The 54,759-nt window shown below is 53.2% G+C and carries 49 protein-coding genes; 28 read left to right on the top strand and 21 right to left on the bottom strand.

The window, feature by feature from the left end; genetic code table 11:
• Positions 1 to 344 precede the first annotated feature (344 nt).
• The gene (locus INT20_RS15155) at positions 345 to 620 is read left to right on the top strand and encodes a hypothetical protein (RefSeq protein WP_193057209.1); all 276 of its coding nucleotides are present in this window, start codon (positions 345 to 347) and stop codon (positions 618 to 620) included.
• On the opposite strand, the gene INT20_RS15150 is transcribed toward INT20_RS15155, so the two are convergent.
• The 4 genes from INT20_RS15150 to INT20_RS15135 form a co-directional block, all read right to left on the bottom strand.
• Positions 617 to 1,084, bottom strand: coding sequence for a GAF domain-containing protein (locus INT20_RS15150; protein ID WP_193054650.1), 468 nt, complete (start codon positions 1,082 to 1,084; stop codon positions 617 to 619). The two genes, INT20_RS15155 and INT20_RS15150, sit on opposite strands and share 4 nt — an antisense overlap.
• Positions 1,085 to 1,151: 67 nt before the next feature.
• A complete protein-coding gene (locus INT20_RS15145) occupies positions 1,152 to 1,943 on the bottom strand; it encodes a MetQ/NlpA family ABC transporter substrate-binding protein (RefSeq protein WP_172118430.1) in 792 nt (263 codons plus the stop codon).
• A 105-nt stretch (positions 1,944 to 2,048) separates the two neighbouring features.
• Positions 2,049 to 2,702, bottom strand: a complete 654-nt coding sequence (locus INT20_RS15140) for a methionine ABC transporter permease (protein WP_087107396.1) — start codon at positions 2,700 to 2,702, stop codon at positions 2,049 to 2,051.
• Positions 2,683 to 3,726 (bottom strand): methionine ABC transporter ATP-binding protein, encoded by a 1,044-nt coding sequence (locus INT20_RS15135; protein WP_193054651.1) that lies wholly within the window; start codon positions 3,724 to 3,726, stop codon positions 2,683 to 2,685. Before INT20_RS15135 ends, INT20_RS15140 begins: the two co-directional genes overlap by 20 nt.
• Positions 3,727 to 4,188: 462 nt before the next feature.
• On the opposite strand from INT20_RS15135, the gene INT20_RS15130 reads away from it, so the two are divergent.
• From INT20_RS15130 to moaE, 10 genes are all read left to right on the top strand, one after another.
• Positions 4,189 to 4,815 carry a riboflavin synthase subunit alpha gene (locus INT20_RS15130; RefSeq protein ID WP_193054652.1) on the top strand — a complete coding sequence of 209 codons (627 nt, stop codon included), beginning with the start codon at positions 4,189 to 4,191 and terminating at the stop codon, positions 4,813 to 4,815.
• A gap of 197 nt (positions 4,816 to 5,012) precedes the next feature.
• A complete protein-coding gene (locus INT20_RS15125) occupies positions 5,013 to 6,311 on the top strand; it encodes an NCS2 family permease (RefSeq protein WP_172118433.1) in 1,299 nt (432 codons plus the stop codon).
• A 38-nt stretch (positions 6,312 to 6,349) separates the two neighbouring features.
• A complete protein-coding gene (locus INT20_RS15120) occupies positions 6,350 to 6,895 on the top strand; it encodes an adenine phosphoribosyltransferase (protein WP_172118434.1) in 546 nt (181 codons plus the stop codon).
• Positions 6,896 to 6,903: 8 nt separating this feature from the next.
• Positions 6,904 to 7,392 carry a xanthine phosphoribosyltransferase gene (gpt, locus tag INT20_RS15115; RefSeq protein ID WP_172118435.1) on the top strand — a complete coding sequence of 163 codons (489 nt, stop codon included), beginning with the start codon at positions 6,904 to 6,906 and terminating at the stop codon, positions 7,390 to 7,392.
• The gene (gene ung, locus INT20_RS15110) at positions 7,385 to 8,068 is read left to right on the top strand and encodes a uracil-DNA glycosylase (RefSeq protein WP_193054653.1); all 684 of its coding nucleotides are present in this window, start codon (positions 7,385 to 7,387) and stop codon (positions 8,066 to 8,068) included. Before gpt ends, ung begins: the two co-directional genes overlap by 8 nt.
• Before the next feature lie 98 nt (positions 8,069 to 8,166).
• Positions 8,167 to 8,796, top strand: a complete 630-nt coding sequence (upp, locus tag INT20_RS15105) for a uracil phosphoribosyltransferase (RefSeq protein ID WP_087107382.1) — start codon at positions 8,167 to 8,169, stop codon at positions 8,794 to 8,796.
• Positions 8,797 to 8,883: 87 nt separating this feature from the next.
• Positions 8,884 to 10,116 carry a uracil-xanthine permease family protein gene (locus INT20_RS15100; protein ID WP_193054654.1) on the top strand — a complete coding sequence of 411 codons (1,233 nt, stop codon included), beginning with the start codon at positions 8,884 to 8,886 and terminating at the stop codon, positions 10,114 to 10,116.
• Positions 10,117 to 10,166: 50 nt separating this feature from the next.
• Positions 10,167 to 10,727 (top strand): molybdopterin-guanine dinucleotide biosynthesis protein B, encoded by a 561-nt coding sequence (gene mobB / locus INT20_RS15095; protein WP_172118438.1) that lies wholly within the window; start codon positions 10,167 to 10,169, stop codon positions 10,725 to 10,727.
• Between the two features lie 5 nt (positions 10,728 to 10,732).
• The gene (gene moaC / locus INT20_RS15090) at positions 10,733 to 11,533 is read left to right on the top strand and encodes a cyclic pyranopterin monophosphate synthase MoaC (RefSeq protein ID WP_172118439.1); all 801 of its coding nucleotides are present in this window, start codon (positions 10,733 to 10,735) and stop codon (positions 11,531 to 11,533) included.
• Positions 11,534 to 11,536: 3 nt separating this feature from the next.
• A complete protein-coding gene (gene moaE / locus INT20_RS15085) occupies positions 11,537 to 11,992 on the top strand; it encodes a molybdopterin synthase catalytic subunit MoaE (RefSeq protein ID WP_193054655.1) in 456 nt (151 codons plus the stop codon).
• Positions 11,993 to 12,059: 67 nt separating this feature from the next.
• Here the strand turns inward: moaE and INT20_RS15080 are convergent, their stop codons facing one another.
• Complete coding sequence (locus INT20_RS15080; RefSeq protein WP_193054681.1) at positions 12,060 to 13,637, bottom strand: ribonuclease J; 1,578 nt, start codon at positions 13,635 to 13,637, stop codon at positions 12,060 to 12,062.
• 320 nt (positions 13,638 to 13,957) lie between these two features.
• Between INT20_RS15080 and purU the strand changes: the two genes are divergently transcribed.
• Entirely contained in the window at positions 13,958 to 14,812 is an 855-nt protein-coding gene (gene purU / locus INT20_RS15075) for a formyltetrahydrofolate deformylase (protein ID WP_172118441.1), read from the top strand.
• 107 nt (positions 14,813 to 14,919) lie between these two features.
• Here purU and lexA read toward each other — a convergent pair whose 3' ends face one another.
• A complete protein-coding gene (gene lexA, locus INT20_RS15070) occupies positions 14,920 to 15,597 on the bottom strand; it encodes a transcriptional repressor LexA (protein ID WP_172118442.1) in 678 nt (225 codons plus the stop codon).
• Positions 15,598 to 15,862: 265 nt separating this feature from the next.
• Between lexA and INT20_RS15065 the strand changes: the two genes are divergently transcribed.
• The 4 genes from INT20_RS15065 (at position 15,863) to INT20_RS15050 (ending at position 18,769) form a co-directional block, all read left to right on the top strand.
• Positions 15,863 to 16,540, top strand: coding sequence for a TetR/AcrR family transcriptional regulator (locus tag INT20_RS15065; RefSeq protein WP_172118443.1), 678 nt, complete (start codon positions 15,863 to 15,865; stop codon positions 16,538 to 16,540).
• Complete coding sequence (locus tag INT20_RS15060; RefSeq protein WP_193054657.1) at positions 16,518 to 17,045, top strand: L,D-transpeptidase; 528 nt, start codon at positions 16,518 to 16,520, stop codon at positions 17,043 to 17,045. The genes INT20_RS15065 and INT20_RS15060 overlap by 23 nt, the downstream gene beginning before the upstream one ends.
• Before the next feature lie 77 nt (positions 17,046 to 17,122).
• A complete protein-coding gene (gene nagZ, locus INT20_RS15055) occupies positions 17,123 to 18,148 on the top strand; it encodes a beta-N-acetylhexosaminidase (RefSeq protein ID WP_172118445.1) in 1,026 nt (341 codons plus the stop codon).
• A gap of 42 nt (positions 18,149 to 18,190) precedes the next feature.
• Positions 18,191 to 18,769 carry a hypoxanthine-guanine phosphoribosyltransferase gene (locus INT20_RS15050; RefSeq protein WP_193054658.1) on the top strand — a complete coding sequence of 193 codons (579 nt, stop codon included), beginning with the start codon at positions 18,191 to 18,193 and terminating at the stop codon, positions 18,767 to 18,769.
• Between the two features lie 28 nt (positions 18,770 to 18,797).
• On the opposite strand, the gene ppsR is transcribed toward INT20_RS15050, so the two are convergent.
• A complete protein-coding gene (gene ppsR, locus INT20_RS15045; RefSeq protein ID WP_172118447.1) occupies positions 18,798 to 19,631 on the bottom strand; it encodes a posphoenolpyruvate synthetase regulatory kinase/phosphorylase PpsR in 834 nt (277 codons plus the stop codon).
• A 230-nt stretch (positions 19,632 to 19,861) separates the two neighbouring features.
• Here ppsR and ppsA point away from each other — a divergent pair, with 230 nt between their 5' ends.
• Positions 19,862 to 22,237 carry a phosphoenolpyruvate synthase gene (gene ppsA / locus INT20_RS15040; RefSeq protein ID WP_193054659.1) on the top strand — a complete coding sequence of 792 codons (2,376 nt, stop codon included), beginning with the start codon at positions 19,862 to 19,864 and terminating at the stop codon, positions 22,235 to 22,237.
• Between the two features lie 119 nt (positions 22,238 to 22,356).
• Entirely contained in the window at positions 22,357 to 24,147 is a 1,791-nt protein-coding gene (gene ggt / locus INT20_RS15035) for a gamma-glutamyltransferase (RefSeq protein ID WP_193057208.1), read from the top strand.
• 50 nt (positions 24,148 to 24,197) lie between these two features.
• On the opposite strand, the gene INT20_RS15030 is transcribed toward ggt, so the two are convergent.
• Positions 24,198 to 26,084, bottom strand: a complete 1,887-nt coding sequence (locus tag INT20_RS15030) for a glycerophosphodiester phosphodiesterase family protein (RefSeq protein ID WP_193057207.1) — start codon at positions 26,082 to 26,084, stop codon at positions 24,198 to 24,200.
• A gap of 184 nt (positions 26,085 to 26,268) precedes the next feature.
• Positions 26,269 to 28,872: a bifunctional aconitate hydratase 2/2-methylisocitrate dehydratase gene (gene acnB / locus INT20_RS15025; RefSeq protein ID WP_193054662.1), complete on the bottom strand. Its 2,604-nt coding sequence runs from the start codon at positions 28,870 to 28,872 to the stop codon at positions 26,269 to 26,271.
• A 518-nt stretch (positions 28,873 to 29,390) separates the two neighbouring features.
• Between acnB and miaE the strand changes: the two genes are divergently transcribed.
• Both miaE and INT20_RS15015 read left to right on the top strand, forming a co-directional pair.
• Positions 29,391 to 30,047 (top strand): tRNA-(ms[2]io[6]A)-hydroxylase, encoded by a 657-nt coding sequence (gene miaE / locus INT20_RS15020; RefSeq protein WP_087107350.1) that lies wholly within the window; start codon positions 29,391 to 29,393, stop codon positions 30,045 to 30,047.
• 30 nt (positions 30,048 to 30,077) lie between these two features.
• Positions 30,078 to 33,977, top strand: coding sequence for an AAA family ATPase (locus INT20_RS15015; protein ID WP_193057206.1), 3,900 nt, complete (start codon positions 30,078 to 30,080; stop codon positions 33,975 to 33,977).
• A gap of 3 nt (positions 33,978 to 33,980) precedes the next feature.
• Here INT20_RS15015 and INT20_RS15010 read toward each other — a convergent pair whose 3' ends face one another.
• From INT20_RS15010 to queC, 4 genes are read right to left on the bottom strand one after another with little or no spacing between them, the layout of a single operon-like run.
• A complete protein-coding gene (locus INT20_RS15010; protein WP_193054664.1) occupies positions 33,981 to 34,265 on the bottom strand; it encodes a YkgJ family cysteine cluster protein in 285 nt (94 codons plus the stop codon).
• Positions 34,262 to 35,095, bottom strand: coding sequence for a 6-carboxytetrahydropterin synthase (locus tag INT20_RS15005; RefSeq protein WP_193054665.1), 834 nt, complete (start codon positions 35,093 to 35,095; stop codon positions 34,262 to 34,264). The genes INT20_RS15010 and INT20_RS15005 overlap by 4 nt, the downstream gene beginning before the upstream one ends.
• Positions 35,095 to 35,739 (bottom strand): 7-carboxy-7-deazaguanine synthase, encoded by a 645-nt coding sequence (queE, locus tag INT20_RS15000; RefSeq protein ID WP_172118456.1) that lies wholly within the window; start codon positions 35,737 to 35,739, stop codon positions 35,095 to 35,097. The genes INT20_RS15005 and queE overlap by 1 nt, the downstream gene beginning before the upstream one ends.
• Positions 35,739 to 36,449, bottom strand: coding sequence for a 7-cyano-7-deazaguanine synthase QueC (gene queC, locus INT20_RS14995; protein WP_193054666.1), 711 nt, complete (start codon positions 36,447 to 36,449; stop codon positions 35,739 to 35,741). Before queC ends, queE begins: the two co-directional genes overlap by 1 nt.
• 280 nt (positions 36,450 to 36,729) lie before the next feature.
• Here queC and INT20_RS14990 point away from each other — a divergent pair, with 280 nt between their 5' ends.
• A complete protein-coding gene (locus tag INT20_RS14990) occupies positions 36,730 to 37,146 on the top strand; it encodes an SRPBCC family protein (RefSeq protein WP_172118458.1) in 417 nt (138 codons plus the stop codon).
• A complete protein-coding gene (locus INT20_RS14985) occupies positions 37,139 to 37,804 on the top strand; it encodes a VTT domain-containing protein (protein WP_193057205.1) in 666 nt (221 codons plus the stop codon). The genes INT20_RS14990 and INT20_RS14985 overlap by 8 nt, the downstream gene beginning before the upstream one ends.
• Here the strand turns inward: INT20_RS14985 and INT20_RS14980 are convergent.
• The 8 genes from INT20_RS14980 to INT20_RS14945 all read right to left on the bottom strand — a co-directional run bounded on the left by INT20_RS14980 (position 37,801) and on the right by INT20_RS14945 (position 46,194).
• Positions 37,801 to 38,040, bottom strand: coding sequence for a DUF2789 domain-containing protein (locus INT20_RS14980; RefSeq protein ID WP_172118460.1), 240 nt, complete (start codon positions 38,038 to 38,040; stop codon positions 37,801 to 37,803). The two genes, INT20_RS14985 and INT20_RS14980, sit on opposite strands and share 4 nt — an antisense overlap.
• 69 nt (positions 38,041 to 38,109) lie before the next feature.
• Positions 38,110 to 39,180 (bottom strand): asparaginase, encoded by a 1,071-nt coding sequence (locus INT20_RS14975; protein ID WP_193054668.1) that lies wholly within the window; start codon positions 39,178 to 39,180, stop codon positions 38,110 to 38,112.
• 66 nt (positions 39,181 to 39,246) lie between these two features.
• A complete protein-coding gene (locus tag INT20_RS14970; protein ID WP_172118462.1) occupies positions 39,247 to 40,446 on the bottom strand; it encodes an MFS transporter in 1,200 nt (399 codons plus the stop codon).
• Between the two features lie 8 nt (positions 40,447 to 40,454).
• Positions 40,455 to 40,958: a hypothetical protein gene (locus tag INT20_RS14965; RefSeq protein WP_193054669.1), complete on the bottom strand. Its 504-nt coding sequence runs from the start codon at positions 40,956 to 40,958 to the stop codon at positions 40,455 to 40,457.
• Positions 40,959 to 41,036: 78 nt separating this feature from the next.
• Positions 41,037 to 42,290, bottom strand: a complete 1,254-nt coding sequence (locus INT20_RS14960; RefSeq protein ID WP_193054670.1) for a DEAD/DEAH box helicase — start codon at positions 42,288 to 42,290, stop codon at positions 41,037 to 41,039.
• A gap of 322 nt (positions 42,291 to 42,612) precedes the next feature.
• Positions 42,613 to 43,203 (bottom strand): PqiC family protein, encoded by a 591-nt coding sequence (locus INT20_RS14955; protein ID WP_193054671.1) that lies wholly within the window; start codon positions 43,201 to 43,203, stop codon positions 42,613 to 42,615.
• A gap of 13 nt (positions 43,204 to 43,216) precedes the next feature.
• Positions 43,217 to 44,890 (bottom strand): intermembrane transport protein PqiB, encoded by a 1,674-nt coding sequence (gene pqiB / locus INT20_RS14950; RefSeq protein ID WP_193054672.1) that lies wholly within the window; start codon positions 44,888 to 44,890, stop codon positions 43,217 to 43,219.
• Positions 44,890 to 46,194: a paraquat-inducible protein A gene (locus INT20_RS14945; protein WP_319643860.1), complete on the bottom strand. Its 1,305-nt coding sequence runs from the start codon at positions 46,192 to 46,194 to the stop codon at positions 44,890 to 44,892. The genes pqiB and INT20_RS14945 overlap by 1 nt, the downstream gene beginning before the upstream one ends.
• Positions 46,195 to 46,416: 222 nt before the next feature.
• On the opposite strand from INT20_RS14945, the gene INT20_RS14940 reads away from it, so the two are divergent.
• The 6 genes from INT20_RS14940 (at position 46,417) to INT20_RS14915 (ending at position 54,437) form a co-directional block, all read left to right on the top strand.
• Positions 46,417 to 47,391, top strand: coding sequence for a calcium/sodium antiporter (locus INT20_RS14940; protein ID WP_172118466.1), 975 nt, complete (start codon positions 46,417 to 46,419; stop codon positions 47,389 to 47,391).
• A 201-nt stretch (positions 47,392 to 47,592) separates the two neighbouring features.
• Positions 47,593 to 49,008, top strand: coding sequence for a cytochrome ubiquinol oxidase subunit I (locus tag INT20_RS14935; RefSeq protein WP_193054673.1), 1,416 nt, complete (start codon positions 47,593 to 47,595; stop codon positions 49,006 to 49,008).
• 2 nt (positions 49,009 to 49,010) lie between these two features.
• Positions 49,011 to 50,012: a cytochrome d ubiquinol oxidase subunit II gene (gene cydB, locus INT20_RS14930; protein WP_193054674.1), complete on the top strand. Its 1,002-nt coding sequence runs from the start codon at positions 49,011 to 49,013 to the stop codon at positions 50,010 to 50,012.
• 15 nt (positions 50,013 to 50,027) lie between these two features.
• Positions 50,028 to 51,692, top strand: coding sequence for a thiol reductant ABC exporter subunit CydD (gene cydD, locus INT20_RS14925; RefSeq protein ID WP_193054675.1), 1,665 nt, complete (start codon positions 50,028 to 50,030; stop codon positions 51,690 to 51,692).
• Complete coding sequence (gene cydC / locus INT20_RS14920) at positions 51,682 to 53,409, top strand: thiol reductant ABC exporter subunit CydC (protein ID WP_193054676.1); 1,728 nt, start codon at positions 51,682 to 51,684, stop codon at positions 53,407 to 53,409. Before cydD ends, cydC begins: the two co-directional genes overlap by 11 nt.
• A 29-nt stretch (positions 53,410 to 53,438) precedes the next feature.
• On the top strand, positions 53,439 to 54,437 hold the full coding sequence (locus tag INT20_RS14915; protein WP_193054677.1) for an adenosine deaminase: 999 nt from the start codon (positions 53,439 to 53,441) through the stop codon (positions 54,435 to 54,437).
• Positions 54,438 to 54,759 lie beyond the last annotated feature (322 nt).

Raw genomic sequence — 54,759 nt, 5'->3', positions numbered from 1 at the left:
GGCTCAAACGTTGTTCATGAACCGCCGTGGTACGGAACCGTATGCCCGGTGGTGTGAGAGGACAGGGGAGGCGACTCCCCTTCCTACTCGATTAGCGTCGTTCTCATGCCGTGCACGTTTATTGCGCGCAGCATTGCTATTCAGACACAGCTTACCTTGTCGGGTGTAACGCCCGGAGATCAGGGGGCTTGGTACGCTGTGTCTTTTGGCGTGAGATGATGCCTGTCACGATAACGTCATGCTTCATAAAGTACAATATGTGTATAGCTATTGGCATGGCGCTATGCGGGAATTCGCGCTGTGATGAACAACTCTCTCCATGAACATGATTCAAGGATGAAGATATGTATCTTAATTTATTGCCCCGTTGGGCCTCAGTTTTTGGTGGCTTAAAGTTAGGCCGTAAATCTGCAAATAAACCGCCGCTAGTGAGCGATAATAGTGAGAGTGTGGAGCTTGATGAGTATTTTCATACGGCTCAAGAGCTAGGGTTGAGCCGCTATAAGGCAGAAGAAATATTCAACCAAACGCTAAGAAAAGCGCGCCGCCGCTCTGAGCTATCCATGAGCGACGTTATTTTTCGCGCTTACTGCACCATTCATCTACATGCTTATCACTAGCGGGTCGGTAGATCTGTTTGGCGCTGAAAAGTCGCTATTAGCGCTTCGGTTCCTGCCTGATCGTCTGCGGTAAAGCGCGCAGGTAGTGGGCTGTCCAGGTCTAGAACGCCCCATAGAAAGCCTTCTATCACGATGGGAATGACCAGCTCGGAGCGTGAGTCGGCATCGCAGGCAATATGGTCTGCGACGGCGTGTACATCATCGACCCGCTGTGTTTGCTGCTGACGCGCTGCGGCTCCGCATACGCCTTTGCTAAAAGGGATGGGGTGGCAGGCGGGCTTGCCCTGAAAAGGCCCTAGCCCCAGGATCTCGGGTTGACGCTGAAGATAAAACCCCACCCAGTTTAGGTCAGGTACTTCCTGCTGAATAAACGCGCACATTTGAGCGCTGTTGGTAAGCCAGTCGCGTGTATCAAGCAGGGCTTCGAGCTGGCGGTTGAGTAGCGCGTAATTAATGGTTGGCATCATTATCTCATCATAAACGCATCAGGCCGACACTAAGGTCGGCCTGATGAGGTGCTTGCTGAAGGGGTTATTCAGTCCAGCCCGGCACGGCAGCGCCTTTAAACAGCTCTTCAGCTTTGGCTGCTACTTCGTCGCGCTGATAGGCATCCACTAGTTGGCGAATATCTTCACGCTCTTCGTCACCGCCGCGTACGGCAATAAGGTTCACGTAGGGAGACTCAGGCCCTTCTTTGATCAGGGCATCGTCAAGCTTCAAACCAGCTGGTTGGGCGAACGTGTTGTTGATAAACGCCATGTCGACATCGCGCAATACACGGGGCAACTGGGCAGCTTCAATTTCACGGAAGCGGAAGTTGCGCGGATTCTCGGCGATATCGATCGGCGTCGCTTCCAGATACTCCGGGTCGTTCAGTGTGATCAGGCCTTCGTTATGCATCAAAATCAACGCACGACCTTCATTGGAAGGGTCGTTGGGCAGTGCAATCTGCGCGCCGTCGGGCAGATCTTCAATGCTATCGAATTTTTCTGAATAAGCACCGATCGGATAAACAAAGGTATAGCCTGCAACGGCAAGGTCATAGCCGCGATCGCTAACCATGGCATTCAAGTAAGGGGCGTGCTGGTAGGCGTTGGCATCAAGGCTACCGTCGGCCAGCGCAACGTTGGGCGTTACGTAGTCGGTAAATTCGATAATTTCGACATTAAGGTCGTACTCTTCTTTGGCAATCCGCGCCGCCACTTCCATGACTTCAGTTTCGGGGCCAGCAACGGTACCCATTTTCAGCGTGCGGGTTTCTGCGTTTGCAACGTTAACGGCCAGTGCCAAGGCTGTCAGGCTACCAATTATTAGTTTTTGCATGATAAGTCTCCTAATGCGTTGTATCGTCATTTTTTAATAATATTGGAATAAGAAAAATAATTCTAATGTTTTTTTGTTATAAGAGAGCATAGCCAATTGCGATCACTATTTACGATCACTTTTGCGCACCAGATAGTCGCCCAGGCTTTGAAAGCCTTGCACCATGACCACCAAAATAATCACGGTAATCAGCATAATAGTGGGGTTAAAACGGTTGTATCCATAACGGATGCCCAGGTCCCCCAGGCCGCCGCCACCTACCGCACCCGCCATAGCGGAGTAACTGACTAGCGTTACCAGCGTAATGGTTAAGCCTGTAATGATGCCGCCCCGTGCCTCTGGTACAAGTACCTTGCGAATAATCTGCCACGGGGTTGCGCCCATGGACTGAGCAGATTCTACCAGGCCCGGCGACACCTCATTGAGTGCGCCCTCTATCAGACGCGCCACAAAAGGGATGGCCGCAATGGTTAGGGGAACTGATGCGGCGTTGATGCCTATCGACGTACCTACCAGCATACGTGTGAACGGGATGATGGCTACCATCAAAATAATGAAAGGAATCGAGCGGCCAATATTAGTAATAATGCTCAATACCTGATTAAGCACTGGCTGGGCTAGAATTTGCCTTGGCCGTGTCGCGTACAACAATACGCCTAATGGTAGGCCGAGCAGTGTCGAAATGACGCCAGAGATGGCCACCATATACAGCGTATCCAGCGTGGCCTGTAAAATAAGGTCAAACATTGCGCTGGACATAACCAAGTACCTCGACTTCTAACTGGTGAGACTGAAGATAATCCATTGCCTGTTGCGTCTGCTCTGTCGTGCCAAGCAGTTCTGCAATCATAAGCCCTAAGGTGCGGTCCTGAATGGACTCGACTTTGGCCTGTAAAATGCTGACATCCACATTGCACTCGCGGGCCAGGCGGGAGATAAGCGGTGTTGAGACGGCATCGCCAGAAAACGTTAGGCGTACGACGGGGTGAGAGGTCTCTCCTGGCGTATCGCTTAAGCGTTCGATCAGCTCTTTAGGGGGGCTAAGCTGGAGAAAATCGTTCAAAAATTCGCGGCCAAGCTGAGTGCTGGGGGCCGTGAAAAAGTCGCCGACTTCTGCGTCCTCCACGAGTGTGCCGTTGGAAATAAGGCTTACGCGGTGGCAAATTGACTTAACCACTTCCATTTCATGGGTAATCAACAAAATAGTGATACCCAACTGGTGATTAATATCACGCAGCAACTCAAGAATAGAGCCGGTAGTTTGTGGATCTAATGCCGATGTTGCTTCATCACACAGCAGCACATTGGGTTGGCTGGCTAGAGCGCGGGCGATAGCAACACGCTGCTTTTGGCCACCCGAGAGCTGCGCGGGATACTGTTTGGCTTTGTCCGCCAGCCCGACCATTTCCAGTAGCGGGAGTACGCGGTGTTGAATGGCGCTACGTTTTTCACCCATCAGTTCAAGCGGCAGAGCAACGTTATCAAACACGTTCCGCGTAGTAAGCAAGTTGAAGTGCTGGAAAATCATGCCAATGCGGTGACGTGCCTGGTTTAGGGCGCCGCCGTTTAAGCGAGTCATCTCTTGGCCATCCACGGTCACGCTGCCACTGGTTGGCCGCTCAAGTAAGTTAACGCAACGGATTAGCGTGGATTTTCCAGCGCCGGATAGGCCGATAACGCCGTGAATAGCGCCTCTAGGTACGTGCAAATTAACATCTTTCAAGGCGTGAACGGCGTTATTGCCGCTGCCATAAGTTTTACTGACGTTGCTAAGTTCAATCATAGCGTCTGCCTTAATAGGAGGCCAAAGACGGAGTGCAAGGGAGCAAGCGTAGGGCGAGGAATAAAAAAAAGGCCACCCTTTCGGGTGGCCATCAACGCTGGACACACCCTTTTAGCTGCACTTCACCAAACCTGTGGCTTGGTGGGCGCCCGCAATATGGGTACAAATCGGCGCCATTACATGGGCCGAAAGTCTAAGCAGCCCCTTCCTCTTTGTCAATTGAAACCGGCTGCTTTACGCGTGTGGCCGCTTGATTAGGCGCAGTCGTGCGTTTTTAAACGTTTTTAGGCGTACTGCACTTTGCTTTGCGTCCATCAAGGCATTTGATTAGCGTCACGCATGCTGCTCATCATGCTTTCCCGGGTGCGGTGTGCGCATTGTTAACTTCTCACGGATAAACTTGCGCCGGGTTGATTTCGTGTTTGAATAGGCGTTTTCACAGCGACGTAGTAAGGGTGGATTATGTTTACCGGCATCGTACAGGGCACCGCAAGTATAGTAGAGGTGCATGAACTTGACGCGTTTCGAACCCATGTAGTGGCATTGCCACCCGAAATGCGTGAGGGGTTGGAAATTGGTGCGTCAGTGGCCCATAACGGCGTGTGTTTAACAGTTACCGCTATTGAAGGCGATAACGTTAGTTTTGATTTGATGCGCGAAACCCTGCGCTTGACTAATCTTGGTGCACTTGAACCGGGGGGGCGCGTCAATATAGAGCGTGCTGCACGGTTTGGCGACGAGATTGGGGGGCATTCGATGTCCGGCCATATTATCTGTATGGCCAACGTCGTCGCGATAGAAGAAGCTCCCAATAACCGTCGGCTTTGGTTTTCTCTACCCGACACGATTGGCCGCTTTGTGTTTGAAAAGGGGTATATCGGTGTTGATGGTATCAGTCTGACGGTCGGAGATGTGCGTCGCGCGGCAGATGATAGCGGCATTGAGTTCAGTGTGAATCTGATACCCGAAACGCTCTCACGCACCATGCTCAAAGAGCGTCTGCCTGGCGATAAGGTCAATATTGAAATTGATCCGCAAACACAGGTGATTGTCGAAACGGTCGAGCGCGTGCTGGCTAAACGATTATAAGAAAGCAGCGGGTGGTTGGCTGACCTGCTGGTTCGCTGATGGCCTGAAGATTGCTAGCGTTAGTGTCAGTGGAGGTGGCTCCGCTTAAACCGGCTGTGCGTTAGGTACTCGCATCGCGCGGGAGCTTTCGGTAATATGTGCGGCTTTTCTCGCTCCAAGGGGACGCATACTGCGTTTGCGCGAAGGATAAAACATACATGAAACTTCTGGATAAGTATTTCAAGCTCACTGAGCTAAATACGAATGTGAAAACAGAGGTGGTCGCCGGGATCACAACGTTCCTGACGATGGCTTATATCATTTTCGTAAACCCTAGCATCCTGTCGGAAGCGGGTATGGACTACGGTGCCGTCTTTGTCGCGACGTGCGTGGCGGCAGCGATTGGCTGCTTCGTGATGGGCATTTGGGCTAATTACCCCATTGCGCAAGCACCGGGGATGGGGCTTAACGCCTTCTTCACTTACGGCGTGGTGCTAGGTATGGGATATACCTGGGAAGCCGCGCTTGGTGCGGTCTTCTTCTCGGGTTTGATATTCTTCGTATTGAGTGTTTTTAAAGTCCGTGAGTGGATTATCAACTCGATACCACTCTCGCTACGCTTAGGGATTGCGGCAGGGATAGGGCTTTTTCTGGCCATGATTGCGCTTAAAAACGCAGGTATTGTGGTGGCTAATCCGGCGACTCTGGTCGCGATGGGAGATCTTTCACAGCCAGCGGCTCTTTATTCATTGCTGGGCTTTTTTGTGATTACGGCGTTGGCGTACCTGCGGGTCAAGGGCGCGGTATTAATTGGTATCCTGGGCATTACTCTCATTTCGATGCTGTTGGGGCATAATGCATACAACGGTGTGATGTCGATGCCGCCCTCTATCGCGCCTACCTTTATGGCGATGGATCTGGTGGGCGCCCTTGATGTGGCGATGCTCAGCGTTATTTTTGCGTTCCTGTTTGTTGACCTGTTCGATACATCCGGCACGCTGGTAGGGGTTGCTCATCGGGGTAATCTACTCGACAAGGATGGCAAACTGCCTCGTATCGGGCGCGCCATGATGGCCGATAGCACAGCATCCATGGCAGGCGCGGCTCTCGGCACCTCAACCACCACGAGCTATATCGAATCAACGGCGGGTATTGCATCGGGTGGGCGAACAGGCCTAACAGCCGTCGTGGTCGGTGTACTGTTTTTAATCAGTCTTTTCTTTGCGCCGTTAGCAGGCTCTATCCCGGCTTATGCCACTGCCGGTGCGCTGCTGTACGTTGCGGTACTCATGGCGGGCAGTTTATCCCATGCGAACTGGGAAGACCCAACCGATGCTGCTCCGGTATTAATTGCAGCATTGGCAATGCCGCTGACGTTTTCAATTGCTGACGGTATTGCCTTGGGCTTTATTAGCTTTGTAGGAATTAAAACGCTTTCAGGCCGGTTTAGCGACCTGAATCCTGCTGTCGTGATTCTGGCCTTGCTGTTTGCAGCGAAGTTTCTATTCCTGGGTTAATTATCCAGGCTATTTATTATTAATCTATGAGAGACGCGATGAGCATCTACGGTGACTACATTAAGTCGGTTATTCGCACCGTTCCTGATTGGCCTGAGCAGGGAGTGAACTTTCGTGATATCACTCCGTTATTACAAAACAGTGCGGCGTTTCGCAAACTAATTGATAGTTTCGTGCATCGCTATCAGGAAATGAACCTGGATGCCATCGCCGCGATTGATGCGCGTGGTTTCATTATCGGTGCACCGCTCGCCTATGAGCTAGGTTGTAGCTTTGTACCGGTTCGCAAAAAAGGCAAACTGCCTTTTAAAACGATCAGTGAAACCTACAAGCTGGAATACGGTCATTCGGAAGTAGAGCTACATTCTGACGCTTTTCAGGAAGGTGACCGGATCCTGCTGATGGATGACCTGATTGCTACCGGTGGCACCATGTTGGCCGCCGCCAACCTTATTCAGCGTTCTGGCGGGCATGTCGTAGAAACTGCCACTATTATTGACCTACCCGAGTTGGGCGGTTCTCAGAAAATTCGCGATGCTGGCTTCAGCGTATTCGCGGTATGTTCTTTCAACGAAGACGAGTAACGCCTCTCATGAGCAGCGAACGCTATCACCAACACTTCACTATTTCCTGGGACCAGCTGCACCGAGATGTGCGTCAGCTTTGCCACCAAATGATGGAGCGGGACTTCAAGGGTATTGTGGCGATTACCCGTGGCGGGTTAATCCCAGCGGCACTTATTGCACGTGAGCTTAACGTGCGCCTGATTGATACGATCTGTATTAAAAGCTATGACCATATGGATCAGGGTGGTCTGAATATCATGAAGGGCGTTGACCATGATGGCGAAGGTTGGCTGTTGGTCGATGATCTGGTGGATACCGGTAAAACCGCGCGTGCGGTACGTGAAATGATGCCTAAAGCGCATTTTGTCACTATCTATGCCAAGCCAGAAGGGCGCCCTTTGGTTGACCAATATCTCACTGAAGTGGCTCAGCAGTGCTGGATTCAATTCCCTTGGGATATGGGAGTTGCCTATGTTGAGCCTCTCGTTGATCAAGTTAAAAGGACTTATGACTAATCCATTAACGAACGACTGGGGCCGGTGGCTCGGTGATGAATTTCAAGCCGACTATATGAAGGCGTTGAAACAGTTCTTGGCTCAGGAAAAAGCGGCTAAAAAGGTTATTTACCCTCACTCTTCTGATTGGTTTCGTGCGTTTGAACTGACGCCATTGGAAGAGGTGAAAGTCGTTATTCTAGGTCAGGACCCGTACCACGGCCCCCGTCAAGCGCATGGGTTAAGCTTTTCTGTTCAGCCGGGGGTGAAAATCCCCCCGTCGCTTGCCAATATTTATAAAGAACTGGCAAACGATGTGGGCGTTAAACCGGTGCCGCATGGCAGCCTGGTTAGCTGGGCCAAACAAGGCGTTTTGCTGTTAAACACGGCGTTAACCGTTGAGCAAGGCAATGCCGCGTCGCACCGCGGCAAAGGTTGGGAGCCGTTTACCGATCGAGCAATCGAAACGGTAAGTCAGCATGCTCCGCCGTGCGTGTTTTTGTTATGGGGTAGTCATGCGCGCCAGAAAAAAGCGTTGATTGATCAGCGGCGCCATTTAGTGCTGGAGTCGCCCCATCCTTCGCCGCTGTCTGCCCATCGGGGCTTTTTTGGCAATCACCAGTTTTCTCAAGCGAACCAGTTCCTGGTGGGGCAAGGACGTTCGCCCGTTGAATGGCAACTGCCCGAAAGCGCTTAACCTGATGGACAGATGCAGGTAGAATGCGCGCAATTTTGTATGCCTGAAGATGCGGCCTGAGTCGTTATCCTGATATCACACTGCAGTGAGGAAGCCCCATGAGTGTCTACGCCATTAACCATCCGCTTGTTCAACATAAGCTGGGACTGATGCGCGAAGTTGATTTGAGCACCAAGAGCTTTCGTGAACTGGCAGGTGAAGTGGCCAAGCTCTTGACTTACGAGGCCACGAAAGGCCTGGAGCTTGAGGATCACGAAATTCAAGGTTGGAACGGCGAGCCTATCGCCACGCGCCGACTTAAAGGTAAAAAAGTAACGGTTGTGCCCATTCTGCGGGCTGGTTTAGGCATGTTGGAAGGCGTTACGGATTTGATTCCCAGTGCGCGCGTCAGCGTTGTCGGCCTTTATCGCGATGAAGAAACGCTGCAGCCTGTGCCGTATTTTGCGAAATTCGCTAACGATATTGAAGAGCGCATGGCGCTGGTGATTGACCCGATGTTGGCAACCGGTGGTTCCATGATCGCCACACTGGACATGCTGCGTGAGCGGGGCTGTGAGCATATGAAGATTATTGTTCTTGTCGCTGCTCCCGAAGGCATCAAGCGTGTGCAGGATGCTTACCCAGACGTGGAAATTTATACGGCCTCGGTAGACGATCGACTCGATGAGAATAGTTATATCGTGCCGGGATTGGGAGATGCCGGCGATAAGATATTTGGAACGCGTTAAGCGTTTTGCCTAACGGTGCCCCTTACGCTTCGCGTTGGGGGCATTTTTTTGCCTTTTCGATATAAATTGATTCCTGGGAGTTGAGTGATGAGTAATGCTGGCAGCCGGTCCGAGTCTTGGCCGAAGGTACTGCTGACCGGAGCACAAATGCTGTTTGTCGCATTTGGCGCGTTGGTACTGGTTCCGCTGTTAACGGGCCTGGATCCAAGTGTTGCACTTTTTACTGCCGGTGCGGGAACGTTAATATTTCATGCGGTTACTAAGCAGTCGGTGCCGGTATTTTTGGCGTCCTCGTTTGCGTTTATCGCGCCTATTCAGGGGTCTATTGCCAGTTTCGGTGTTTCCGCGACGCTTGGCGGTTTAATGGTAGCCGGTCTTGTGTATGTCATTATTTCCCAGATCATACGCGTACGCGGTATCGGTTGGCTAAATCGTTTGTTACCGGCGGTGGTGGTTGGCCCGGTCATCATGGTGATTGGCCTGGCGTTAGCGCCGGTGGCCGTTAGCATGGCAACCGGGGAAACCAGCGACAATATCAGCTATGGTCAAGCGATCTTTTTATCCATGGCCAGCCTGCTGGTGACGCTGGTATTAGCGGTATTTGGGCGTGGCCTGCTGCGTTTGATTCCCATTATGGGGGGGATCGTTACCGGTTATGCACTCTCCCTGGTGATGGGGGTTGTCGATTTTACACCGGTACATGAAGCGGCCTGGCTTGGAATACCCAATTTTACGGCGCCTAGCTTTCATTGGGCGGCTATTTTATTCATGATTCCTGTGGCCATTGCGCCTGCGGTTGAGCATATCGGAGATATGGTGGCGATTGGTTCGGTAACGCGTAAAAATTATCTTGAAAAACCGGGCCTGCACCGTACATTACTGGGCGATGGTTTGGCGACCATGGTGGCGGCACTGTTTGGCGGCCCACCCAACACGACGTATTCCGAAGTAACCGGTGCCGTAACACTGACGCGGGCGTTTAACCCTGTTTATATGATTGTCGCGGCGATTATCGCCATTCTGCTGGCCTTTATTTCCAAGCTGGGTGCACTGTTGCAAACGATTCCAGGTCCGGTAATGGGCGGCATTATGACGCTGCTGTTTGGCTCGATTGCTGTCGTCGGAATGAATACGCTAGTACGTGCGGGTCAGTCGCTAACCGCGCCACGCAATCTGGTGGTGGTGTCGTTGATTTTAGTGTTTGGTATTGGCGGCATGCAATTTGGGGGAGGCCAATTTACCCTGCAGGGCGTAAGCTTGGCGGCTCTCGTAGGTATTGTACTGAATTGGCTATTGCCTCGTGAGCGCGAAGGGGAGTAACAGCTCCCTCGTCCTTATCAGGATTCATTACCAGGGAAGGAGACATGTATATGGTAAGTAATGTAGCCACTGCATTTCCCGTACTCGGCGTTGTCGCTTGGAGTGGAACGGGAAAAACGACGCTACTAACGCAGTTGCTGCCACGGTTGCGCCAAGCAGGGCTAAAGGTAGCTGTCATAAAGCATGCCCATCACAGTTTTGAAGTGGATAAACCCGGTAAAGATAGCTATGAGCTGCGTAGCGCCGGGGCGGCACCGATGCTGGTCGCCTCACGGGAACGCTTTGCGCTAATGCAGGAAACGCCGGGTCAGGATGAGCCAGACCTGGCAGCGTTGCTGGCGATGATGGCTTACCATGAGCCAGACCTTGTGATTGTCGAAGGATTCAAAGCATGGCCCATTCCCAAGCTCGTACTGTATCGTAAGGGAATTGGAGAGCCGTCTATTCTTCATGATGCGACGATTCAGGCGGTGGCGCTTGATGATCAACCACCGGTTGAGCTTGACCCCCGGATTACCCCGCTAAACCTTAATGATATCGATGCAATTACTCACTGGGTGCGTACGTGGGCTAGTACTCAACCCAATGGCACATTTTTAAAACATAGGTGATAAACATGCAGCTAACCCACCTCAATACGCGTGGTGAAGCTAATATGGTCGATGTGGGTGATAAGCACGAAACACGTCGTGAGGCCGTCGCCTCGGGGCGGATTTTAATGCAGCCAGAAACGCTGAAGCTGCTAAGTGATGGCGAGTTACCCAAGGGCGATGTCATTGCAACGGCCCGTATTGCCGGTATTCAGGCCGCGAAGCGTACCCATGAATTGATTCCCTTATGTCATTCGTTGGCGCTTTCCAAAGTCTCCATTGAATTTGATATCGACCCTGCGCAGGGCTGTGTCCACGTGACGGCACTGTGCCGATTAAATGGGCGCACGGGTGTTGAGATGGAGGCGCTTACCGCGGTGTCGGTCGCGTGTTTAACGCTCTACGATATGTGTAAAGCCGTCGATAAGGATATGTGTATCGACGCTGTTCAGCTTGAAAGCAAACGCGGCGGCGTACGTGGTGATTATCAGCGCAGTGCTCGTCCGCAAGCCCCCATTGTGACGGGAGAAGGGACGGCAGGCGAAGTGACATTAGGCGAACGCTGCGCCTCGCCCTGTGTTCGGGTGAAGTTTTTAGCCGAGCTGCGTGAACGTGTCGGTGTGAGTGATACGGTGCTTGATCTGGACCAGGTGCCGAGCCGTGATATTGCGGGTTTGAAGGCTGCGCTGAGCCAGCGTGATACGCGATTTAGCGTGCTCACCGACCAGCGGACGCTGTGTGCGATTAACCAGGTGATGGCCAACGATAGCGCACGGATTACTGACGAGGATGAAGTCGCCTTTTTTCCACCCGTGACAGGGGGCTAAACGATGAATATCCAGGTCCAAGTCCAGTCAGCGCCTTTTTCATTAGGCGATGGCTATGCGTCGACGCTCGCCCAGCGAACCGATATTGGGGCGGTTGTCAGTTTTACAGGGTTGGTTCGGGACTTTAACGAGTCGCCTGATGTCACCGGGCTTACCCTGGAACATTACCCCGGCATGACAGAGCGTATGCTGGAGCAGATAGGCGAACAGGCGTGGCAGCGCTGGGCGCTTCAAGCGGTTTATATTGTTCATCGGGTGGGCTACCTGGCGCCGGGGGATCCCATCGTTAGGGTGCTGGTGGCGAGCGCTCACCGGCGCGAAGCATTTGAAGCGTGTGACTTTATTATGGATTTTTTAAAAACCCAAGCGCCGTTCTGGAAAAAGGAGCATTCCACCAAGGGTGAGTATTGGGTGAAAGAGCGCGCTACCGATTGGCAAGATGCCGAGCGCTGGTCATAAGGCTATTACAGTACGCCGCCTGGCGAGTACGCTGCGTTCTACAGGATTCGGTTGCGCCTCGTTGCGTTTATAGAGGCGCTTCTGCGGCCATTATTTGTAAGTGGACCTCGGGCATGTGCTGCATGTGGTCCGCCAACCAATGAATCAAGCGTGGCTGTAGCGCAAGGCGCAAATCAGCCAGCGTATCCGCTTTAATCTCCTCCAACTGATTGTCCAGCCATTCGCTAAAGCTATCTTCGTCGAGCGGGCTGGCGCTGCTGCTATCCAGCATCAAGCGACCGATGCGCCACCATCCGGTATCGCTGGCCGCGACAGGCAGGGCGAGAAATAAACTGCCTCGGCGCGTCGTGGTTTTGGTGGCATCCAGGCCCGGATGCGGCACAACGCTATTTTGATTAACGATACAGGGCGGTTGAGGGTGGCGGGCTTCGCAGCGCAGTCCCAAGTGGTCCATAACGATCATGTCGCCATTAACGGGTGCTAAAGGTGCGCTGATGCCCAAGGAGTCTGCAATCGCTTGGTGGGCCTGCTGGTGGCGCGCTTCGCCGTGCACGGGGATCAAATATTTGGGCCTGATCCACTGGTAGAATGTGATGAGTTCTTCTTGCGCAGGGTGGCCTGTGGCGTGCAGCTCTGGATGATTAACCTCATCAAAGATCGTGACCCCAAGTTGGACCAAGCGTTTTTTGAGCTGCTCAATGGGGCGTTCATTGCCGGGGATAGCTTTGGCAGAGAAAATGACGTTATCGCTAGGCTCAAGGTCAATAAACGGGTGGCGCCCTTGGGCGAGTCGTTGCAGTGCTGCACGAGGCTCACCCTGGCTACCGGTGGCGATAATCACCACTTCATCGGGGGGCAAATAGCCCAAATCATGAGGGGGTACAAGCGCTGGGAAGTCATCCATGTAGCCAAGTCCGCGTGCAATGCTCACCATGCGCTCCATGGATCGCCCCATCAAACTGACCCGACGGCCGCATTGATGAGCCGCCCGGCCAATGGCCAGTACGCGTGCCAGGTTGCTTGCAAAACAGGAGACCACGACGCGGCCCTTGCATTCCTTCAGGCTTTTAGCCAGCGCTTTAGCCACATCGCCTTCACTGCTGGAGTGGCCAGGCAGAGGGGCATTGGTTGAATCACCTACTACTAAATCAATCGGGGCAAGCGCTCGAAAGTGCGCCGCGTTAATGGGCGTGCCAATCAGCGGCTCTGGGTCCAGCTTCCAATCCCCTGTGTGCATTATGCGGTAATCGCCCATCACGATGACCAGCGCGCAGCTTTCAGGGATCGAATGAGTAACCGGCAAATAGCGCACCGAAAAGGGCGCCGTTTCCATTGCTTCGCCCGGCTCGATAATCTTAATCGCGGCGCTACTTAGCTGGTGTTCAGCGAATTTTGCACGTAAGAGACCTGCCGCAAGTGGGGTGGCATAGATAGGGCAGTTCCACTTGGGCCATAACCAGGCAACCGCGCCAATGTGATCTTCATGCCCATGCGTTATAAATAACGCTTGGGGCGTTATGTTCAGTGCCTCGGCGGTGCCCAGGTTAGGTACTTGAAGGGGCGAGTTAGGCAAATCCTGGCGAATCATCATGCCGCAGTCGACCGCGATCCAGTGATCGTCGTATCCATACAGCGTTAGATTCATGCCGATTTCACCACACCCACCCAGCGGCAGTAGGCGCAGAGGTGGGCGGCGGCGAGGACGAAGTTGAACGCGTGGTGGATGCATCGGTTATGAAAAGCCTAAAAAGTAATGCCTTAACTATACGGGAAGGCAGGGGCGGCTAACAATGACCCCCGACATTAGATAACGGTGCTTCGTTAATAGGGTTCCGGTACACTAGGCAGCCGTTATTTACGGCGTCGCTATTTAGCCGCTGTTTGCGGCGCCGTTGCACTATGCCAATAGACGATGCCAATAGTGGTTTGTCATTTGTATTTCGTAGGTCGTCAAGAGTACTTCACATGTCTCATTATTACCGTTTAGTCGTTTCCTGCCCCGATCAGGTGGGTATTGTTGCCCGTGTGTCTGGATTTATTGCTCAACAAGGCGGCTCTATCACCGAGGCCAGTCAGCATTCTGACTTGCAAACGGGCCGCTTTTTTATGCGTTATGAGATATTGGCCGATTCGCTTGGCATGTCCGTTGAAACATTACGCAGCGCCTTTGAGCCAATTGCTCAAGAGTTTTCCATGCAGTGGGCGCTAATGGATACTCAAAAGCGTCGGCGCGTCATCCTCATGGTCTCCCGTGAGTCTCACTGCCTGGTGGATTTACTTTACCGTTGGCAGGCAGGTGAGCTGGATTGTGATATCGCCGGTGTGATTTCTAATCACGAAGACATGCGCTCAATCGCTGAGTGGTACGGTATTCCTTATCACCATGTGCCGGTGGACCCGAATAATAAGGAAGAGTCGTTTACTCAGGTGCAGGAGCTTATTGATAACGCGCGAGCGGACTGTATTGTATTGGCGCGCTATATGCAGATTCTGCCCCCGTCGTTGTGTGAGCGCTATGCTGGGCAGGTGATTAATATTCACCACAGCTTCTTGCCTTCATTTGCCGGCGCCAAGCCTTACCATCAGGCTTATGAGCGCGGCGTAAAGCTAATTGGCGCGACGTGCCACTACGTGACGGAGGAGTTGGATGCCGGGCCGATTATTGAGCAGGACATTCATCGTGTGAGCCATTGCCATACGCCAACTGACCTGGTTCGCTTTGGGCGCGATGTAGAAAAAGCCGTATTGGCGCGAGGCCTGCGCTGGCATCTGGAGGACCGCGTTTTGATCCACGGCAATAAGACCGTTGTCTTTAGCTAAGCGTTTTAAAAACTGTTTAAGCTGAACCAGTAACAAAACAAGGGGGTGGTCATGAAAATGGCCACCCCCTTGATGCTTTTAAAATCCGATTTTACGCAAACGGCTTATTAGCCTAGCGCTTGGCCATTACCGCCACGGATGACGCCTACACCTACGCCTTCAATATCCAGGGATTGGGTTCGCAGGTCGATTTCAATCGGTGCAAAATCAGCGTTTTCCGCAATCAGCATGACCTGATGCCCTTGGCGTTGAAAGCGTTTTACGGTGACTTCATCTTCCAGCCGCGCAACGACGATTTGCCCGTCACGTACACGATCAGTGCGGTGCACCGCCAGTAAATCGCCTTCCAGGATGCCCACATCCTTCATGGATAAACCGCGTACTCGCAGGAGGTAGTCGGCTTTAGGGGTGAAATATTCCGCGGGTAGCGGGCAGTAACGGTCAATATGCTCCGCTGCAAGGATCGGGCTGCCAGCGGCCACTTCACCAATAACTGGCAAGCCCATCGGCGGAAGATCATTGCTGTTGGCTGCAACGGTGGCGGGTAATTCGCTAACGTCCTGAGCTTCCTGGTTGGGGAGGCGAATCCCCCGCGACGTATTGCGAATAATCCGGATAACGCCTTTACGCTCAAGAGCACGTAAATGCTCTTCAGCGGCATTGGGGGATTTAAAGCCCAAGGCCTTGGCAATTTCGGCGCGGGTGGGAGGGTAGCCGAATTCACCCATGGTTTTTACTATAAAATCAAAAACATGTTGCTGACGTGCTGTGAGTGGCCGCGACATACCAAACTCCATAAACAATAAAAGACAGTCGGTATCTGTCTGCTTGATCAGTATGTGTTTAAGTATACAGTATGTTGCTCTATCCAGTACATGGTTAAAAAAGCAGCTTGTTAAAACACTGTCTGTGAGCGGTAAGACGTTTGAATTAACGCTAATGTGCAGGGTAGCCAATTAAAAAAATCGGTGAATAAGGGTGATTGAGCCTGATTAAGATATGACTTACTATTCTGGCATGTTTTAAACACTCGTTTCTCCGGAGGCCATAATGGCACAATCTGACACGGTGTCACGCATTCTGGATACCGCTGAGGTGCTGTTTGCAGAGCGTGGCTTTGCTGAAACGTCACTGCGTAACATTACCAGTAAAGCGCGAGTAAACCTGGCGGCTGTTAATTATCATTTTGGTTCCAAGAAAGCCCTTATCCAAGCCGTATTCTCGCGCTATCTAGACCCGTTTACTCAGCGTTTTCATGGTGCGCTCGATGAGCTTGAAGCCCACTACGCCGATCGTGCCATCCCCCTGGAAGAGCTGCTTGAAACAATGGCCACCACGGTGCTGGCAGTGCCTGCTGAACGGGATAGTTTGAAAGTCTTCATGCGCTTATTGGGATTAGCCTATAGCCAAGCGCAGGGGCATTTACGGCGCCATATTCAAGAGCAATATGGGGATGTGTTTACCCGCTTTACCGGGCTTGTGCGTAAGGCGACCCCTGATTTACCCGATGCCGAGCGTTTTTGGCGGCTGCACTTTATGTTGGGTACGGTCATTTTCACCTTGTCGGGGCTGGATGCGCTACGTGATATCGCCTCCAAGGATTATCAGGAGCAGGTGACTGTGCGTGATTTAGTGCGACGCTTGCGCCCTGTGGTCGTTGCCGCCATGAATGCTCCACTGCCGCAAGAGGTTGAAGGAGCGCAGCATGCGAACGCCCCTGTTAGCTGAGTTGCCACCTAAAAAAGGCGGCTGGATCGAAATTGATACCGGCGCACAAATCCTGCGCTGGTGGCAGGGTCAAACACCAGACTTTGAGTGCGCTATCTCTACTGGAGGCGCTGGCGTTGGCCAGCAAGAAGGAAGTGGCCAAACGCCGCATGGCTGGCACTATGTTCGCGCGGCAATTGGCCATGAACAGCCGGTCAATGCGGTATTTAGAGGCAGGCGTTTTACCGGTGAAATTTTCTCAAGTGACTTGGCCGACGCTCATCCGACACGTGACTGGATTTTGACGCGTATTTTATGGCTGTGTGGGTTAGAGCGAGGATTTAACCGTGCAGGCACGGTTGACTCTCAGCGCCGCTATATTTATGTACACGGAACGCCGCCCGATCAACCGATGGGCAAACCTGCTTCACATGGCTGTGTTCGTATGCGCAACGAGGACCTGCTTTATATCTTTGAGCGCGCCGTGCCTGGAACGCCTGTTTGGCTACATGGCAGCCATCTGTAATGGCCTTACGCAGAGGCTTTTTTGACTCTGTGCGTTGATCGTCTAAAATCATCGGCCCTTTTGTTGGATCCCTGCTAATGACTCAACCTATTGGCCCGGTCATGCTCGACCTGGAAGGGCCTGAATTATCCAATGCTGAAAAGCGCTTGCTGCTTGAACCTGCTGTCGGTGGCGTGATTTTGTTTGCCCGTAATGTGGAAGACGCCTACCAGGTGCGCAAGCTGTGTAGCGATATAAGGCGCATACGGGGCGATCTTTTATTGGCGGTTGACCAAGAGGGTGGCCGCGTACAGCGTATCAAAAAAGGGCTTACCCGCTTACCGGCCATGGCCCGGATTGGTGAGCGTTATGCTCAAGACCCTGAAGAAGGCCGCTCTCTCGCCATGGACGCAGGTTGGTTGCTTGGCATGGAAATGGCCGCCTGTGGGCTGGATTTAAGCTTTGCACCAGTGCTTGATGTGGATAGCGGGATTTCTAGCGTCATCGGCGACCGTAGTTTCAGTGGTGACCCTGAGCACGTTGCTCAATTAGGCGCCGCTTTTGTTGAGGGCTTACATCAGGCGGGCATGGGCGCTGTGGGTAAACACTTCCCTGGTCACGGCGGCGTAGCCGCGGATTCCCATGTCGCACTGCCCATTGATGAGCGTTCAATGGAGGCAATTAAACAGCGCGACCTTGTCCCCTTTGAACAGCTAGCCCCCCAGCTTGATGGCATCATGCCCGCGCATGTCATTTATCGAGCATTTGATACACGCCCGGCGGGCTTTTCGCCCAGTTGGTTGGGGATGCTGCGTGAATCGCTGGGCTTTAAAGGCTGTATTTTTTCAGATGATTTAAGTATGGCAGGTGCTCACGAAGCGGGCTCGCCACGCGAGCGTGCCGCTGCTGCACTCGCCGCTGGCTGCGATATGTTGCTGGTGTGTAACGACCGTGCCGCTGCGCTTGAGGTCGTTGAAGCCAGCCAGGGCATCGCCAATAAGCGCCCTGCGAAACTCCGCTATGGCCGTGCACGACCTGATTTGGATGCGCTGAGCGCGCTGGGGCGTTGGCGACGTACGCATGCCAGGCTAGAAGCGCTGGCGGACTTCCCTAACCCCACCTGAATTTTCTTTTCGCAATATTGCTACATTTTTGGGAGTTACCCCATGTCCAAATTGGATAAAGAAGCGCTTGAGTCATTGGACTCAATGCGCCAGCTAATGGAAACAGCAGACTGCTTGATCTTTCAGGAAGAAGTCGAGCGGGCGCTGGATCGCATGGCGGAGGCCATTACTGAAGACCTGGGGGACAAACTGCCGGTTTTTTATTGTGTGATGAACGGTGGCTTGATTACGACCGGGCATCTGCTGACCCGATTGGGGTTTCCGCTGGAAGTGGACTATTTGCATGCCACGCGTTATCGCAACGAGCTGCGCGGTGGCGAGCTTTTCTGGCGTGTGTCGCCTGAAATTCCCATGGCCGGGCGCCACGTCGTCATCGTGGATGACATTTTGGATGAAGGATCGACGCTCGCCGCAATTCTTGCTTACTGTAAAGAAGCTCAGGCAGCCAGCGTTACGACTGCCGTCCTGGTGGATAAGCAACATAACCGCAAAGCGGTGCCGGGCTTGAAAGCTGATTACTGCAGCCTGGAGGTCGCGGACCGCTATGTGTTCGGTTTTGGTATGGACTACAAAGGCTACTGGCGTAACGCCCCAGGTATCTTCGCCCCCAAAGGCATGTAATTTTTAGCGTTGTACATTTAGTGCTGGTTTAGCGGGGGGAGAAGCGCCTCGCTAAGCCTGTCTCGGCAATCATTCGTGTCGAAATTTCTTCTACTGAAAAGCGCGTCGCATCAATAAACGGAATATGCATAATGCGGTAAAGCGCTTCGGCCTGTTCGACTTCCTGCAGACACTGATCCATTGAGCTATAGCGACTGTTCGGCCGACGCTCATTGCGTATGGCGGATAACCTGCGAGCATCAATAGTTAACCCAAACAACTTGCGCTGGTGCGGTGCTAACACCTTGGGCAGCTTGAGCGTGCCGTCTTCGTCAAGGTCGTCCTCGGTAAGTGGGTAGTTAGCCGCTCGAATGCCAAACTGAAGCGCCAAATAAAGCGACGTGGGTGTTTTGCCACAGCGCGATACGCCCACTAAAATAATATCGGCTTTGTCGTATTGATGCGTACGGGCGCCATCGTCGTTATCGAGTGCGAAGTGTACCGAATGAATCCGGTCCATATAGACGTCGTCACTGCCAATCGAGTGAGTTCTTCCCACGCTGTAAGAAGAGTGGGTGCCTAATTCCTGCTCCAAGGGTTTCAAAAAGGTAGAAAAGATATCCACCTTGAAGCCCGGCGCTTGGCGAATTACATCGCGTATCTGCTGGTCAACGATGGTATCGATAATGATCGGTTGTTGCCCATCTTGAGCGGCAGTGGATTCAATAATCCGGGCAAGCGCTTCCGCTTTATCAAGCGTATCGATATAAGGCTTGGTCAGCATGTTGATCTCAATATCGCTGAATTGAGCCAACAGGCTGCGACCCAGGCTCTCGGCCGTAATACCGGTACCATCGGAAATAAAGAAAGCTGTCCGCTTCATAATCACGCCCGTCAATTAAATAATAGATACGCTATTGTGTGCCGAGCGTTCGCTAAGCACAACGCCCCAGGCGACTACATAAACTGCCCGTATACGCCTTATGTTGTAAAAATCCTCCACTCCCTTCGCTATTAGACCAATGGCGAATAGGGTGGCACGGTGATAGGGTGACACGATCAATGATTGGCGATCTAAAAGATTGCATCAACGTCTTAAAGCGAGGGGGTTGCGTGGAAGAGTACATTCTGTGGTTCGATCAGTTAGGTATGGCCGACGTCGAACGCGTGGGTGGTAAAAACGCCTCGCTGGGCGAGATGATTTCCAATCTGTCAGGTGCCGGGGTAACCGTACCGGGTGGATTTGCCACTACGGCTCACGCATATCGTGAATTTCTCTCTCATGAAGGGCTTAACGAGCGCATTAACAGCACGCTATCGCGCCTGGACGTTGATGATGTTAAAGCACTGGCCGAAGCGGGTACTAATATTCGCCAATGGGTTATTGATACGCCGCTGCCGCCCGCTTTTGAAAGTGCGCTGCGTCAGGCCTATGAGCAACTGCAGGAGCAGCACCCTCAGCTGAAAGTAGCGGTGCGCAGCTCGGCAACCGCGGAAGACCTGCCGGATGCCTCTTTTGCGGGCCAGCAGGAAACTTTCCTGAATATCGAAGGTTTCGATAACATCAAACGCGCTGTACACGAGGTGTTTGCCTCGCTGTTTAATGATCGCGCAATTTCTTACCGCGTTCACCGTGGCTACGCCCACGAAAACGTCGCGCTGTCAGCGGGTGTTCAAAAAATGGTGCGCTCTGAGACGGGTGCCTCTGGGGTCATGTTTACCCTGGATACCGAATCAGGCTACCGCGATGCTGTCTTTGTGACGGCCTCGTGGGGGCTGGGCGAAACGGTTGTGCAAGGTGCTGTCAACCCTGATGAGTTTTATGTTCATAAGGGCACGTTAGCCGCTGGCCGCCCGGCGGTTTTACGGCGTAACCTGGGTTCCAAGCTCATCAAGATGGTTTACGGCCAGGAAACCAGCGCCGGTAAATCCGTCGACACCGTTGATGTGCCGCTTAATCAGCGTAATCGTTTCTGTATTAGCGACCAGCAGGTGATGGATCTTGCCCGTCAGGCGGTGACGATTGAGCAGCACTACGAGCGCCCCATGGATATTGAGTGGGCGCTTGATGGTGACGACGGTAAGCTTTATATCGTGCAGGCACGCCCTGAAACGGTGGTCTCGCAGCAGGAAGGCGGCAAGTTAGAGCGTTTCCAGCTGCGCGAGAAGGGCCGTACCCTGATTACCGGCCGGGCGATTGGTCAGCGCATTGGCCGCGGCACGGTCAAAGTGGTCATGAGTCCGGAAGATATGGATAAGGTTCTTGACGGTGACATTCTGGTGACCGACATGACGGATCCAGACTGGGAGCCCATTATGAAGCGGGCTTCAGCCATTGTTACCAACCGTGGTGGGCGTACCTGCCATGCGGCGATTATTGCTCGTGAGCTGGGCATTCCGGCGGTGGTTGGGTGTGGTGACGCTACACAGCAGCTCAGAGAAGGCACCGATGTCACCGTTTCCTGTGCCGAAGGTGACACCGGCCACGTTTATGATGGCCTGCTGGATTTTGACTGCAAGGTTTCAAGCGTCGATGCCATGCCTGAAATCCCATTCAAGATTATGATGAACGTGGGCAACCCTGATCGCGCATTTGGATTTGCCAGCCTGCCTAACGCAGGCGTAGGGCTTGCCCGGCTTGAGTTCATCATCAATCGCATGATTGGCGTTCACCCTAAGGCACTGCTGGATTACGCAACGCTGCCAGCTGACTTGCAGCAGGTGATTGACCTTCGTACCGCGGGCTATACCGACCCGGTAACTTTCTACGTGGACAAGCTGGTGGAAGGTATTTCCACGTTGGCGGCGGCCTTTTACCCTCAGCGGGTTATCGTGCGTTTGTCTGACTTCAAGTCCAACGAGTACGAAAACCTGATTGGCGGTAAGCTTTACGAGCCGGGCGAAGAGAATCCCATGTTGGGCTTCCGTGGGGCTTCGCGGTATATCTCGGACGCTTTCCGGCCCTGCTTCGAGCTTGAGTGTCGCGCCTTAAAATACGTACGCGACGAGATGGGGCTTGATAACGTCGAAATCATGGTGCCCTTTGTACGCACCACCGATGAAGCCAAGCAGGTGGTTGATCTGTTGGCAGAAAACGGCTTGAAGCGCGGCGATGCAAGCGGGCTGAAAGTGATCATGATGTGCGAGTTACCTGCTAATGCATTGTTGGCTGAAGAATTTCTTGAACACTTCGACGGCTTCTCAATCGGCTCTAACGATCTTACGCAGTTAACGCTGGGGCTGGACCGTGACTCAGGCATCGTGGCGCATCTGTTTGATGAGCGTAATGCGGCGGTGAAAAAGTTGTTGGCAATGGCTATTCAGGCTTGTAAAGCCCAAGGCAAATATGTGGGTATTTGTGGGCAAGGGCCCTCAGATCATCCTGAATTGGCTAAGTGGTTGATGGAACAGGGGATTGATTCAGTATCCCTCAACCCTGATGCAGTACTTGAGACGTGGTTTATGTTGGCAGGCGAGACAATCACCTAACGTCGACCTGTAAACCGCTATTTTGCGCCCGGCCATTGTGCCGGGCGCATGCGTTTTATAGGCTACTCTGTTGTGTGGTTACTTACTTGATATTTCCCAGGATGCGAGAGGGCAGTGTAATGTCCCCAAAAAGGATTAAATTAGCACTATCAGGATTGCTGTTAGTGCCGGTCTATAGCTTTGGGTTTAGCTATGAAACCCCCTCTATAACGCCAGAAGTTGGGTCGGGGTATGAGGAAAAACCCGGCTGGGAGGCGGAGTCGTTTGCAGTTGCGGCGGCTAACCCGTTGGCAACGGATGCAGGCTATCAAGTGTTGGCAAATGGTGGTAATGCCATTGACGCTGCTATCGCTGTGCAAATGGTATTAACACTGGTCGAGCCTCAGTCCAGCGGCATTGGCGGTGGTGCTTTTTTAATGTTCTATGATGGCTCAAACGTTCAGGCTTACGACGGCCGAGAGACAGCGCCTGGTGCGGTGACAGGGGAACTGTTCATGGAAAATGGCGAGCCGCTGCCCTTTGCAGATGCGGTAGCCAGTGGACTTTCTGTTGGTGTGCCAGGCACGGTGCGAATGTTGGAACAAGCACATAAAGAGCACGGCCAGTTGGCTTGGGAGGCGCTTTTTGAACCCGCTATTACGCTTGCCGAGGAAGGGTTTGCCGTTAGTCAACGGCTGCACACCAGCCTTGCCAATGATGAAGCGTTACGTAGTGACCCGCTCGCCGAGAGCTTCTATTACCAGCCTAACGGCGAGCCGCTAGCGGTTGGCGACACGTTAAAAAACCCGGCGTTGGCGAGCATATTGCGCCAAATTGCGACCAACGGCAGCGCGGCCTTTTATGAGGGCGACATTGCTGAGGATTTAGTAAATCGTGTACAGAACCATCCGGTGCGGCCAGGCAGCATGACCCTTGAGGATGTTGGCGGCTACCAGACAATTGAGCGGGAACCGCTGTGTACGCCATGGCAACAGTGGGAAGTGTGCGGATTTCCTCCGCCTTCGTCTGGGCATATTACCATTATGCAAATACTGGGCCTTTTAGATCAGCAGCCGTTGTTGGAAGCACCCTTGGATAACGGCGTATCCAGCAGTGGTTGGCTGCATCAGTTTTTGGAGGCTTCTCGGCTGGCCTTCGCTGATCGCGGACGTTATATCGCGGACCCTGAGTTCGTAGAGGCGCCGGGTGGGGACTGGTCATTAATGCTGGCGCCTGACTATCTTTCAGAGCGTAGTAAGTTAATTGGCGACACCAGCATGGGCGATAGTGCGGAGCCAGGAAACCCTGGTGAGCTTGACGTTAGCTTTGCCTCACAGCCGGATCAGCCGAAATATGGCACTAGCCATATCAGTATTATTGATGCTGAAGGCAATGCCGTGGCGATGACCACGTCTATTGAGCAGGCGTTTGGTTCGCGCATCCTTGCCGATGGAGGAACCGGGCTGCCGGGTGGGTACCTGCTTAATAACGAGTTGACCGACTTTTCGTTTACCCCAGAGGTGGACGGCGAGCTGGTTGCTAATCGGGTTGAGCCTGGCAAGCGTCCGCGTTCAAGCATGAGCCCAACACTCGTCTTCGATAAAGAGTCGGGCGAACTGGTGGCAAGCCTGGGATCGCCGGGTGGTGCGGCTATTATTCATTACACCGCCCGCACGTTAGTGGCGATGCGTGATTGGGGGATGAGTGCACAAGAAGCGCTCAATTTGCCTCACGCCATTACCATGGGAGGCGATGTTTATTTGGAAGAGGGAGGCTTCCCCGAAGCGACCCTGGAAGTGCTTGAGGAGTACGGTCATACCATCAGTGAAAGAGAGCTAACCAGTGGGCTTCAGGCTATCCGTAGGCTGGAGGATGGGACGCTGTTTGGCGGTGCCGACCCGCGTCGCGAAGGCGTTGTTATGGGCGATTGATCCCACTTGGCTTTACGAAATGAGCTGTCAGTGGCGTGTTTAAGTACACGTCACTGACGTAGCCAATTGCGCAGCCTCACCAACAGAAGTTCCCCATCGCTTAACGCTCGCCGCTCTTCAATCAATTCACGTAAACGCTCGGGATAGTCGGTAATAATCGCATCAACCCCTAAATCGATCAGTGTGGACATTCTTGCCCGGTCATTAACTGTCCAGGCATGTATCTCATAGCCATAAAGCGCTGCAAGACGCACTTCCTCTGCTGTAATGCGGTTATGGCGAAGTCCCAGGGCATCGAAACTTCGACGGTCCAGTGTGCCTGGCAGGATTAATTGTGCCAGCAGTGTGACGCGTAGTTCAGGCGCCTGGCGTTTAATGTGGGCAGTCAGTGCTGGCGTCATCGTGGCTACCCGCATCTCCAGCATTGCATTGGGAAAGCCGCACTCGCCATACGCTGTTATAGGATGACTGCTTTTAGCCCAGCAGGCATAGCGCATATCGGTTTCAGCACGCAGCAGGGCAATGACTGCATCAGCAAGTGCTTGTTCCTCGCCGGGCAGCGCTTTCATGTCGATCATCAACCCGGCATGGCCACGCACGCGTTCGAGTACCTCATCCAGGCCTGCGATAGGCTCGTTTTGAAAAGCATCACCGAACCAACTGCCTATATCGTACTGACTAAGCTCTTCACGTGTTAAGTCGCCGAATTCTCTGTTATCACCGGTTAATCTTGCCAGGCTCCGGTCATGGTAAATCATGACCTGCCCATCGGCGGATAAGCGAACATCCAGCTCTACGGCGTCAGCCTTATCGACGATGGCCTGGTCAACCGCGGCCAGGGTGTTTTCGGGGGCGACCATTGAACTACCACGGTGCGCGAACACCTTTACATTGTCGCGTAGCTCAAAACTATTCAGGATCCACCAGGCTTGTAAGGCGGCCAGTAGCAATACGCTAAGTTCAACCGCCCAGGCAAATCGGCCCGGGAGGACGATTTTTGATGGAGGAGCAGGGCGCATCTTGTGATGCGCTAACTGAAGGTACAAACAAGCAGAAAGCAGTGCGTTAGCCGCAATACCGATAAAGGTAACGGCGAGGGTTAGTAGCAGATAGCCTGTTAAATAGGCAAACATGATGGGAATTAGAAACGCATTGTGTTCTGGTAACCACCAGAGGAGCGGCGTCACCAGTGCATCAAAGGCGATGGTGGTGATAACAGGTAGCGCAATAATGAGCAGTAGCAGGATGAGCACGGCCGCGCCAATGGAGCGGTGCCAGCCTTTGGTTAAATGAAAACTGCGCGTCAAGGCGCGTAACGGGCTGCAGTTATCAAGTGCCACTAACGGAAGCGCCAACAGCCAACGCAGATAAAGCCAGGCCGCCAAGCTTAGCCAGGCCACTACAAGCGGCAGCGCGCAGGCAATAAAGTACCAAAGCACAGGTGGCATGACGCGCTGTAAATAGTAAGGGTCCAGGCCGCTTAGCCAAACACTATAAAGCCATGCAAGTGCGGCCATGAAAGGGGCCAGCAGTAAAAGGTGCGTGCCCACCTGTAACACGACTAATCCTGCCAGCGCGGGGAGGCGACGAACGCTTAACCAGAGTGCATCAAAGGCTAACCGGTAATGATTGCCTCGAGGTCGAACGGCGACCTGGAGCATACCAGCCTGTTGCCAGTAAAGAATGAGAAAGATGAAAACCAGGCCGACCAGCATGCAAGCTAGGCCCAGCGGGCTAAACAGCAGGCTGATCAGCTCGTCATTGGTAATCACTGTACGCTTTAATTGAGCGAGCAGACCTTGGGTTATCCACCCAATCACGGGTAATAACAGGGCAGAGGCAAGTAAGGTAAAAAACAAATGATAGGCGATCAAGGGGCGTAGATGATCGCGCAGTGTCTTCATTAAGGCCGAGCCAAGATGTGTCAGTGGCTGCATTGTCTTTTTAAATCATAAGGATGAACTAACAGAGTGGCAGTATCCGGAAGCCCTCGCAAGTCGACGACCTCTTGCGGTAATAAAAACGCCCCACAACGAGAGGTTGTGGGGCGTTCGGTCATCGTCTCAGAATTAACGAAACTTCATTAAGTCTGTGATGGTGCGAGCATCGGCGATAGGGTGGTTACGCTTCTTGAGCAACCGGAATCACGTTTGAGGCGATTTTCTGATACTCCTCAATTTCGTGGAAGTTCATATAACGATAGATCTCTCCTGCCATGGCGTCAAATTCACTCATGTAACGCTGATACTCTTCAACGCTTGGCAGGCGACCTTCCACCGCGGCAACCGCGGCGAGTTCCGCCGAGGCAAGGTACACGTTGGCACCATCGCCCAGACGGTTCGGGAAGTTACGTGTAGACGTAGACACAACGGTGCTTTTTGCCGCAACGCGTGCCTGGTTACCCATACACAGCGAGCATCCCGGCATTTCCATACGCGCACCGGCACGACCATAAATGCCGTAGTAACCCTCTTCGGTCAGCTGGTGCTGATCCATTTTGGTCGGCGGTGCCAGCCACAGGCGAGTTTTTAGACTGCCTGCAGGCTGCTTTTCAAGTAGTTTACCCGCTGCGCGGAAATGACCAATGTTGGTCATGCACGAGCCGATAAATACTTCATCAATCTTTTCGCCCGCAACGTCTGACAGCAAACGAGCGTCGTCAGGATCGTTAGGTGCGCAAAGCACAGGCTCTTTAATCTCGGACAGGTCAATTTCGATGACTTCGGCGTATTCGGCGTCCGCATCGGCACGCATCAGGCTCGGGTCGGCAAGCCACGCTTCCATACCCTCGATACGACGGCTGATAGTACGCTCATCGCCATAGCCGTTGGCAATCATCCACTTCAGCAGTGTGATGTTGGATTTCAAGTACTCGGTCACACTCTCATCAGACAGCGTAATAGTACAGCCAGCGGCAGAGCGCTCAGCAGAGGCGTCGGAAAGCTCAAACGCCTGCTCGACCGTTAAGTCTTCAAGGCCTTCAATTTCCAGTACGCGGCCAGAGAACGCATTCTTCTTGTTGGCCTTGTCAACGGTCAGAAGACCTTGCTTGATGCCGTAAAGCGGAATGGCGTGAACCAGGTCACGCAGGGTAACGCCAGGCTGGCGCTTGCCTTTAAAGCGTACCAGTACGGATTCCGGCATATCCAGCGGCATAACGCCGGTGGCAGCAGCGAAAGCTACCAGGCCAGAACCAGCCGGGAACGAGATGCCCAGCGGGAAGCGAGTGTGCGAGTCGCCACCGGTACCTACTGTGTCTGGCAGCAGCATGCGGTTCAGCCAGCTGTGGATGATGCCGTCGCCAGGACGCAGCGATACACCGCCGCGGTTCATAATGAAGTCAGGCAGCGTGTGGTGAGTGTCTACGTCCACCGGCTTCGGATAGGCCGCCGTGTGGCAGAATGACTGCATCACCAGGTCCGCTTGGAAGCCCAGGCATGCCAGGTCTTTCAGCTCGTCACGTGTCATCGGGCCAGTGGTATCCTGGGAGCCGACGGTGGACATTTTGGGCTCGCAGTACATCCCCGGACGAACGCCTTCCAGGCCGCACGCCTTACCGACCATTTTCTGCGCCAGGGTAAAGCCCTTGCCGGTGTCTTTGGGCTGTTCCGGGAGGCGGAATACATCAGAAGGCTCAAGGCCAAGGGACTCACGTGCTTTGCCCGTCAGGCCGCGGCCGATGATCAGAGGAATACGGCCGCCAGCGCGTACTTCGTCAAGGATCAACTGCGTTTTCAACGCAAACGTGGTGAGCACTTCATCAGTGCCGTGCTTGCATACCTTGCCTTCGTAGGGGTAGACGTCAATGACATCGCCCATTTCCAGCTTTGATACGTCCAGTTCAATCGGGAGTGCGCCAGAATCTTCCATGGTGTTAAAGAAGATCGGAGCAATTTTGCTACCAAAACAGAAGCCGCCCGCGCGCTTGTTGGGAACGTAAGGGATATCGTCACCAAAGAACCACAGCACGGAGTTAGTGGCTGATTTACGTGAAGAGCCCGTACCCACAACATCACCGACATAAGCAACCGGGAAGCCTTTGGCTTTGACTTCTTCAATTTGCTTGAGCGGACCCATGGAGCCCGGTACTTCAGGCACAATGCCGTCACGCTCGTTTTTGAGCATGGCATTAGCGTGCAGCGGGATATCGGGGCGCGACCAGGCATCGGGTGCTGGTGACAGATCATCCGTGTTGGTTTCACCCGGCACCTTAAAGACGGTTAGGGTGATTTTTTCTTCTAAAGCAGGCTTGGAGAGGTACCACTCTGCTTCTGCCCAGGACTGAATAACGTCTTTGGCAACGCTGTTACCCTTTTTGGCGCGCTCTTCAACATCATGAAAGGCATCAAACATCAGCAGGGTATGCTTGAGCTGTTCGCCGGCTTCACGCGCTAACTCTTCGTTATCCAATAGCTCTACCATGGAGACGATGTTGTAACCGCCTTGCATGGTGCCCAGCAGCTTAACCGCGTGGATTTTATCGATCAGCGGAGAGGTTGCTTCGCCCTTGGCGATGGCAGTAAGAAAGCCCGCTTTCACATAAGCGGCTTCATCGACGCCCGGCGGAACCCGGTTGGTGATCAGGTCAAGAACAAATTCCTCTTCACCCGCCGGTGGGGTTTTTAGCAGCTCAATTAAGGCGGCAACTTGCTCGGCGTTTAGAGGCTTGGGTGGTACGCCTTCAGCGGCGCGTTCCTCGACATGTTGGCGATATGCTTCAAGCACGTTGGGGCCCTCTCATCTGCTTTATGGTGGCGAACACACATTTTCACGGTGTTTGAGCGTGCGCTCGGACACATGACATACGCTTGGAAACAGCGTCTGGTTGGATGGCATGGATTCTACGGCAAACTGTCGACAATGTTAAGAAGAAGGCGATAGGCAGGTGTTGTACTTTGTGTTGATACACAAAAAATACCGCTTTAAAGACCTGTGTTTTGGCCGTTTGAGGCACTTTCTGGCAGGGTGTGGTGGGCCCGAGCACGCTAAAGGTGTGATTGCGGTTGCGCCGCGTTACCATGGCTTGGACGCTATAGCGTTACGGTTGCTTTCCAAGTTGAACTAACCTCACAGCGAAGCGTAGAGCGCCATTGTTGTTACTAATTAGCTATTACTATTAGCGGTGGCCAGCAATACGTATCCAAGAGACATGGCATGGCGTCGTTCTTGCGGACCAGGAACGAGGTGAACGCTATCGGCGTTTAAATATTGTACAATTATGAAAAAATGCTCGGAAGAACGTTATGTCAATGCAATTGCCGGAATTAACACCCGCAGACCATAAGCTTCAAGCAGATGACTTGTTGCCCGAAAGTTTAAATGAATTTCTTGCCTGCATAACGCCCGACAGCTGGCTTAAATGGGCGCTAGATAACCCGGAAATACTGCTCGTTGACCACGCTCAGTGTGAGAAAAAGGCCGCCTCGACGGCCATGAGTTTGCTGTATCGTTATGTAGACCAACCTCTTTTATTGAGCAAAATGTCTCAGCTCGCCCGCGAAGAATTGCTGCACTTTGAGCAAGTTGTGGGTTTAATGGAGAAGCGCGGCGTTGAATACAAGCATTTAACCGCTTCCCGATACGCTGAGGGCCTGCGACGTCATGTGCGCAGCAATGATCCAGAGCGTCTTATTGATATCCTCATTATTGGCGCCTTAATAGAAGCACGCAGCTGCGAGCGTTTTGCTCGCTTGATTCCTTACCTGGATGAAGAGTTGGCTAAATTTTATCGCACGCTGGTTAAGTCCGAAGGGCGTCATTTTGAAGACTATCTACTGCTTGCGCAGCAACAAACTAACGCTTCCATTGATGAAAGAATTGCTTTTTTTGTGGCCCGGGAAGCAGAGCTGATAACGTCACCCGATACGGCTTTTCGTTTTCATAGTGGTGTACCCGCTTAATACACCACTAGCCCAGGCAGGATATGTATCATGCGCGATACTCGTGAGTCTGATCAGCTAATCCTCTTTGGTCATTTTTCCCTCTCTCAGGGGGATGGTGTACTAACCCACTTTAGCTATGACAAAGTCAAAGCGCTGTTAGTCTACTTACTGCTTCACCGCCAGCCGGTGAACCGCTCGGTGCTCGCCGAGCTGTTATGGCCTGACCAAGGGCTTTCATCAGGCAGAACTAACTTGCGCCATGCCCTGCACTGCCTGCGTCATTCGCTTGGGGATAACGCTGATCACGTCTTGAAAGTGTCGCGCCAAACCATCGCTTTTAACCTGCCAGCGACTTGGCGCATCGATTTACATGAACTGCAGCAACTGCTGGAAGGCCCCCGCGAACTAACAACGCTCGAAGCGGTGCTGACCTGCTATCAAGGGGACCTCGTTGAGGAGCTCCAGCTAACCAGCTGTAGCGAATTTCAGCGGTGGCTCGTACAAGTGCGCAACGAATGGCGTCAGCGCGTCATTCGCTTTGCTGAGCAGGTCCTGGAAGCCCATGAGGATGCGCCAGATGTAATGCTTGAAGGCCTGGTAAGCCGCTTTTCTGGCTACGCACCTTTTCATGAGCGCTTGGTACGCCAGCTTGCCGAGCAGAACCAAATCGCTGCTGCTCACGAGCAATACAATGGTTATTTACAGCTATTAGCACTTTCGGGGCAGCAGCCTGAGCCCAGTTTTTTACAGCTCGCAAGTTATTGGTCGGATGGGCCGCATGACCCTCGTGCCATGTCCCCTCAGGGTGCTTTTTCGCGCGTATTGGCAGCGGATAGCAAGCCGCTGCGCGACGATGAAATCGAGCTGCGCCAGCTCTCCGTGATGGCGATTCGGCTGCGCTTGAAGGGCGACTGGCAGGAGCGTGCGGCAGTGCGTAGCTGTCTGGGCCTGCAGCTGGAGTTACTGCGTTGGTTAGAGCAGCAGTGTCATCATCTGGGAGGGTTCTGGTTACCTGGGGCTACCGGAGGACTCGGGCTTGCCTGTTTTGGTACCCATGGGCCCGCACACCAGCTTGCGGAGCTGGTAGCGCTTTACGAACACTGTCAACACGCGCTGCCGCAAGAGTCGGCGCGTCACTGGGAAGGGGAAGGTGAGCCGCCTTCCTTTGAGCTTGCCGCCGGGTTAAATAGCGGGCGGGTCGTCTATTTGGCAGAGCGTCAGCTAGCGGACCCACTTGGTCAGGTGACGCAAGTTGCCTTGGAGCTAATGAGTGCGGCAGAGGGCAGTGAGCTGGTCATTTCTCAGGAGGCCAGCCAGCACATGCCCCCCGCGCTTGATCTACAGCCACGACTGGTGTCTCGGCTGGTGGCAAGCGATGGGCGTATTCGCCTGCGCGCGCTGGTCCTGGGGCAAAACGAGGGGGGGCGTGATGCGCTCCCGCCGAGCCTGGTGGGGCGTGAGGCCCCGTTGCGTACGCTCCGCGATGCCTTGGCGCGGGCGGGAATTGGGCTGCGCCAAAGCGTGCTTGTCCGAGGTGCTTCGGGCATGGGGAAATCTGCGCTCATGGTGGGGTTTCGTCAGCTTGAATTAAGTCGCGATGCCGCGATTTGTTGGCAGCCAACGACGCGATTATCCGTACTTGAACCTTACGGTATTGCCCGCAGCCTGGTGGCCTGGTATCTAAATGCGCCACCTGCGCTGGATACCTTGCATGCCATGCAAGCAACGCTGGGCTTGGGTCTTTTAGAAAAGAGCCGACAGCACCTGCTTGAAGAAGCGCTTGGGGTTAGGGACGTTCAAGAGGTGGCGCAGCTTGCGCAAAACGGCGAGGTGGCGGAGCTGGTCGTACAGTTGTTACATCGCTTGATTGAGCAGAAAACCAGTGAACGTACGCTGGTGCTAATGATAGATGATCTTCAATGGATTGATGAGCCCTCCTTTAAAGTGCTGGCAGGCCTTCAGGCGCGCTTGCCTATCAATACGGCGTTTATGCTGATTGCCAGTCATCATGGCCGTGAACCCTTACCGGTTAAGCTTCACTGGGACCAGCAGATCACGTTGGGTAAGTTGGACGTTCAGCAATCATCACGCCTGCTTTCCCAGCTGTCACGCCGCTACCGCATACATTTAAGCCCCCGGCTGCGTAACCAGATCATAGAGCGGTGCGATGGCGTGCCGCTTTACATGCAGGAAATTTGCCGACGTCTGGACATGGACCGTCGCGAAGGGCGTAGTATTCAATTTGATGAGCTGCCGAAAGGGCTGCTGGGCTTGCTAGCCAGCCGTATTGATCAGTTGGAGGCCGGCCGCGCGATTGCCCACGTGGCGGCAGTGCTTGGCAAACGTTTCCGGCTGGATTTTTTGTTGGAGTGCAGCGGCTGGGAGCCCGCTCGACTAACGCAAGCGCTTGAGCATATGCGTCAGCTCGAGATCATTGAACCCGTTAATAAAGAGCTCGGTGAGCAAGAGTGCCAGTTTAGCCATCAGCTTCTTCAGGAAGCCGCCTATCTCTCCTGCCCGCGCGATGTACGCGTCAAACTGCATCAGCAGGTCGTCACGCTAATTGAAGAGCGTTTCCCCATGTGGATTAGCCGCCATCCTGGCGACTTTGCTGCACACTTGCGTAGAAGCGGTCATTACGCACGCGGCGCACGCTATTTTGAGCTTTCTGCTCGCGAGGCGCTAAAGGTCAGTGCTAACCGAACGGCGTTGCGGATGGCCGACGCAGGGTTGGCAAGCTTGCGCCATGTTGAGCATGAGATAGAGCGCGAGGTTAGTCTGCTTACGGTACGTGGCCAGGCCGCATTTTCCCTGGAAGGACACGGCTCACCCATCGCTCATGAAAGTTTTGTTCGCGCCCGAGAGCTACTGCGTGAGTCCGGCAGCGATATGCTGGATGACCCTGAAGAGCTTGAGCAGGTCTTTCTGGTTAAGTGGGGGCTCTGGGTAGGGCGCAGCCAGCGCTATGCGCATGCCGATGCGTTTGCGCTTGCCTCGACGCTTGCGGATATCGCGGAGCGACTGGAAGACCCGCGCTATCGCCGTTTAGCGGATTATGCACGCGCTCAATGCGAGTACTGGGCAGGACGTATCCAGCAGGCCCACGATCATCTGGATGAAATTGATCCGCTCAATGCACAAATGATGATTGAGTGGTTGCCGTTCTCTGATCACCCGCAGGTAACGGCAGCGTGTTTTCAAGGCTGGGCGCTCTGTTTACGGGGCGACTATCAGCGGGCAGAGCGGCAAGTATCGGCGGCGCTTCGGTTGGCGGAAAAAATTGGCCACCCGGGAACGCTGGCAATGTCGCTGTTATTCGCGGCTTCCCTCTATCGTCAGTTAGGGCATGTGCACCTGGCGGCGCGCCAGGCTGAGAGGGCGGCAGCCATGACCGTCACGCCCGACTTGCAATTATGGCAAATCTCGGCCCAAGCGGTGTTGGGATGGCAGCGCGCGTTAGCAGGGGATCAAGGAGGGCTTGCACAAATACGCGAAAGCCTTGAGCGGATGACCGAGCTTAAAGGGAGCGACCGCTACCAGCGGCCCTCATTATGGTATATCGATGCCTGTATTGAGCTGGGTGAGCTTGATGTCGCAGAAGACTATTTGGATCAATGCCTTGTGATCGCCCGCGAGCGTACCACGCTGTTTTTGCCTGAGCTTGCGACGCTGCTGGCGAGTGTTCGGCATCAGCTTGGACATCCTGCGAACGAGGTTAGGGCGCTTGCCGAGATGGCCATCAGCCAATCCCGAGAAAATGGGAACCGCCACCAGGAGCTGGCGGCGCTTGAGCTATGGTTGATGCACATTGAGCCGGGTGACCCTACTGCAAAAGAGTCGTTCCGACATTTGCTGAATGATGTTAGCCATAGCGATGCGCCGGTGCTGGTGCGTTGGGTGAGCCTGCTGGATCGTCGTTTGACCCAGCCTGCGGGTGTAGAAGGTTAGGGGTTATCCCGTTGCTGTTTCGAGGTATGCAAGGGTGGCGAGCGCCTGATCACGGTGCTCGCCACAAATGCTGGCATCAAAGTTAAAGTTGGCGCATACGGCGGGGCGGCTTGCATCGCCAAAAAGCCGACATAGATTCTGTTCATCCAACTGAATGCAGCGAACCCCAGCAGGCTTGCCTTGAGGCATCCCTGGAATCGGTGAGCTGATGGACGGCGCTATACAGCAAGCTCCGCAACCCGCCCGGCAGCCAGCGCTTTGCTTAACGATGATACCTGCCTCGCTCATGGCGTAAATTCCGCAAAGGCGCCTTTGTTAATCCCCTCGAATGCTTGAACGCGTGTGGCGTGGCCGCTTTCATCGGCGATGCTACGTGCCAGCCAGATGGCGATATTCTCAACGGTAGTGGGGCCCGGCAATACCGCACAGCGGTCTGCTGGCAGGCGAATGGAAAAGTCTCCTTGGGCAGCCTGATAACGACAGGTCAAGAACACATCGTCCTGGTGTTCAATATCCGCTTGTTCAAGTAGGTAGCGGTTATCCAGCCAGTGTGCCCAGCGAGCTTCCAGCTCAGGTTGACGCGTGCCCGATTGCCAAATAGAGAGTCTGGAGCGGTGGCCGTGGGCAATACGTTGGCAGTTGCCCTGGTGTCGTTTAAGGCCATGGCTATAGCCATAGGCTGCTCCGGTTGTAGCTTCATCACTTAACGTTAGCGTGACACGGTCAACATTGACGGGGCGCTGTGCGGTCAACTCGCCACTTAAATGCGCCGCTACCTCTTCAAGCGTAATAGATGCCCAGGGAAGCAGGCTAAAGGCTTCGACAGGCCCACGAACCTCCAGGGGATAAGGCGTTTCGGTGCGAACGCAGAGGCCTTCCTCGCAATCAGTAATGCTTACACCGGGCGCCTGCGTGGGCACCAGAAGCGTATGGTCGAGGCCGCTGTCCAGAGTGTGTTTGATCCAGGGCTTTACCTCGCCAAAATCAAATAGCATACCGTCTTCACCCAAGGCGCCTTCAAGGAGTGCATCTACTTGCCAGCTGCAGCCGATGAGTCCGCGCGTCGGGCACCAGGCAGAGACATCCATATGGGTTAACTGATTTACAAAGAGAGCCATTAGTCAAACCCTGCGATTTTGTGAATTTGAAGCGTAAGGCGCCATTGTGGGTTAGCCATACAGTAATCCGTTGCCTGGGCGATGGTGTCGGACTGTTGCCCTAACGGGCTTACATCCATGGGCTGCAAAAAAAAGTGAGTAAACGCAAGGTCCTCAAAGACCGGGGGCAATGCGTCAGCCTGCGGATAAACAAGTTTTAATTCATTTCCCTGCGTAATGACCAAAGGGTTACTACCTTTGGGGCTAACGCATAACCAATCAATGCCGGGAGGGGGCCGCAACGTACCGTTCGTTTCAACGGCTACTTCAAAGCCCTGCTGGTGTAGCTTGTCAATTAACGGTGTGTCCAGTTGGAGCAGCGGCTCACCGCCGGTAAACACCACATACGGGGTGGCATTCGCGCTACCTTTTGGCCAGAGCGCATTAATATGCGCAGCCAGCTCGGCCGCTGTTGCGAACTGCCCGCCGTTCTGTCCGTCAGTACCGATAAAATCGGTATCGCAGAAGGTGCATTTTGCATGAGCGCGATCCACTTCACGGCCTGACCACAAATTACAGCCACTAAAACGGCAAAAAACGCTGGCACGACCCGCTTGTGCGCCTTCGCCCTGTAGCGTGTAAAAGGCTTCTTTAACGTGATACATCAGCGATTCACCTTAACTGCCGCATCGTAAGCCAAGGGGTCGAGGGCATTGTTAGCGGCAAAGGCCTCCAAGCGCTCTCGGCAGCTGCCGCACTGACCACACGCTAACGCACGTCCTTCATAACAGGTCCAGGTATGCTGGTAATCGAGCCCCATGGACAGGCCATCGCGTAAAATATCCGCTTTTGATGAGTAGAGGTAAGGGGCATGCAGCGTAACGTGCTCAAAGTTGGCAATACCCGCTACGTGATTCATGGCATCGACAAACTCGGGGCGACAATCCGGGTATAAAACATGGTCACCGCCATGGGCGCCATAATCCACGCGCCCAGCGCCTATGTTGACCGCTTTGGCAATCGCCAGGGACAGTAAAATCATATTGCGATTGGGAACGACAGTGGCGCGCAAATTATCATCTGCGTAGTCACCCGTCGGCATGGCTTGGTCGGCGTTGGTCAGTGCGGAGTTATCGATCAAACCGTGGATGGCTCGAATGTCGACCACCTGGTGAGGAATACCCAACTGACGGCACACGTGCGTAGCCACATCCAACTCGCGTGCGTGACGTTGACCATAGTCAAAAGATAGTGCGTGGACCTCCAGTCCTTCACGCAGTGCGCGGTGAAGCACCGTATAGGAGTCCATGCCGCCGGAATAGATAACCACCGTCGCTGTCGGTGACGTAGAAGGGAGAGAAAACGTACTGGACATAAATAGTGCTCGCTGTCGGAGAATTTTTCGTGCGCGATAAGGCTGCACGGAGTGCCGGGGTCCGGTCCGGGAGGGCGGCAGTTTACGCAATGAGAACGTATCTGACCAGCCGTAGTCTGAATGATCGTCTCTCCTTCTTCGTCATTCCCGATAAATTGAGCAGCATGCTACGCTCATTGTTTTGCTAAGCTTATCGTTTCCGGCGGTTACAGATGGTGCTTCGGCTTACAGGTAGGTAGCTTAGCGGTTAACAGTTAGTTTTCAGCGGTTCGAGGGGATCATGGCCACCATAGAGCACAGTGAAATTGTTAAAGCATCACCTGAGCGCGTATTTGAGCTATTGCGCCGCGTGGAAGATTTTGCTGATTATTCTGATTTAATACGTTCCATTGATGTGTTGGGGGACGACCGCTATCGTTGGCATGTCCGTGCAGTAGGTATGGACTGGGCATTTGACGTGGAAGTGACAGAGATCCAGGCGCCCCATACGCTGGCTTGGGAGTCGCTTGATGGGGTGAAAAACCAGGGGCGTTACCGGCTGCGTGAAGTGCCAGAAGGAACGGAAGTATCACTTACGCTTGGTTATGAAATTCATAATCGCTTTATGGAAAAAGCCGTTAATAAAGCAGCGAAGCCGCTCGTAGGTAAAGTGAGCCGGCAAATTCTTGAGCGTGTTGAGGCCAGGCTGAATGCGTAATGCCTTTCGTCTTGTGTGGCGTTTGGCGATAGCTGTTGGCATGATAGCCATACTGGCGTGTATGTGGTTTTGGCACTCGCCGGATTTAATGGCGGTCAGGCATACCGTTGACGAATGGACACATCATCCCGCAGTAGTGGTTGGGGTGGTTGTTCTTATGGCCGTTACCCTGGCTGCCGGGTTGCCCGGGAGTATTGGCTTTTGGTTAATTGCCCCCTTTTACCCACCTGTCGTTGCCACCATTATGCTGACACTTGGAGGTGTGGCGGGCGCGTTGGGTGGCCATCAGTTAGCAGCACGTACCCGTAGCGCATGGCAACCTAAAGGGCTAACCCTAAAAGTCATGCAAACGCTTCAGGACAGGGGAGATCTATTAACCCAGTGCGCACTTCGTGTCTTGCCGGGTTTTCCTCACGCGGTGATCAACTTTGCAGCTGGGCTATGCCGTGTGCCACTGTCGATTTTTCTTCTTGCGGCAACGCTAGGCCTATCGATTAAGTGGGGCGTATACAGCAGCGCTATTCATGGGGCGCTTGAAGCGATAGAGGAAGAAAATGCACTTCAGTTTGAGGTGCTGCTACCGCTTGTTGCTCTTACGGTACTATTGCTTGTTGGTGCTTGGGTCAAGCGCCGCTCGAAAGCGGCGCCAGCGCGTTAACTCCCTTGGTGCATGGCAACGTCCAACTCGTCGACTAGCTCGGCCCAGTCAGCGTCGTCTTCAATGGCTTCACGAAGAAATTCCGCTTGGCCTTCATTCCAACAGGGCGCATCGGAAAGCACCATCTCTTTGGGTAAAGGGCGATGGCGCTTGATGAAAACTTCAATCGACTCAGCGTCTGATGGCAGGCCCAGTTGTTCGAAAAGATCACTAAAAAGATGTACCGGTTTTTCCATAATTACGGGCTCCGTCAACTGGTTAGCATTGATTAAACATAGCGTAAATTACGGATATCACCATGCTTATTAGCGTTCGCCGACTAATGAAGCGAGAAAGCGTTGCCGCTGTGTCTCTACATCAAGCGGTTGAGCTAAAAGATGGACCAGTTTGGTAAAGGTGGCTTCTGGTGTCATGGCATCGCCTGAGAGCACGCCTGCATCTGTTAACCCCTCGCCCGCAGCGTATGCTCCCATATGAACGCTGCCTTCAGGGCAAAGGCTTATCGCCGCTAGCAATTTCCCCTCACCGGCCGCGCTAGCCAGTACATTCAATAGAGCTGGATCGTTAGGTAGATTGCCCGCCCCCCACAACTGGATAACAGCGCCTTTAACGCGTGAATCTCCAAGCCAGGCTTCCAGCTGCCAAGCGGCCAAACCGGGCCAGAGCGCGATACGAACCACTTCGCCTTTATCCAACCCTTGGTAGCTGGGGAGTTCAAAGCGTGGCGCGCCACGCTGTTGAGAGGCAAGCCCACGGCTTGGGTAGTAAACAAAGTCATTGCCTACTCGCTCACCAAGTAGCGGGTAACCTGGAGAGGTGAAGGCTGTTAGTGCGTCACTGTGCAGCTTTATAGCTCGTACGCCACGCAATAACCGGTTTGCAAAATAAATAGCGACTTCCTGAAGCTCGGCGTTTGCCGCAAACCGCAGCGCGCCATGAATATTATCAAGAGCATCACTGTTGGGTGCTTCCAGGGGGCGCATTGCGCCGGTTACAACGACAGGGCGCTCTAGGCCTTGCAATTGATAGGCAAGGCTAGCGGCCGTCCAGCTAAGCGTATCGGTACCATGAATCACGACAAACCCCCGGTAATCCGTTAACCGGGTGGCGATGTCACTGGCTAACTGCTGCCACTGAAGTGGGGTCGCCGCGCTGGAATCAATCAGCGTGGTATAACTAATAACATCATAAGCAGGAAGCGATTGCTGTTGGGCAATGGGGAGCTTGCCAAGCGCGGTCGCCATGCGTTGGGCAAAGTTCGCGCCGGGAGTCAGCCCATTGGCACTTTGCTGCATGCCGATGGTGCCGCCCGTATAAATAACCAAAATGCGTTCGTGGGTGGGAGCCGTTGCGGTTAAAGGTGAGAAGCTACTCATCACGGATTTCCTGGCGTAAATATTTGAAGGCCAAGCACTAAAACTCCTGTTTGATTCCAGTGCAGGTTAGTAACGGTGAACCAGAAGCGTGCCGCTTTGATCGTCCAGCTGGCGCGTGCGGCCAGCCAACAGGGCGAATCCACAGCAAACACCTACCAACGAGATCAAAAGCCAGGCAATTTGGTCTGCATGAACGCCGGATTGGAGCAGCAAGCCGACACTAAAAGGCCCAATAGCGGCAATGGTATATCCTCCGCCTTGTACCAGGCCGGAAAGTTGTCCTGCAAGGCGTGATGTCGCTGTTCTTAATACCAGCAGGCTGAGGGCCAGGCTAAAACTGCCGCCTTGGCCAAGGCCTAACAAGATGGCGCCAGGCCATTTCCAGGCTAAGGGCGCTATAAGTAGCAGCCAAAGCCCTAGGGCCGTACTAAACAGTACAAGCAAGAGCGCCGGGCGCTGGTCTGACCCCATGCGGGCAAGCCAGGGTGCCCCCAAGGCTGAAACGAGTTGACACATGATCGAAATAGCCATTGTCCAACCCGCGCTGGCCTCATCATAGCCACGATCGACAAGCAGCGTTGGCAGCCATCCAAAAACGATATATGCCATGGATGATTGAATGCCCATGAACAGCATTACTTGCCACGTGAGCGGTTTGCGTAACAGTTTAAGAAGTCCCGAAGATGGCGGCTGAGGCATACCATGAGAGGAAGTCGAGGGCATTTGGCATTGCCAGAGAATCAGAGCAAATAGCGCCAGTAACGACCAGCTCATCAAACTTGCCTGCCAACTGCCCAGCCACACTGTCAGCGGCACGCTAAATCCCGCTCCCAACGCGCCTCCCAAGCAGAGTGCCATCGTGTAGAGGCCCGTCAAAAGATCAGCACTTTCGGGTAGCTCGCGTTTCACCAGTGCGGGCAGTAGAGTGCCGCTAATGCCTATGGCGGCGCCCGCCATTGCTGAGCCTATAAACAGGACGCCGGGCAACGGTAAACCGCGCAGAATCAAACCTGCAGCCAACAGTAGTAGCGCAGCACTAAGCGCCCGCTCGCTGCCTAGCCGTTTTGCTAAAAGCGGCGCAATAGGAGCAGCCAGGCCTAAAAACAGCACGGGGAGTGTTGTCAGTACGCCCGCTGCCGCGGGTGAGAGCCCGGCAGCTTCCTGAAGACGCGTCAGCAAGGGGGCCACTGAGGAAAGGGCAGGGCGTAAATTTAGCCCCACCACAACCATCAGTAAAATAAAGGTAACGGAACGTCGAGACAACATTGTGCGGCCTACTTGAGGTAAGGGCGTAAATCGCCGCGGACTGCATCCAGTAGCGTGATGAAGTGATAATCCTGTGGTGTTTCAATGGAGTCCACACGGACACTAGTGCGCATACCTTGATTGATATCCAGCTTATCGAAAATCTCAAGTGTCACTTTCTGAGCAGGTTTATCACCTGGTGCCAGAATGCCATCTTCAAGGGTAAAGGTTTCGATTAACGTGGCGCGCACGCGGGTGCTGTTGTCTTCGCTGAGTACACGGCGAATAAACAGCCAGCCTTCGCAAGGTAGCGCTACATTATCGTCACGCTCGCGTAGGAACAGCGTCCGGTAGCAAGCGCCTTCGTTAGCGGCTTTCTCCGCCATGCTGCGGTAGGCTTGTATGACCTGCTTTGAAGAGGCGCGTGCATCTTCCAGGCGTTGCACGATTCCCTGGTGTTCACGACTAAGCTGTTCTTGGCGTTGAAAACTGAGCCACTGCCGATATTCATTAATAAGTTGAGAAGATGACATGATCGCTCCCTGATAATGTAGTAGCCAACGTAGTGGAATATGCGAGGGCATAACCTTCGCATATTCCTTGTTAGCAGGCTAGCGGCGTGCGCGCCGACGGCGCTCGCCGCTGGCATTTCCATTATCGCTAGTTGGTTTGCGTCGTGCTTGAGGTTGGCGCTGGCGACGACCATTCTCAATGGGCTCTGGTTTGATCGTGGGATCTGGCTCAAACCCGGGCTCTATATGTTTGGGTAGGTTTTGCTTGATCAGCCGCTCGATATTGCCCAGCAAACCGTGCTCGTCCACACACACCAGTGATACTGCTTCACCATTGCTACCCGCTCGGCCTGTCCGGCCAATGCGGTGTACATAGTCTTCCGCCACATTGGGCAGGTCGAAGTTAACCACGTGGGGAAGCTCGCTAATATCCAGCCCACGTGCGGCGATATCCGTCGCGACTAATACTTGCAAGTCACCACTTTTAAAAGCCCCCAGCGCACGGGTACGAGCGCCCTGACTTTTGTTGCCATGAATAGCCATGGCAGGAATATTCTGTTTTGAAAGCTGTTCGGCAAGCCGGTTGGCGCCATGTTTGGTACGGGTGAAAACCAGCACCTGGAACCAGCCGTGGCGCTGAATCAAATGCGCCAACAGCTCACGCTTTTTTTCGCGGTCTACGCGATAAACCGCTTGGAGAATTTTCTCGGCGGTTGTGTTGCGTGGAGCCACTTCAATAAGGGCGGGGTTATTGAGCAACTGCTGCGCCAGCGTCTGAATTTCATTTGAAAACGTGGCGGAAAATAGCAGGTTTTGGCGCTGTTTGGGCACTAGGCGTAGTACACGTTTAATATCGTGAATAAAGCCCATATCCAACATGCGGTCGGCTTCATCAAGCACTAGAATTTCGATGGCTGAAAGGTCAACGTGGCCCTGCTGCTGAAGGTCCAGCAGGCGGCCGGGGGTGGCAATCAGTACGTCCAGACCTGCTTTAAGTGCATCGACCTGGGGCTGTTGGCCTACACCACCAAAAATAGTGTGCGAGCGTAAAGAGAGATGCTTCCCATAGGTGGATACACTTTCACCTACCTGTGCAGCAAGCTCCCGAGTAGGCGTCAATACCAGCGCACGCACCTGACGTTTGCCTGGCCGTTTTCCACCGGAAAGACGCTGTAGCATGGGTAGGGTAAAGCCGGCCGTTTTACCCGTGCCCGTTTGGGCGCTTGCGAGCAAGTCGCGACCTTCTAATACGACAGGAATAGCCTTTAATTGGATCGGAGTAGGCTGGGTGTAGCCTTGCGCCGTAACGGCGTGTAATAAATCTTCTTGCAGACCAAGTTCAGAAAAGCTCATGCGTTCTCCGCAGCCACCTAACAAGGCAACAGTTGCTTAAAAGCGTTGTTGCTAGGCGTAATTTTTCAAAAGACGAGAATGGTTATCCTCGCGACAGCAAAGCTTGCCAAGCCGCGATGATCGTTGATTAGCCACGTATGACCATAACGAAAAAAAGTGGTCAGTATGGAAGAGACGGGCATTTGACTGTGGGTGTTACGCTATCGCAACACTCAAAATATACCCGTCAGTGTAACATGAAGATTACCTCAGACGGGCATACTTGTGGTGATTGGTTGGCGGGCTCTCAAGCGCTTTGGTTATTTCATCCCGCTTAAACCGGCTAATGGAAATAGCTACCCTGACGTATTTGATCGGCAATTTGTCTCGCAACATCCTCCCAGCTAGCGCTTAGGGCACGTACCAGGGCGGGGTAGCCGTCCTCATCCAGTATTGTTTGCGCAGAAAAACTCTTCATGGCCAACAATTCATCACTTGGGCTGCGTAGCTGCCACTGCCCGGCCACCACCGCTAAACCATCGTAGCGGCCTTGAAATTGATCAACATCAAGCCGCAGGGTGAGCGCTTCAGGTTGGCTGCTGTCATCACAGACTACGCGAATAAGCGGTAGCTCTTGCGACAATTGTGTCCGTAAGCTGCGTGCAAGCTGTCGGTCAATGCTTTCGGCCCATTGATGCTCTCGCGCCTGGTTAAGCGTAATGTCATCCAGTTGCATGACGATGCCATCGACATCGAGATAGTGAGCAAGGCGTGGCGAGCGCAGCTGTAGCGTGCCTTGGGGGCTACTTGGTATATTGGCCAGCCCGTTACTGGGTAGCATATAACGCGCCGGGGGCGTCACACTGCTTGCGCAAGCAGCCAGCATGAGCGATAGGGACATTAGCAATAAGGATTTTAAAACGAGTATACGCATAATATTCCCCTGTTTAGCGCGGTGCACGCGGTATAGGATCTTGAGTATCCAGATTATCAAACAGCAGCGCCCGCGGATTATCGTTCAGTGTGCGGGTTAGTGGTTGAAGATCGCGCATTAATCGATCCAGGCGCTCGATGGCCGACGTCAGGTCCTGGTAAGCCGGTGAGGAAGGCGACACGCCCTGGAGGGTGCTTTGAAGCTCGTTAAGCGTAGCATTGAGGTTGCCGCCTACTGCACGAGTTTCAGGGTCGCTTAGCAGCTGGTTGAGCGACTCGCTGACACCGCGGACCTCATTAAGCATGCTTTCAGAGGCTTGTAAGCTACTGTCCATGCCCGCCAGTAAGGGCTCCACTTCAAGCGCGTTCAGCTTGTCGAGTAGATCGGTAATTTGGGATTGGATTTGGGAAAAACCACCCGACACCGTGGGGAAAACCGTGCGGCCAGAGAAAGTCGACGCAATGTAGTCCTCGTCGGTGTCTCGCTGAAAGTTCAGATCCACAAATAAAGCGCCGGTTAGCAGGTTACCGTTTTTAAGCGACGCACGAAGGCCAAGTGTAAACATGCGGTTAAAGCGCTCTTCCCACTCTTCCAAATCAATATCCGAATTCTCGATGCCAAGCCGCTGGGGCTCAAGGCGAATGAGTACGGGGATGGCGAAGCTTGCGCGTGAGCTTGGCTGTGGTGATGTAAAGTTCCAGGGGACAGCGGCCACGGTGCCTATACGAACACCTCGAAACTCGACGGGCGCACCGCGTGAAAGGCCGCGAACGGTGTCATCCACTAACAGAACGTATTCCAGGTACTGATTGAAGGTACCCTCGCGAGCATCATCCTCATCCCCGTACAGATTAAAGCGGGCGCCCGCTTCTACAGGGCGTCCCATTGGTAAGTCTTCGGGCACCCCAAACGTGACACCTCCTCCTAACAGGGTTTCAAGTGATTCAACGTTAACCCGAAAGCCATTTGAATCAAGGCGTAGGTCAATGCCGCTCGAGGACCAGAAGCGGGTGCTGTCGGTCACCAGCAGTGCATAGGGCTCTTCGATAAATACCTGGTGATGCATGGTGCGTGATTCGGGGTCGAAACTTGCTTCTTCAACGCGGCCCACCGTATAGCCCTGGTAGGAAACCGGGTCGCCGACACGCAACGAATTGCCGAGTTGACTAATGAGATTGATATTGATGCCGGCCATTCCGGCCGTGGCGACAGGGGGGACGTCGCTTACCGGAAAGTTACGCCGCTGTTCTTCAGAGCTTCCGGGCTCAAGCTGTATATAAGCGCCAGAGAGGACAGTACTCAGGCCGCTAATCCCTTCACGCCCGATACGAGGCTTTACCACCCAAAAGCGGCTATCTTCACGCAACAAGGCTTCAGCCTGAGGCTGAATGCGTGCTGTAATCACAGCACTGCTTAGGTCTTCAGAGAGCTGGACATTTTGCACGAGGCCAATTTCAACGTTGCGGCTGCGGATGGAGGTATTTCCCGCTTCGATACCTTCGGCGTTGTTCATGGTTAATGTGATAAGTGTGCCGCGGCTGGTGTAATTATCGTACACCAGCCATAGCCCAATAATGATAGCCACAAAAGGCACAATCCAGATAGGGGAGATGCGTGATTGCGGCGAAGACCTGGCTTTGTTCATGTCAGGCTCTTGCTTGTTAGCTATGGGGGTGTCGTTACCCATTAATGGCTCCCAGAGTGGCTATTATTTGATGTGGACGCTGCCTTGGTAGGAGCATCCCATATTAAGCGGGGGTCAAACGTCATGGCGGCTAGCATTGTCAATACCACGACCGAGCCAAACGCCAGCGCGGCAGGACCTGGCGTGATCGACATAAGTGAGCCAGCGCGTATCAAGGCAACCAGAATAGCCACTACAAAAACATCGACCATCGACCATCGTCCGATAAACTCGGTAATGCGATAAAGCCGCGTACGGCTGATGGTATTGGGTTGGCTGTTGCCTCGGACGACAATACATAGCCATGAAAGCGCCAGCAGTTTACCGACAGGCACAATAATGCTGGCAACGAAAATAACGGTGGCGACTGGCCATGAGCCCATCTGAATCAGTTCAACGACGCCTCCTATGATGGTCGAAGAACCGCTATGCCCCAGACTCGTCGTGGTCATAATAGGGTAAACATTCGCAGGGATATACATGACAGTCGCTGCGCCTAGCAGTGCCCAGGTGCGTTGTAAGCTATAGGGGAGTCGGGAGTGAAGTTTCTCATGACATCGAATGCAGCGAGATTTATGTCCTGGGGTGAGTGAATTGACAAGCCCACAGGTTGGACAGCCTGTTAGGCGCTGACTAGCGGCGGTTGCTCCTGTTTGGGTGCCCTCTGGCGCCAAGGGTTCTCCTTCGAGGGAAAACCACATCCAATCGGCATCAATGGACTGGATGGTCATTAATAAAAGTACCGCAAAGATGCAAAAACCCCAGAAGGAGATACCCAACTCAATTTGCGCCATACCGGCTATTTTAATCAGGCTTACCAGCGCCCCTATAATAAAGACATCCGCCATCATCCAGGGCGTCAAGTGGGCAAGTGAGCGGGCAATGTCGCGACTATAGGCGAGTGGCTTGCCGTGTAAAAGCCCCAGCTGCAGCCAAATCACGCTAAGCAGATAAAGGGTCGGCAGCACAACGATGGTCATGATGACGATAATGGCCACGACCGGTTGGTGAAAGGCAATTAACGTGGTGGCCGTTTGTGACAGCTCTATGCGATTGCCGACGCCACTAACGCTGAAGCTTACAAACGGAAACGAAATAGCCACGATTAATGCAATTAATGCCGCAATGGCAAGTGCCATACTGTGCTGAGCGGGGTAGCGGTGGCGTTTTACGAGTACATGTGAGCAGCGCGGGCAGCTGGCCTTTTCGCCCGAGCATAAGGGGGGCAGCGCGGATACCCAGTCGCACTCATGGCAGGCGCGTAAACGTCGACGCTGAACGCGAGACTCAGGTGGTTGCCGATCCACTAGAGGCGCATTAACGGAAAGTGGGGAACGCTTTAATAAACGGAAGTGGGGCAAAGGGGACACTCTCACTGCGAATGCGATGTAAACCGAATGAACACCGGGCCTTTTTTATATCAAACCCAAATAGATCCATGCTGGCATAACCCGATGCTTGACCCGACTGAAGGGTTAGTCAAGGATGCAGCCGCGATAGTGCCTAATATTCTGCCATAAGGAAATAAAATGTTGCTTCCACTTGTAGCTGTAGTGATGGGACTGGTGTTGCTCATCTGGAGTGCTGAGAAATTTATTGATGGCGCAGCTGCAACGTCACGTTGGCTCGGTCTTTCGCCTTTATTGATTGGTATGTTGGTCATTGGATTCGGTACCTCAGCCCCTGAGATGATGGTGTCAGTATTGGCAGCCTTGCAGGGGAATCCCGGGCTTGCAGTAGGGAATGCCTATGGTTCCAATATTGCTAATATTGGTTTGGTATTGGGTTTTGTTGCACTCATTGCACCGTTAGCTGTGCACTCCAGCGTCATCCGCAAAGAGATGCCGATTTTAATTCTGGTCACACTGATCACTGGGATTATGCTCTGGGATGGTTGGGTGTCTCGCTGGGAAGCGGCCCTTTTATTGGTAGCCCTCGTCATATTTATCGGCGTAAGCATCTTTCGTTCAAAAAAGCAAAAGGACGATGCGCTGGTTGAGGAAGTCGCTGAGACGCTGGACAGTAACCCCATGTCGCGTGGTAAAGCGATTATGTGGACGTTGGTTGGGTTGGTGTTCTTGGTTGCAAGCTCGCGTATGTTGGTTTGGGGAGCGGTAGAAATTGCGCAACGTTTTGGCGTGAGTGACTTGATTATCGGGCTAACCGTCGTAGCCGTTGGTACCTCACTGCCCGAGCTTGCTTCTTCGATTAGCGCGCTGCGCCGTAAAGAGCACGATATGGTGCTGGGTAACGTTGTTGGTTCTAACTTGTTTAATAGCCTTGCTGTAGTGGGGCTTGCGGGGGTTATTGCACCTATTGATGCTGGGCGGGAAGTGCTGGTGCGTGATTGGAGCATTATGACCTGCATGACCCTGCTAATGGTTCTCTTCGCATTTTCCTGGAAAGGACGTCCGCGTCGAATTAATCGCCTCGAAGGCGCTGTTCTTTTTACGCTTTTTATTGCGTATACCGGATATATGATAAGCGTTGTCGTATTATCTTAATGAATAATTGGCATTATTTGATGTGCGTCAATGCGACACGCTTTGCGAAAGATAGATCGGTGTATAATGAGATGTAAGCCAGTAAAATGGCAATATAAATAAAAACAGGCTAGATGCTTATAATTAAAGGCTGAATCTTTAAGTTTCAGCTAAGCTTGCGTTAACAAAAACTGGGGTATTAATTCAGGTTAGGAGCGTGCAATGGAACTCGATCCCTTAATGCTGTCGCGAATACAATTCGCGTTTGTTATCTGTTTTCACACGATCTTTCCGGTTTTCACCATTGGGTTGGCCTCTTATATTGCGCTTTTACAAGCACTTTTTTTTAAGACGCAAAATCCTGCATGGGACCGTTTAGCACTGTTCTGGACGAAAGTATTTGCTGTGGTTTTTGGCATGGGGGTGGTGTCGGGAATCGTGATGTCGTTTCAGTTCGGTACGAACTGGAGTAATTTCTCTCTGGCGACCTCCAATTTTATAGGTCCCATGCTCAGTTATGAAGTTGTGACAGCCTTCTTCCTTGAAGCTGCCTTCCTTGGCATATTGCTGTTTGGCCGTGGAAAAGTGCCGCAGGGTATCCATTTGATGGCGGCTGCCTTGGTGGCGCTGGGCACCTTTATTTCAGCGTTCTGGATCCTCGCGGCAAACAGTTGGATGCATACACCGGCAGGCGTTGAGTTGATCGACAATCGTTTCCATGTGATCTCCTGGTTTGACGCGATTTTCAATCCCTCCTTCCCTCATCGCTTTGCACACATGGCTGTAGCTTCCTTTATCACCGGCGGGTTTGTCGTGGCAGGCGTTAGCGCCTGGTTTTTGTTGCGTGGAAGAGATCCAGAGGCTAACCGTCGTGCGCTTTCCATGTGCTTATGGTTGCTGCTTTTCCTGACGCCTCTTCAGGCGTTTATAGGCGACTCCCACGGGTTGAATACGCTCAAATATCAGCCAACGAAGGTCGCAGCAATGGAGGGGAACTGGGAAACATCTACCAGCGTGCCATTGCTCTTGTTTGCGCTGCCGGACCAGGAGGCGCAGAGAAACCTTTATGAGATTGGCATTCCTAACGTGGCCAGTCTCATACTTACCCATTCGCTGCATGGTGAAGTTCCAGGGCTTACGGCCGTGCCACCTGAAGACCAGCCTCCTGTTGCCATCGTATTTTGGGCGTTTCGGGTGATGGTTGGCATTGCCTTAATAATGATTGCTGTCTCCTTTGTAGGCTTATTCTTGCGGCGCAATCAACGTATTTATGAGAGTCAGCTGTTTTTGAAAACATTGGTCGGCATGATTTCTTTACCCTTCATTGCGGTTCTGGCTGGCTGGATCGTGACCGAAGTAGGTCGGTCCCCTTGGCTGGTATACAACATCATGTCTCATGCAGAGGGTGTGACACCTTCGCTAACAGGTTGGATGGCGCTGTTTACGCTTATTGGGTATGTGCTGGTATATGCGGTGGTTTTTTATGCCGGTATTTACTATCTAACCCGGGTGGTTCGCAACGGCATGTTGCCTGAGCAAGAAAAGGCGTCTGTTAATAGGGATGCTGACCGTCCCAAGCGGCCGCTCTCTGCCGCCCACACCCCTTTTGATGATGACATTGATCCGGTGAGGAGCTAACCATGGAAATGTTTGATCTGTCGATTATTTGGGCTGGCATTATCGGGTTCGGCGTCATCATGTATGTACTGATGGATGGCTTTGATCTTGGCTTGGGGATTCTATTTCCCTTTGCGCCAGATGAAGAGGCTCGTGATGTCATGATGAACTCTGTGGCACCGGTCTGGGACGGTAACGAGACTTGGCTGGTTTTGGGGGGGGCTGGCTTGTTAGCGGCTTTTCCCTTGGTTTACTCGATTTTCTTACCGGCACTCTATATCGGTGTTTTCTTGATGCTGGCAGGGTTGATTTTTCGTGGCATTTCGTTCGAATTCCGCTTTAAGTCGCGCCGTAACCGCCACTGGTGGAATCGCTCCTTTGCCTGGGGTTCGGCGGTCGCTGCGTTCGCTCAAGGCGCTGTGGTTGGTGCATATATTCAGGGTTTTCAAACCGAAGGCTTTGTTTATACCGGGGGCGCCTTTGATTGGTTAACGCCGTTTACGGTGTTAACAGGCTTGGGGCTTATGGCAGGTTATGCGCTTTTGGGCTCAACCTGGCTGATTCTAAAATCGGAAGGCCACGTACAGGATTGGGCGTATAAAATCACGCCTATGCTGCTGGCAATGGTGCTGGTGGTCTTCGCCATTGTTAGTATCTGGACGCCGTTCGTGAACCCGGTTGTTTGGGATCGCTGGTTTGGTCATCTGCACTTGATCTGGATTTTCCCAGCGCTAGCGCTCTTCTTCGCCTTTCTTGTATACCGCTCGGTAAAGCAGCGCCGTGAGAGCTATCCCTTCCTTGCGACTATCGGTATTTATGTATTTACCTATCTGGGCTTGATCGTGAGCCAATGGCCGATGATAGTGCCGCCTAACTACACCTTGTGGGATGCGGCGTCAGCACCTGAGTCACAGCTTTTCTTGTTGATTGGTGTGCTCTTTGTTATCCCCTTTATCCTGATGTATACCGCATGGACGTATTGGGTATTTCGCGGCAAGGTGCGTGTAGGTGAAGGTTATCATTAAGCCAGAGGCTATCAGATGACGGAGCAGTCGCTAACCGCGCGCTCCTGGTTAAAAATGCTGGCAACCTTAGAGCGGCGAAGATTAAATCTCGCCGCTTTTCTTGGCATTTTAGCTGGGGTTCAAACGGTTATTATTGTAGTGGGATTGGCCTGGTTAGTAGAGCAGTTGGTTATTGATCAACAAGCGCCTTATCCGTTTTTAAACGTATTAATAGGGCTGGCGCTGTGCGTGCTTGGGCGCGGAGTATGCCTGTGGGGGCAAGAGGTAATAAGCCTGGAGGCTAGCCTACGTATCCGCCAATACGCCCGACGTCAACTGCTGGATAAATGCTGGACATTGGGTCCTGTGTGGTTGGCTTATCATCAAAGCGGCGCCTTGGCGACGCAGGCGGTAGAAAATATAGAGGCACTGGATGGCTATTTTTCGCGCTTCTATACGCAGCTAAGAATTACTTCTCTCTTACCGCTACTGATTCTATTGGTGGTGCTACGACTGGATTATGTCGTTGCTCTCTTCTTGTTGCTTTCTGCGCCCATTATCCCGCTATTCATGGCACTAGTAGGTATGGGAGCTGAGCGTATAAATCGGGACCAGTTTGCAGCGGTTGCACGGCTCTCTGCCCACTTTCTTGACCGTGTTCGTGGAATGTCGACGCTTCAGCTATTTGGTCGCACGGCGAGTGCTCATCAGGACGTTTGGTGGGCAACAGATGATTACCGTCGTTTAAGCATGCGAACGTTGCGCTTGGCTTTTTTATCGTCTGCAGTGCTCGAGTTTTTCGCGTCGGTCGCCATTGCCGTAGTAGCGATATACGTAGGGTTTGGCTTACTGGGATATATTGAGTACGGGCCTGCACCTTCTTTAACGCTCTTTACGGGCTTAGCCGTATTGCTGCTCGCTCCTGAGTTTTTCCAGCCGTTACGCACCTTGTCACAGCACTACCATGATCGTGCTACTGCTTTAGGTGCCGCAGAAAGCCTGGTAACGGTGCTGAATGAGTCGAGCATACAACGAAGTACGTTTGATGAGCCTGCAACTGATGACGATATTGCAGTGCTTCAAAATGTCAGCGTTGACTATCCGATCCGCGGCCGGGTGTTAGGGCCAATGGATCTGACGATCAAAAAAGGCAGTGTCATTGCGATTAGTGGTCCATCCGGGAGCGGGAAGTCGACACTGTTGGCGTTATTGGCCGGTTTTTTGACGCCATCAAGCGGCACGCTTCAGTTGGCTCAGCCGCGTTACGCGTGGCTGGACCAGCAGCCGGGCCTGTTGCATGGCACCTTGGCGGATAACTTGCGGCTGGCAAACCCTGATGCCGATACTCCCGCAATGCTTTCAGCACTTCACCAGGCTGGTTTGGAGGAGCTTCTAAACCAATTGCCTGATGGTTTGGATACCATGATAGGAGAGCGCGGAGTGGGGTTATCGGGTGGTCAGGCCCAGCGGCTGGCGTTGGCGCGCATTTATTTAAGTGATGCTGATTTAATCCTGCTCGATGAGCCTACAGCAAGCCAGGATGCTGAAACCGAAGCCTCTGTGATTAGTGCATTGTTAGCATGGGCTGCACAGGGGCGTACGGTGATTATGGCAACGCATCACCCGGCTGCAATTAAGGCGGCTCAGCTCCACTTTTATATGCAGGACGGCCGTTTAAAGGAGGTGCGTGATGCAACCTAATGCGTCCTCACAAAAAAGTGAGCTGTCCCAAGCGCGCCAGGCATTGTCGCCCTGGGTGGCGTTAATGATGAAGCGTCGAAGGCGGTTCGCGATCGGCGCGCTCCTTATTTGCTTAACGCTTGCTGCGGGGCTTTCACTGCTGGGCCTTTCTGGGTGGTTTATTACCGCATGTGCATTAGCGGGCATCGCTTTTTTGCTTGGCTTACCTGTTCAGTTGGATGTGTACGTACCTGGCGGAGGAATACGCTTCTTTGCGCTATTACGTACTGTCGCCCGCTATATAGAACGTCTCTATAATCACGATACGGTGCTTCGCCTCTTGGCTGATTTACGCTACCGCGTGTTTGGCCAGCTTATGCGATTGGATGAGGCGGCGTTGCAGCGCGAGCGTGTCAGTGACTGGCTGGGACGTTTAACCGCTGATATAGATGCTCTCGACAATCTTTATCTTCGTTTGCTGATGCCACCCCTGGTTAGCTTGGTAGTTATTGTGGGGTTAACCCTCTTTATTGCTATTTGGTTGCCTGCGTTAGCGCTGTGGGTCGGCGTGGTTCTGCTGGTTCTGTGGGCGAGTGTTACCTATGGCATGGCGCGCTTGGGGTATGCGCACAGTCATCGCCAAGTGGCTGACCAGGAAGGGTTACGGCGGTTGGTCGTTGATCAGTTGCAGGCCTCAGCTGAGTTAATTGCCTATCGCAGCGCTGCGTGGCACCGTCAGCAGGTGGAGGCGCACGAAGATGCAGCGCTTGATAATCAACGGCGCCTTGGCCGAAGCGTTGCTATGGGTGATAGCCTCATTAGCGTTATTACCGGGTTGCTGCTGTTAAGCGTTGTATGGCTGGGTGGCGTGCTGGTGGCGAGTGGGGTAATAACCGGGCCTATTCTGGTGATGTTGCTGCTGGTGGTTCTAGGTGTGAATGAGGTTTTTGTACCGCTTCCGGGTGCTTTCGCTCGCTTGGGGGGCAGTGCCGCTGCAGCAGAGCGTTTAAATGCACTTGGGCCCGAGTGCCAGCAGAGTCAACACCAGTCATTTTCCGGGCAACAGCTTGACCTTGGGTTGCAGAAAGTCACGCATTGTTATCCTTCTAGCCTGATGCCAGCGCTTGATAGTGTATCGTTTCATCTGGCAACGGGGGAGTGGGCTATCATTACCGGGCGCTCAGGTGCGGGTAAAAGTACCCTGGCGGCGCTTTTGACGGGGCGGCTTGCTCCTTCTAAAGGTGTGGTTAATGTAGGAGGCTGCGTGCCTACTGCTGTGCCAGAGCAGGAGCGTTCGCAACACATTGCTTTGTTAACCCAGCAGGTAGACCTTTTCGATGCGTCATTGGAAGAAAATCTGCGCTTGGGGAATCCTGATGCTGATGATGAAGCGCTTTGGGATGTGCTGAAAGCAGTAGCGCTCGATGGGTGGGCTCAATCTCTTCCGGGCCAGTTGCAAACACCCGTAGGTGAGCGAGGGCAGCAACTGTCTGGTGGGCAGGCGCGGCGGGTGGCGCTGGCTCGGCTGTTGCTCATGGACCCTTCGGTGGTTATTTTAGACGAGCCTTTTGCGGCGATTGATCATGATACGGCCGTAATAGTAGCTACCACGCTTTCTCGCTGGTTAGTCGGGCGCACCACCATCTTCTTTGTTCACCATGAAGTGGGTAGCTTGCTAACGCGACAGATAACCCATCACTGGCACTTAAGTGCCGGGAAGCTCAACCCAGGTAAGTAATTGCTTGAGTTGGGCGTTAAGGAAAAATGATGCAGGATTTTTTACGTCACCTCCCTAAAGTCGAGCTTCACTTGCATATTGAAGGCTCGCTGGAACCGGAGCTTATGTTTGCTCTGGCAGAGCGAAACAGTATCGAATTACCTTATTCCTCCGTCGAGGAGGCCAAGGCAGCCTATCGGTTTAAAGATCTACAAGGTTTCTTGAATCTCTATTTCCAGGGCATGAGCGTTCTTCGTCATGAACAGGATTTTTATGACTTGGCGATGGATTATTTCAAGCGCGCTAGTAGTGAGGGTGTCGTCCATATCGATATACATTTTGATCCTCAGGCACATCTACAGCGCGGCGTTTCTCTGGACGTGGTCATGTCCGGATTATTGCGTGCCAAGCAAGAGGCAGAGCAGGCTCTGGATTTAAGTGTCGGAATGATCATGGCCTTTTTGCGTGACCGGCCTGCCGAAGAGGCACTTCAAGTGCTGGAGCAGGCAGCACCTTACTGGAGTGAGCTTGACGCCATTGGTCTGGATAGTGCTGAGCGCGACCATCCACCCTCAAAATTCGTTGCCGTATTTACGCGCGCCCAGGAGTTGGGCTTGGCTCGGGTGGCTCATGCAGGAGAGGAAGGGCCGGCCTCTTATATCATTGAGGCATTGGATTTGCTTGATGTGTGCCGCATTGATCACGGTATTCGCTGTCTGGAGAGTGACGAGGCGGTGGAGCGTCTATATCAAAAGCAAACCGTGCTGACCGTATGCCCCTTATCCAACGTAAGCTTAAATGTGGTTGATAGCTTAACCGATCATCCTCTGCCGGCCCTTCTTGATAAAGGGCTTAATGTGACGATTAGCTCGGATGATCCGGCTTACTTTGGTGGTGGTCTATTGGCTAATCACATCGCTTGTGCTCAATCATTCGGCTGGGGTGAAGAGGCTTTCCTGACTCTTAACCGTAATGCCATAAAAGAAGCCTTTACAACGGAATCCAGGCGCCAAGAGCTGCTGGCCCGCCTTGATGTGGTCGAGTATTAGGCTGGCTAGCGTATAAGGGCTATTGACTTAGCTTCTTGTATCAATGCGTTAGTGCTTTAAAGTAATTGCAAAAAGTTGTTGACCCATCAGGAAAAGTGGGTAGAATACGCCCCACATCGAACGGGCAGCGCCCTTCGGTAGCTCTTTAACAATTTGATCAGGTAATTCATGTGGGCGTTTGCCGATGAGGGTGACAAGTCACCTTATATCAAGGCAAGCGCACAAGAAGAATTTTCGAATTCTTTAAATTCGTTTGAACCTTGAGCCAGGATTGATTCACCTTTGTCACTTTCGAGTGACAAGCAAGAATCACACTGATTTT

It is taken from the genome of Halomonas citrativorans, assembly GCF_014898005.1.
GTDB lineage: Bacteria > Pseudomonadota > Gammaproteobacteria > Pseudomonadales > Halomonadaceae > Vreelandella > Vreelandella citrativorans.
The sequence above is the reverse complement of the archived record's forward strand: the minus strand, read 5'-3'. Positions and strand labels throughout refer to the sequence as shown.

Coding starts and splice junctions, on each gene's coding strand:
- INT20_RS14980 (WP_172118460.1), bottom strand. CDS start 38,040: ATGGAAAAACCGGTACATCTTTTTAGTGATCTTTTCGAACAACTGGGC.
- moaE (WP_193054655.1), top strand. CDS start 11,537: ATGAATATCCAGGTCCAAGTCCAGTCAGCGCCTTTTTCATTAGGCGAT.
- INT20_RS15065 (WP_172118443.1), top strand. CDS start 15,863: ATGGCACAATCTGACACGGTGTCACGCATTCTGGATACCGCTGAGGTG.
- INT20_RS14985 (WP_193057205.1), top strand. CDS start 37,139: ATGCGTAATGCCTTTCGTCTTGTGTGGCGTTTGGCGATAGCTGTTGGC.
- nagZ (WP_172118445.1), top strand. CDS start 17,123: ATGACTCAACCTATTGGCCCGGTCATGCTCGACCTGGAAGGGCCTGAA.
- INT20_RS15015 (WP_193057206.1), top strand. CDS start 30,078: ATGCGCGATACTCGTGAGTCTGATCAGCTAATCCTCTTTGGTCATTTT.
- cydD (WP_193054675.1), top strand. CDS start 50,028: ATGACGGAGCAGTCGCTAACCGCGCGCTCCTGGTTAAAAATGCTGGCA.
- INT20_RS14955 (WP_193054671.1), bottom strand. CDS start 43,203: ATGCGTATACTCGTTTTAAAATCCTTATTGCTAATGTCCCTATCGCTC.
- INT20_RS15155 (WP_193057209.1), top strand. CDS start 345: ATGTATCTTAATTTATTGCCCCGTTGGGCCTCAGTTTTTGGTGGCTTA.
- cydC (WP_193054676.1), top strand. CDS start 51,682: ATGCAACCTAATGCGTCCTCACAAAAAAGTGAGCTGTCCCAAGCGCGC.
- INT20_RS15140 (WP_087107396.1), bottom strand. CDS start 2,702: ATGTCCAGCGCAATGTTTGACCTTATTTTACAGGCCACGCTGGATACG.
- moaC (WP_172118439.1), top strand. CDS start 10,733: ATGCAGCTAACCCACCTCAATACGCGTGGTGAAGCTAATATGGTCGAT.
- INT20_RS14990 (WP_172118458.1), top strand. CDS start 36,730: ATGGCCACCATAGAGCACAGTGAAATTGTTAAAGCATCACCTGAGCGC.
- INT20_RS15005 (WP_193054665.1), bottom strand. CDS start 35,095: ATGGCTCTCTTTGTAAATCAGTTAACCCATATGGATGTCTCTGCCTGG.
- INT20_RS14915 (WP_193054677.1), top strand. CDS start 53,439: ATGCAGGATTTTTTACGTCACCTCCCTAAAGTCGAGCTTCACTTGCAT.
- INT20_RS15100 (WP_193054654.1), top strand. CDS start 8,884: ATGAGTAATGCTGGCAGCCGGTCCGAGTCTTGGCCGAAGGTACTGCTG.
- ppsR (WP_172118447.1), bottom strand. CDS start 19,631: ATGAAGCGGACAGCTTTCTTTATTTCCGATGGTACCGGTATTACGGCC.
- cydB (WP_193054674.1), top strand. CDS start 49,011: ATGGAAATGTTTGATCTGTCGATTATTTGGGCTGGCATTATCGGGTTC.
- gpt (WP_172118435.1), top strand. CDS start 6,904: ATGAGCAGCGAACGCTATCACCAACACTTCACTATTTCCTGGGACCAG.
- miaE (WP_087107350.1), top strand. CDS start 29,391: ATGTCAATGCAATTGCCGGAATTAACACCCGCAGACCATAAGCTTCAA.
- INT20_RS15010 (WP_193054664.1), bottom strand. CDS start 34,265: ATGAGCGAGGCAGGTATCATCGTTAAGCAAAGCGCTGGCTGCCGGGCG.
- INT20_RS14975 (WP_193054668.1), bottom strand. CDS start 39,180: ATGAGTAGCTTCTCACCTTTAACCGCAACGGCTCCCACCCACGAACGC.
- upp (WP_087107382.1), top strand. CDS start 8,167: ATGAGTGTCTACGCCATTAACCATCCGCTTGTTCAACATAAGCTGGGA.
- pqiB (WP_193054672.1), bottom strand. CDS start 44,890: ATGGGTAACGACACCCCCATAGCTAACAAGCAAGAGCCTGACATGAAC.
- INT20_RS15120 (WP_172118434.1), top strand. CDS start 6,350: ATGAGCATCTACGGTGACTACATTAAGTCGGTTATTCGCACCGTTCCT.
- INT20_RS15150 (WP_193054650.1), bottom strand. CDS start 1,084: ATGCCAACCATTAATTACGCGCTACTCAACCGCCAGCTCGAAGCCCTG.
- INT20_RS15030 (WP_193057207.1), bottom strand. CDS start 26,084: ATGCAGCCACTGACACATCTTGGCTCGGCCTTAATGAAGACACTGCGC.
- INT20_RS15135 (WP_193054651.1), bottom strand. CDS start 3,726: ATGATTGAACTTAGCAACGTCAGTAAAACTTATGGCAGCGGCAATAAC.
- queE (WP_172118456.1), bottom strand. CDS start 35,739: ATGTATCACGTTAAAGAAGCCTTTTACACGCTACAGGGCGAAGGCGCA.
- INT20_RS15130 (WP_193054652.1), top strand. CDS start 4,189: ATGTTTACCGGCATCGTACAGGGCACCGCAAGTATAGTAGAGGTGCAT.
- INT20_RS14960 (WP_193054670.1), bottom strand. CDS start 42,290: ATGAGCTTTTCTGAACTTGGTCTGCAAGAAGATTTATTACACGCCGTT.
- purU (WP_172118441.1), top strand. CDS start 13,958: ATGTCTCATTATTACCGTTTAGTCGTTTCCTGCCCCGATCAGGTGGGT.
- queC (WP_193054666.1), bottom strand. CDS start 36,449: ATGTCCAGTACGTTTTCTCTCCCTTCTACGTCACCGACAGCGACGGTG.
- INT20_RS14965 (WP_193054669.1), bottom strand. CDS start 40,958: ATGTCATCTTCTCAACTTATTAATGAATATCGGCAGTGGCTCAGTTTT.
- INT20_RS14970 (WP_172118462.1), bottom strand. CDS start 40,446: ATGTTGTCTCGACGTTCCGTTACCTTTATTTTACTGATGGTTGTGGTG.
- INT20_RS15080 (WP_193054681.1), bottom strand. CDS start 13,637: ATGAATCTAACGCTGTATGGATACGACGATCACTGGATCGCGGTCGAC.
- INT20_RS15050 (WP_193054658.1), top strand. CDS start 18,191: ATGTCCAAATTGGATAAAGAAGCGCTTGAGTCATTGGACTCAATGCGC.
- mobB (WP_172118438.1), top strand. CDS start 10,167: ATGGTAAGTAATGTAGCCACTGCATTTCCCGTACTCGGCGTTGTCGCT.
- ggt (WP_193057208.1), top strand. CDS start 22,357: ATGTCCCCAAAAAGGATTAAATTAGCACTATCAGGATTGCTGTTAGTG.
- ung (WP_193054653.1), top strand. CDS start 7,385: ATGACTAATCCATTAACGAACGACTGGGGCCGGTGGCTCGGTGATGAA.
- INT20_RS15060 (WP_193054657.1), top strand. CDS start 16,518: ATGCGAACGCCCCTGTTAGCTGAGTTGCCACCTAAAAAAGGCGGCTGG.
- INT20_RS15145 (WP_172118430.1), bottom strand. CDS start 1,943: ATGCAAAAACTAATAATTGGTAGCCTGACAGCCTTGGCACTGGCCGTT.
- INT20_RS15125 (WP_172118433.1), top strand. CDS start 5,013: ATGAAACTTCTGGATAAGTATTTCAAGCTCACTGAGCTAAATACGAAT.
- lexA (WP_172118442.1), bottom strand. CDS start 15,597: ATGTCGCGGCCACTCACAGCACGTCAGCAACATGTTTTTGATTTTATA.
- INT20_RS14935 (WP_193054673.1), top strand. CDS start 47,593: ATGGAACTCGATCCCTTAATGCTGTCGCGAATACAATTCGCGTTTGTT.
- INT20_RS14940 (WP_172118466.1), top strand. CDS start 46,417: ATGTTGCTTCCACTTGTAGCTGTAGTGATGGGACTGGTGTTGCTCATC.